The sequence below is a fragment of the Pigmentiphaga soli genome, assembly GCF_039541095.1.
GTDB lineage: Bacteria > Pseudomonadota > Gammaproteobacteria > Burkholderiales > Burkholderiaceae_B > Pigmentiphaga > Pigmentiphaga soli.
Map to the genome: position 1 here is coordinate 230687 of NZ_BAABFO010000003.1, position 50772 is coordinate 281458.

The window sequence follows — 50772 nt, forward strand, 5'->3', positions numbered from 1 at the left end:
AGAACTCCAGGCCGCCGGTCATCTGCGGCGGCACGATGCCGTACAGGCCGTTGACCGCCATGTCCTGCGTCTGCGTGGGAAAGCCGCGGATGGTGAACTGGCTGATGTAGCTGCCGTCGGGCCAGATGGTGCGCACCGAGGGGTCGTTCTTCACCACGTCGCCCACGCTGCGCGCCTGCTGGTCCTGGATGACCTCGGCCGTATAGCTCGTCATGCTGAACGGCGAATCCATGAAATCGCGGTTGCCGAGCAGGCCGGCGCGGCCGCCGCGCGCCACCTGGCCGCCGGCATAGGGGGCCGGCAAGGCGTCGGCCGGCGGCTCGGCGCTGGCCGTTACCCGCACCGGCGCCAGCGTGCGCGGCGCCGACAGCTCGGGCACGCGGCGCAGCGTGTAGCCGCCGTTGGCCTGGCGCTCGGCCGCGAGCCCCGTGCCCGACAGCAGCCGCTCCAGCGCCTGCGGCACGGTGAAGCGGCCGCCCAGCCCGGGGCTGGCCAGTCCGCCGGTCAGGTCGGTGGAGAACGACAACATGATGCCGGCCTCGCGCCCGAAACGGTTGAGGGCTTCGGTCAGCGGGCCGGGCGGGATGGTGTAGGCGCGGGCCGCCTCGGCCTGTTGCGCGTGGGCGGCCGGAACCGCCGCAGTCCATGCGGCGAACACGGCGGCGGCGCGGCGCGCGGGGCGCAGGCGGGACGGTGACGATGGCTGGTCCGTTCGACCCATGATGCGTTTCCTCGATGCGGATGAAGGTGGCTTCCTACCTTCATTGCCCCGCGAGAAGGAAAAACGGATCAGTGCGGCACAGGAAAAGAGCGCTCTGCCCGCTGCTGCGCCGGGGCGCTCTCGCGGCCGGGCACCGGCGGCCGCGCCACGCAGCGGCTACAACCGCTGCGACAGCGTGACCCAGTAGCGGGTACGCATGCGAAGCTCCACCGGCAACGTGGCCCGCAGCATGTCCAGCACCCTGTCGGTGTCGGCCAGCGGATAGGTGCCCGTCACCGGCAGCGCGCCGACGGCGGGATCGCAGTCCAGGATGCCCGGCCGGTAGCGGCCCAGTTCGGCCAGAAAATCGGCCAGCGGCATGTCTTGCGCGACGATCATGCCCTGCACCCATGCGCTGGCGGCCTCGTCGGCCGCCGTGGCCGGGCCGATGGCCGCGCGCGTGAAGCGGGCCTGCTCGCCCGCGTGCAGGACGCGCTCGCCGCCGCCGTGCGGGCGCAGTTCCACCGCTCCTTCGTAGACGGCGACCCGGCTTTCGCCGGCCGCCAGCCCATCGAGTTGCCGCACGTTGAAGCGGGTGCCCAGCGCGCGGATGCGGCCCTGCGCCGTCTGCACCACGAAAGGCCGCCCCGCCTCGTGCGCGGTGGCGACGAGGATTTCGCCGGCCACCAGCCGCAGCACGCGTTCGGCGCCGGTGAACAGGACGTCGACGGCGGTATCGGGGGCCAGCTCGACACGCGTGCCGTCGGCCAGCGCGAGGCTGGCGCGCTCGCCGGTGCCGGTGCGCCGGTCGGCCGTCCAGCGGCGCCACGGCGTGCGTTCCTCGGCCAGCCACGCGGTGCCGCCGGCGCACAGCAGCACGGCCAGCGTCTTGACCGCACGGCGGCGGCGGGCCGATGCGGCCGGCGCCAGCGCGGCATGGGCCAGCGGCGACGGCAGCCCTTGCAGCCGGCTGCCCAGCGCCTCGATGCGCTGCCAGGCGCGGCGATGGTCGGGGTGGGCGTCGAGCCATTCGCGCCAGCGGCGGCGCGTGGCGTCGCCGGCCGAGTCGGCCTGCAATTCGACCAGCCACTGCGCGGCCGCCCGTCTCACCTCGGGCGGAATCGGAGCGTCGCTGGCGAACGCTGTCGGCATGGCCTGCGCGCCGCCGTCAGCCCGCTCCGCCGTCGGCGAAGCAGCATTGTTCCAGCGCGCGGGCGATGTAGCGCTTGACGGTGGGCACCGACACGCCCAGCCGGGCCGCGATCTCGCCCTGGCGCAGTCCATCGAGCTGCGACAGCAGGAAGGCCTGGCGTACGAGCCGCGGCAGGCCGTCGAGCAGGCGGTCGATCTCGACCAGCGTTTCGATCATCAGCGCGCGCGCCTCGGGCGACGGCGCCGAAGGCTCGGGCAGCAGCGCCAGCGCCTCCAGGTAGGCCAGTTCGATGCGCCGGCGGCGGTGGTAATTGATGACCAGTCCGCCGGCGATGGTGACCAGCAGCGCGCGCGGCTCGCGGATGGCCGGCGGCGCCTCCTTGCTGAGCACGCGCAGGAAGGTGTCGTGCGCCAGGTCGGCGGCCGTGAAGGCGTCGCCCAGGCGGCGGCGCAGCCAGGCCTGCAGCCAGCTGTGGTGATCGGCGTACAGCTCGCCCAACCGCTGTGGAGCAGCGGAGTCGACGGCCGGCGCGGCGCTTCCCGGTGGCATGGATTCGGCGGATGGCAAATGGTGTTGAGAACCATTTTCATTCTATAGGCGGTCATGGCATTCGGCAAACGATGCCGCCGCGGCCGCCGTTCCCGGTTCGCTACAATCGTCCGGCACCCCTCCTCTTTTACGAAGCTTCCAATGCGACGCGCAGGCAGCGCCGACCTCCCCCTCCACCACGGCCGCGTCCCCGCCTGGCTGAGCCAGCGCATGTCGCGGCTGGGTGCCGTCATCGCGCAGGCCATCATCCACCACTACGGCCGCGACGAGTTCCTGCGCCGGCTGGCCCACCCGTTCTGGTTCCAGTCCTTCGGCGCCGTCATGGGCATGGACTGGCATTCGTCCGGCATCACCACCAGCGTGATCGGCGCGCTCAAGCGCGGGCTGGCGCCGCTGTCGGGCGAACTGGGCGTGCACGTGTGCGGCGGGCGCGGCAAGCAGTCGCGCAAGACGCCGCAGGAACTGCTCGACATCGGCGCGCGCACCGGCGTCGACGGCGATGCGCTGGCCGATGCCAGCCGGCTGGTGGCCAAGGTGGACAGCGCCGCCGTGCAGGATGGCTTCGATCTCTACCTGCACGGCTTCATCGTGGCCGACGACGGCAAGTGGACGGTCGTGCAGCAGGGCATGAACGGCGATACCCGCTATGCGCGCCGCTACCACTGGCTGTCGGAAGACCTGAAGAGTTTCGTCGAGGCGCCGCACGCGGCGATCGATGGCGTCAACCAGGGCCGCATCGTCAACCTGACCGACCGCCGGGCCGCCGCGTCGCGCCGCCGGCAGGTGGAACTGCTGCTGGACCGCGGACCGGATTTCATCGCCTGCGAAGCGGCCGCGCTGGGCCTGCTCGGCTCCGCGGGCGACACGCCACGGCCGGCCGATGCCGGCCTGCCGGACGACGGCGCGGCGCACGCGAACCGCCCGACGCGCGCGGCGCCGGCCGCATGCGAACCGGCTGCCGGACCGCAACAGCTATCGCTGCTGCCCCATCTCGTCATGCCCGCCCACCACGACGTGCGGCCCAAGGACGTGGTGGCGCGCCGCCTGCACGGCGCGCTGGCGGCGGCCGCAGAACGCGGCCCTGCCGACTTCTCCGAGCTGCTGATGGTGCCCGGCGTGGGCGCGCGCACGGTACGCTCGCTGGCGCTGGTGGCCGAGGTGGTGCACGGCGCGCCGTGCCGCTTCACCGATCCGGCGCGCTTCTCGCTCGCGCACGGCGGCAAGGACAGGCACCCCTACCCTGTCCCGTGCGAGGTCTACGACCGCACCATCGCCGTGCTGAAGACGGCCGTGTCGCAGGCCAGGCTCGGCAACGACGAAAGGCTCGATGCCATCCGGCGGCTGGACCGGCAGGCGCGGCAGCTGGAGCGCGACGCGCGGGGCCCTTCGCTCGACGCCTTCATCGCGCAGGAGCGGCAGGACTCGCACCGCTACGGCGGCCGCAGCGTGTTCGGGCCGGAAACGGCGCCGGCGCCCACGGCCCTGTTGCCGTAGTGCGCGCCGTCCACCTCAGCCTAGGTCGGATCCCACGGTGGGCCGCATGTAGTTCTTGTTGTAGTTGGCCACCTCGCCGGTCTCCAGGTCGAACCCCAGCCGGCCGGTCAGGCTTTCCAGCGGCTGGCCGTACAGGTGCAGGTGCCGCACGGCCGGCCCCTGGTCCACGTGGATACTGTGAATGTCGTCCGGCATGAATTCGATCGGCGCGCCGGGCTTCACGGTGTACTCCCGTTCGAGTTCCAGCACGGCATGGCCCGGATCGCTGCCGTCGTCGGTGCGACGGTAGATCCGGTTCAGTTCTTCGCCCTCGATCGCGACGATCACCGCCCAGGTACCGTGATTGTGCGGCTTGGTCGTCTTGCCGGCCACGATGGTGTTCAGGTAGAGCGTCACGCCCGTGCGCGGATCCTGGTACAACAAGTAGCGGCATGAAGTCTTGCCCGAGCCGGGCGCCGGCGGCGGAAACTCCGAGACGGGAAACAGTGCCTGCAGGCCGGTCAGCCGCTGGAGGCGCTGGCTGATGCGCGCCAGCCGCTCGCGGTCGATCGGGCCTTCGGCCGCGATCGCCGCGATATCGGCCATGAGGGGTTCCACGGCCGCACGCCGTTGGTTTCTTACCTTGGTCATGATTGTGTCTCCGCGGGGCGGCGTGCCAGGGCGCGCCGGAACAGTTGCAAAGTATGGGCATGGGCCAGCCGTGCCGAGTCCGCTTCGAAGGTGGGCTGCCCGAAACGGCCGAAGCCGTGGCCGGCCCGGTCGTACACGCAGACCTGTACATCCTGCCCCGGCAGCGTGCGGGCGCGGATCGCGTCCGCGTCGGCGACCGGCACCCGCCGGTCGAGCGCGCCGAAATGGAAGGCAGCCGGGCACCGTATGGCGGCCACCTCGTCGAAGTGGGCGCCGAGATCGATGCTGTAGTAGCCCACGGCGGCGTCGGGATCGGCGCGCGCCGCCGTCAGGAACGCGATCTTGCCGCCCAGGCAGAAACCCAGCAGCCCGACCCGGCCGTTGCAGGCCGGGTGCTGCCGCAGGCTTCGCATGCACGACTGCGCGTCGCGCACCGCCAGGTCGAAATCCATCCTGGCATACATGGCCCGGCAGACCTGCTGCGCGGCGGCGCTGTAATCCAGATAGGTAGCGGGCGCCTGCCGCCAGTACAGATCCGGCGCCAATACGACATAGCCCTCGTCGGCATAGCGCTGGGCGACCGCCCGGGCCCAATGGTTGACGTTGTACGCTTCCGCCAGCAGCACGACGGCGCCATGCCCGCCTTCCCGCCAGCCCTCGGGCTCGGCCAGCCAGCCCTGGAAAGCGCCTCCATCGTGCGCCTGCACATCGATGAATCCCGCCATATCCCCTTTCTCCTAGTTGCTGCCGGCGTCCTGCGGCGCGGCGAAGGCGAAGCCATCGCGCGCCATCTGCGCCAGCAGGCCTCTTTCCCAGTCCAGATAGCCGCGCATGGCATCCTTGTTGCCGGCGCGGCGATCGTGCATCCAGTACAGGACGTCGATCCGCTCCGACGCCGGCAGGCAATCAGGCCGCGCGGCCTGCACTTCGTAGCCTGCCTGCCGCCAGGCCTTCAGGCCGCCCCGCACCACCTTGACCTGTTCGTCGGGCCGCGGCGCGGCTTCCCGCAGGTCGATGGCAGCCAGGTCCGCCGCCCTGCCGTCTTCGGAAAACAGCACCAGTTCGCGTCCGGCGCGCAGCAGCCGGACCGGTTCGTCGAGCCGGGCACGGTTGGCCCACAGTGCGCCGGGCGGATGGCCTGCCAGATAGTCGGCGCTGCGGTCGAAGGACACGGCCGCCGCCCCGGCGGCGATGGCGCGCGCCGCCTCGTCGGGTTCGATCTGGGCAACCGGCGGCTCCCATGCCGCCAGTTCGGCAACGACTCGCGCAGCCTCGTCGGCGTTCGCGCCGCGCGTACGGTCCAGCGCCTGCCTCGCCGTGTCGGCCGCATCGCCGGCAATGTCGCCATGCACCAGCACGTGGACTTCCCACCCCATGCAGCGCAGCCACCGGCCGGTCACCGCCGCCCGCACGCCGTTGGAATCCGCCAGGACCACGCGGGCGCCCAGGGTGCCCAGCCATTTGTCGGTGGCTTGCAGCAATTGGCCGCCGGGCGCATGGCGGGCGCCGGGCACATGGCCCGCGCAGAACTCTTCCGCCGTCCGCACGTCGAGCACGAAGGTGGTTCGCGTTTCGTCGGCCAGCCAGCGGCGCACCGTGTTCAGATCGGCCATCGGCAGGCCGCAGGCGCCGATCATGCGCTGCGCGCGGTCGGCGGCGGCCTGCCTGGCCTGCGGCGTGGCCTGCGCGTAGCCTCGCTGCAAGCCCTCCTCCAGGCTGAAGCCGGCCAGTTGCCAGCCGTGATTGCCGTCGGCCAGCGCCACGACCCGATTGGGAACGCCGGCACTGATCAGCGACTGCGCGCCGACGATGCCGCGGGTGCGGCCGCCGCAGGCCACCACCACCAGCGTGGCCGGCGACGGCACGAGATCCTCGAAGCGATAGGCCAGCTCGGCGCTGGGGCAACTGATCGCGCCCGGCACGTGGCGCGCCGCATGCTCGGCCACGGTGCGCGGATCCAGCACGCAGACGTCGGCTTTGTCCTGCAGCAGCCGCTGCAGTTCCGGCGCCGTGATGCTGGGCGTGCCGAACGCATGCTCGACCCACTCGCCGAACGCCTTGCTGGGCACGTATACGCCCTGGAACAGCTCGTAGCCGGCGTGCGCCCACGCCTCGGTCCCCCCTTCCAGCACGGCGACGTCGGCATAGCCGCGCGCCCGTAGCCGGCGCGCCGCCAGTGCGGCGATGCCGCCTCCGTGGTCGACCAGCACCACCGGGCAGCCGCGCCGGGGAACCAGCACGGGCGTCTGCAGTTCGAGCAGGCTGTAGGGAACATTGACCGCCCGCAGCAGGTGGCCCAGCCCGAACTGGCCCTCTTCGCCCACGTCGAGCAAGGCCAGTTCGCCCGGCTCCCGCAGCCGCGCCGCCAGGGCGCGAGGGGTCAATGTCGGTACCGGCGGGCTGCCGGCGAGTAGATCGACAGGCATGCCGCTCGTCCTAGTTATCGATTTTGACATGGGCGGTGCGGATGACATCGCCCCACATTTTCTGTTGCGCCCGCAGGAAGGCGGCGAAGGCGGGGACGCCGCCGCCCACCGGCTCGACGCCGATCCGGGTCAACGCCGCCCGCACGGCCGGTTCGCGCAGAATGTCTTCCACGGTAGCGTTCAGGCGCTCCACCACCTCGGGCGCAGTGCCGGCCGGCGCCATCAAGCCGTACCACGATGGCGCGTCGAAATCGGGCATGCCCGCCTCGGCGAACGTCGGCACGTCGGGCAGCTCGTCCAGGCGCCTGGCGCCCGAAACGGCGATGGCGCGCAGTTTGCCCGCCTTCACGAACTGCACCACCGAAGGCGCCGTATTGAAGATCATGTGGATCTGGCCGCCGATCAGGTCGGTCACCATCTGCGTGCTGCCGCGGTACGGGATGTGCAGCATATCGACGCCGGCCCGCGCCTTGAACAGTTCGCCGGCCAGGTGCACCGAGGTACCTACGCCGCCCGACGCGAAGTTCGTCTTGCCGGGATGCTCCCGCACGTAGCGCACCAGCGACGGCAGGTCCCTGGCCGGGAAGTCGGTCGAAGTCACCAGCACGACCGGCGCGTCGCCGATGTGGGCGACTCCCACGTAGTCGCGCATGACGTCGTACTTCAATCCGGGCATAAGGGTGGGATTGATGGACAGCGTGACCTGCCCGAGCAGCAGCGTGCGCCCGTCCGGCCGGGCGCGGGCCACCAGTTCGTTGCCCAGGTTGGTGGAGGCGCCGGGCTTGTTGTCGACCACGAACGGCTGGCCCAGGCGGGCGCTCAGCCGGTCGCTGATCAGGCGTGCCACGTTGTCGCTGCCGCCGCCCGCCGTGAACGGCACCACCACGGTTACCGGCCCTTGCGGATAGGGTTCGGCATGGGCGCCGGCGTGGGCGCCGCCCAGCAATAGCAGCAAGATCGCCGCGGACCGCTGGATGAATCGCATGAGGAGTCTCCCTTCGTTATGCCCGGCCGGGAAGGGCCGGGGCAATTGCACCGAAGGCCGACACGCTATCAGGAAGCCCGGTCAAGAGATAATATTCATTTATGAATTCTTATCCATAAAAATTATATGGACGGGCAATGAACATCCAGCAGCTGCGCTACATCTGCGAACTGTCGCGACATGCGCTGAAGATTTCCAAGGTGGCGGAGGTGCTCCATACCTCGCAACCCAACATCAGCACCCAGCTGCGGCTGCTGGAAGAAGAGCTGAACCTGACGATCTTCCAGCGCCAGCGGCGCAGGCTGACGGCCATCACCCCCGACGGGCAGCGGGTGATCGAACGCGCCCAGCGCATCCTGGTCGAACTCAACGAGATCAAGGCCATCGGCAGCGAACATCTGCAGGAAAAGAGCGGAACGCTGGTCATCGCCGCCAGCCATACCCAGGCCCGCTTCCGGCTGCCGGCGGTGCTGCGCCGGTTCCGGGAACACTATCCCGACGTACACATCAGCATCCGCCCGGAAAGCGGGCGGGCCATCCGCGATGCGCTGATCGCCAGCGCCGCCGACATCGGCATCCTCAGCCAGGCCCACGACTCCGACATGGACCTGGCCTACATTCCGTTCCAGAGCTACCGGCGCCTGTTGCTCGTATGCGCGGACCATCCGCTGCTGGCCAAGCGCAAGATCGCGTTCCGCGACATCATCAGGTACCCCGTGGTGCTATACGAGCCTTCGCAGACGGCCGAGGCCATCACGCGGCTGCTGGCCCAGCTGCCGCCGCCGGGGCCATCGATCCTGCGCGCCGCGAACGCCGATATCGTCAAGGCCTACGTCGAGCACGGCCTGGGCGTATCGGTGCTGCCGAACATCGTGTTCGATCCGGAGCGCGACACCGGCCTGCGGGCGATCGCGGTCGACCATATCTTCCCGGCCAGCACCACCTTCCTGGCGCTGAACCGCAAGCACCATCTGCGGCGCTATGCGTATTCGTTCATCGAAACGCTGGCGCCGAACGTGACGCGCGAAGTGGTGGAAAAGGCGATGGCGGCGCCACGCCGCCAGCGGCGCGCATGACCAGGCCCCTCCATCGATGGCTGCCCGCCGGCGGCCGCCGGTCCGGCGCCATCCGGCTCCCCCGGCGCTTCGCGGCTAGGCCGCCCTCAAGACCGGCGCGACGGGCGCCCAGCGGGCAACCTGGTCGCGCAGGTAGGCGGCGAACTCGGCGGCGCCGGCGGACGACGACGCATCCAGGCCCAGCCGGCCGAAGGTCCGGGCCATCGATGGCGTGCCCAGCGCCGCGCGGATCGCTTCACTCAGCGCTTGCGCCCGAGCGGGCGGAAGGCCCTTGGGCCCCACGATCCCGACCCAGTTCTCCACCGCGAAATCGGCGAAGCCGCACTCCGCCATGGTCGGCAGCGAAGGCGCCGCGGGAAGGCGCGCAGGGCCGGTGGTGGCGATCCCGCGCGCCCGCCCCTCGCGGAACAACGGCAGCATCGTCATCGGATTGTTGAAGCTGGCATCGATGCGGCCGGCCGCCAGGTCGGCATAGAGATCTTCGGTGCGCGCATAGACGGCGGCATGCAGATCCAGGCCCGCATCGCGCCCGAACAATTCCGCCGCCAGGCGCGGCGCGCCTATGGCGGCCGAACATCCGAAGGCCAGGCGCCGCGAGCGGCCCAGCGCCACGAGCTCGGCCACCGACGACACGGGCAAGGTCGGCGCGACGCCCAGCACGAGCGGGGTTCGCATCAACAGGGCCACGGGCGTGAAATCGGCGACCGGATCGTAAGGCGGGACGGCCGCCACGGCCGGATTCAAGGCGTGCGTGCCCAGCGTGACGATCAGCAGATGGCGGCCATCCGGCGGGGCGTCCATCAAGGCGCGCGCGGCCACCACGCCGTCCTCGCCCATATGCCGGTCGAGCACGACCGGGCGATCCAGCGCCTTCTCCAGTTCTGGCGCCAGGGCGCTGGCCATGGTGTCCGATGCGCTGCGCGGCGAAAAGCCGATGATCAGGCGAACCGCGTCCTCGTTGCGATCGGCCGGGTTGGAAGACGTCATTGCAAGCTCACTCCGAATCGGCGGTAATGCCGGCCGCCTTCACGATCTTGGTCCACTTTTCCGTCTCGGACTTGATGTAGGCGCCGAACTCGGCCCGGCTGCTGCCGCGGACGTCGAAGCCCTGCTCCAGCAACTTCGCTTCGACGGTAGGATCCTTCAGCGCCTGCGCGAATGCCGCATGCAGCTTGTCCAGCACCGGCTCCGGCGTGCCGGCGGGAGCCAGCGCGCCGTACCAGGTTTCGGCGGCGTAGCCCGGCACGCCGCTCTCGGCAATGGTCGGCAGATCGGGCGCCAGATTGCTGCGCTGCGCGCTCGACAAGCCGAGGCCGACGATCTGCTTGTTCCGCATCAGCGGCAGCGCCGTCGGCAGGGTCACGAAGCAAGCCTGCACGCGCCCGGCGAGCAGGTCCACCATCGCGGGATTGACCCCGCGGTAGGGAATGTGCTGCAGCTGGACCCCGGTCATGCTCATGAACAGTTCGGTCGCGAGATGGCTGGGCCCGCCCTTGCCCGACGAGCCGTAGTTCAGGTCGGGATGCGCCTTCGCGTAGGCGATGAATTCCCCGATCGTATGCACGCCCAGCGAGGGATGCACCGCCAGCACGAAGCCGGCCGAGCCCAAGGGCGCGATCGGCGCGAAATCCTTGAGGTAGTTGTAGTTCAGGTTCTTGTACAGGCTGCGCGAGATGGCGTGCGCCGTGGTGGTGTGCAGCAGCGTATAGCCATCCGGCTGGGCCTTTGCGACGGTTTCGGCGGCGATGTTCGCGCCCGCGCCGGGACGGTTCTCGACCACGACCGACACCCCCAGAATCTCGGAGGCCTTTGCGGCGATGATGCGCGCGCTGACATCGGCCCCCCCGCCCGGGCTGAAGCCCACCACCAGACGGATGGGCCTGTTGGGAAAGTCGTCGCCGGCGGGTGCGGCGTGGGCGGCCGCCGTGAACGAGGCGGCCGCCAGGATGCGGCCGAGGGTCGCGATATTCATGATTGTCATCTCCTATTCTGTTGCCGCGCGTGGCTCGGACGTCAGGCCGGGCACTGGGATAGCAGGTCGCCGAGGGCCCGGGCGTCTTCCAGGGCGTCGATGTCCAGCAGCGCGCGTTGTATGCGGTCGGCGGTCGGCACGTTCGCCACGGCGGCGTTGGCCAGGAACTTCGATACGATGTCCTCGTCGGAGATCGGGTTGTCCGCCGCCCCGCGGTTGATTGATTCGCGATGGGCGATCCGCCTGCCGTCGCGCAGCGTCACGATGATCTCGCCGGAAAAGTGCTTCGGGTAGTTGGTGTCGGGGTCCACCCGATAGGTCACCTTGTCGGCCAGCGCCAGGATTTGCGGATCGGCATGACGTTCCAGTTCGGCCAGGCCGAACCGCCCGTGGATCAGGCCGCAGGCCACGTCGAACGGAAGGCTGAACTGGGCGGCGTACCGGCTGTTCGGCCTACGCCGCCGCGCGATGGGTTCGCACACGATCTTGACGGCATGCTCGGGCACCAGCGCCTCGACGCTTTCGATGTCGGCAATGTCGAACCGGCGTTGCCGATGCAGCGCGATCGCGGCGTCGATGCATGCGATGCTCAGCTGGCAGGCCGGCAGCGGCTTGATGGCCACCTGGGCGGTTTCCCACTGTGAACCCAAGTCGCGCGAGGCGGCGCCCAGATCCCAGCGCGACAAGTCTTTGCCCAGATGCGTGGCATAAAGGCCGAACTGGCCTTCGTAGGCGGTGCGCGGCCCGGTAAAACCCTGCTTGGCCAACCGTGCCGCCGTGATTCCGCACACGCCAGCCCAACCCGGATGGAGGCGCTTGCTAGACGATCCATCCGAACTGTATTCGCGCGTGCCGGCCGCCATGCTCAGCACGATGCCCTGTGCCATCACGAGTCGCTCGTAGTCGAGCCCTTCGAGCTTGCCCGCGATCAGCGCGCAGGCAAAGGCCGCGATGACCCCGGTCGGATGGAATCCGATCTGGTTCAATTCTCCACGTGCCACGTTGCCCAGGCGCGCGGCGGCTTCGATGCCGAGAATGTAGGCGGTGAGCATTTCCCGACCGGAACGGCCGGCAGCCACGGCCGCGCCCAGCGCTGTCGGAAGACAACTGGACGTGACGTGCACGACGCTGGTCAGGTGCGTGTCATCGAAGTCCAGGCCGTGGACCAGCACGCCATTTAGCAGTACCGCGTCGCGCAATGCCAGGCGGCGCGGCATGCCGATGACCGGGCTGTCTCCCCCTTCGAAGGAGGACAGCGCCGCCAGCGTCTGCCTCGCAAAATCGAAGGTGGTGGACGCATAGGCGATGCCGGCGCCATCCAGCAGCAGATGCGCGGCCTGACGGCGTACCGCTGGCGGCACGTCGTCGTCGGCCAGATCGAAGGCAAAGCGGGCGAGCGATTCCGATATGGATGTCATGTTTCTGCGCAGATTGATGCCGTTCTGAGAAAGCGGGTCAGTTGGGATTCGTCTCGATGCCGGCGCTGCGCACCAGGTCTGTCCATTTCTTCATCTCGTCGTCGATCAGCCTGGAAAATTGCTCTGGCGAGGTGGCCCGTACTTCGTGGCCTTCCCTGGCGAGCTGGTCCTTGACCTGGGGGTCGGCCAGCACGCGGCGAATCTCAGAGCTGAGGAAATCCAGCCTGGCCTTGGGCACGCCGGCGGGCGCCACGACGCCGTACCACGACTCCATGTCGTAGCCGGGAACGCCGGATTCGGCGATGGTCGGGATGTCGGGCAGGAACGGAGAACGCTTTGCCGAAGTGACGGCCAGGGCACGCAATTGCCCGGACTTGACCGCCTGGATGGTTTGCGGAATGCCGGCGAACGACATCTGCACCGTGCCGGCAAGCAGGTCCGACACGCCCACTGCCCCCTTGTACGGAACGTGAACGATGTCGACATGGGCCATGCTCTTGAACAGCTCGCCGGCGATATGCAGTCCGCTGCCGATGCCGGCCGAGGCGTAGTTCAGTTTGCCGGGATGCGCCTTCGCCAGATCCAGCAGTTGCTGGACCGAATTGGCCTGGACTTTCGGGTTTACCACCAGCAGCAGCGGGGCCGAGCTGACCAGCGTGACGGGTGAAAAATCCTTGACCGGATCAAAGGATAGTTTCTGAAAATTGGGCGCGATGGTGAAACTGCTCGATACGAACAGGACCGTGTAGCCATCGGGCTCGGATTTCGCGGCGATGTCGCTGGCCATGGCTCCGCCCGCGCCGGGACGGTTGTCGACCACGATGGGCCGGCCGAGGCTGGCACCCAGCTTCTGGGCAATGATGCGGGCCACCGTGTCGGTGCCTCCGCCCGGGCTGAACCCCACGACGAAGCGGATAGGTTTGCTGGGATAGTCGTCCCCGGGAATGGGGCCGGCGTGGGCAGCGGCCGTGAACAACGCGGCCGCCAGGATGCGGCCGAAGGTTGCGAGCTTCATTAGGATCGTCTCCTGTTTTTCTGATGTCGCGCATCAGCCAGACCAATGACGCGCCGATCGAGAGCAAAAACGGCCCCGTGCCCGAATGAATGTCGAGCACCGTCCGTGCATGTCTGGATCGGAAAAAGTATAGGTAGGCCGCGCTGCCCGGGCTATCGAGATATTTTCAACGGACCATGAATAAACATAATGACCGCCGCCCGCCTCCGCATTCGCATTATTTTTGGTAATGGGCAATTAAGAATATCTCGTTTGACGCCCGATTTACCGGCTCCCTAGACTTTCCGGCCATCGAAAGCCGCGCGCATTGTGGCGCGGCGTTCTCTTGTCCTGAAGGAAGCTTCTTACCAATGAGCCAACTCTCCGCCGCCGGCGTCGTCGCGCCGACCATTCCCGGACCCGATCCCGACACGCGCAAGCCGCGCCTGGCGCTCCCTCCGGGCAGCTGCGACACGCACGCCCACATCGTGGGCCCGCAAGACAAATACCCCTACGACCCGAACCGCCGCTACACCCCGCCCGACGCGCTGGTGCCCGACTACCTGAAGATGCTGCGCACGCTGGGCGTGGAGCGCGGCGTGCTGGTCCAGCCCAGCGTCTACATGACCGACAACACGCGGCTGCTGGACGCGCTGCGCGAAACGACGGACTTCCCGCTGCGCGGCGTCGCCGTGGTGAACGACGCCATCGGCGACGACGAGCTGCGCTCGATGCACGAGGCGGGCGTGCGCGGCCTGCGGGTCAACCTGCGCGTCAGCAACGGGGCCTCGGCCGACATGGCGCCGCAATTGGCGCGCCGCATCGCCCCCCTGGGCTGGCACCTGCAGGTGCGCATCGATCCCAAGGACTTCGCCAGCGCGCGCAGCCTGATCGAGACCCTGCCGGTCGACGTCGTGATCGACCACATCGGCGGCGTGCCGGTACGCGACGGACTCGATGGGCCCGACTTCCGCGTGCTGCTGGAGCTGGTGGCCTCGGGCCGCTGCTGGGTCAAGCTGTCGGCGCCCATGCGCATGTCGGAAGAGGAATTCCCCTACCGCGACGTCACGCCCTTCGTGCAGGCGCTGGTGGCCGCGGCGCCGGACCGGATGCTGTGGGCGACCGACTGGCCGCACACCACCATCACCAAGCGCATGCCCAACGACGGCGACCTGTGCGACCTGCTGGCCGACTGGATCCCCGATCCCGCCGTGCGCCGGCGCGTGCTGGTGGACAACCCCGCCAGACTGTACGGATTCTGATCTGCGCAGCGATCCGAACAAAACAACATCCAAATGGAGATATTCATCATGTTCTCGCCATCGTTCTCACCGCAGCTGCGCCGCGTCGGCTGCGTCGTGGCCATGGCCGCGGCCCTGTCGGCGGGCACGGCTGCCGCGGCCGAATCGGCCAGCGACTATCCCTCCCGCCCCATCCACCTGGTTTCGGGATTCGCCCCCGGCGGCGCGACCGACGTGGTTGCGCGCCTGCTCGGCCGCCAGCTGACCGAGGTGCTGAAGGTCCCGGTGGTGGTCGACAACAAGCCCGGCGCGGCGGGCAATATCGGCGCCGGCTACGTCGCCCGGTCCGATCCGGACGGCTACACCATGTACCTGACCAACGCCGTGGTATCGATGCCTTCGCTGTTCCGCGACCTGCAATACGACATCCACAAGGACTTCGCGCCGCTCTCGCTGATCGGCTACGCCCCGCTGGTGCTGATCGCCAATCCGAAGTCGCCCGTCAAATCGGTGAAGGGCCTCCTCGATTACGCCAGGCAGCACGAGGGCAAGCTGGACTACGGTTCGGGCGGCGTGGGCAGCATCAACCACATGGCCATGGAACTGCTCATCACCATGACCGGCATCAAGCTGTCCCACATCCCGTACAAGGGCGGCGCCCCGGCCACCGCCGCCGTGATGTCCGGCGAAGTGCCGATCGCGATCAGCTCGATTCCCGAGGTCGTCGGCCAGGCCAAGCAAGGCACGCTGGTGCCGGTGGCGGTCAGCACGAAGACGCGCAATCCAGCCTTGCCGAACGTTCCCACCATCGCCGAATCGGGCGTGCCGGGCTACGAGTCTTCTTCGTGGTACGGGATCCTGGTGCCGGCCGCCACGCCCAAGCCCATCCAGGACAAGATCGCCGGCGCCCTGGTCGCCTGCCTGCACAGCAAAGAGCTGCGCGACGCCTTGAGCGCCCAGGGCATCGTGCCGGCCGACAAGGGCGGCGAGGAGGAGTTCAGGAAGTACATCGACAGCGAAATCGCCAAATGGGCCAAGGTGATCGAAGAAGAGCACATCGTCGCGCAGTAGCGCCGCGCTCAGGACCTCCCCAGCTGGGCCAGCAGCCATTCGCGGAAGCGCGCCACCTTCGGTTCGTCGGCGTATTCCGTGGGGCAGACCAGGTGATAGCCGCGTTCGCGCCTGAGCACGAACGGATGCGGCGCCACCAGCGTGCCGTTCTCGAGCTCCTTCGAGACGTACGACAGCTGGCCCAGCGCCACGCCCAGGCCGTCGATGGCGCATTGGTACACGATGCTGAGGTCTTCGCAGTAGATGTCGCCGGGGCTGCGCGCGCGCGTCGCGCCCACGCCCTCGATCCATTCGGACCAGTGCTGCGGCCGGCGGTTGGAGTACAGCAGCGGCAAGGCCAGCAGGCTTTCCACGGTGCACGGCGACGGCAGCTGCGCCGCCAGCGCCGGCGCCACCACCGGGGTCAGCGCATCGGTCAGCAGCATGTCGCTGCGCAGTCCGGGCCATGGCCCTTCGCCGTAGATGATGCCGACGTCGGCCTGTTCGCGGCGGAAGTCCGTGCCGTCGGTGCTCGTGGAAAACAGGCGCACCCGTATGTCGGGATGCTCGGCCTGGAAGCGCGGCAGGAAGGGAATGAGCCAGCGCACGAACAGCGTGGTGTGGCCGCGGATGGTGAGGATCTGGTGCGCGCCCGAGACCAGCAGTTCCTGGGTGGCCTGCACGATGTGCGCGAACGCGCTGGTGAGCTGCGTGGCATAGACCTCGCCGCTTCGCGTCAGCTTGAGCCGCCGGTTCGAGCGGTCGAACAGCTCGAATCCCAGCCAGTTCTCCAGCGTCTTGATCTGGTGGCTGATGGCGCCCTGCGTGATGTGCAGTTCCTCGGCCGCCGCCGTGAAGCTCAGGTGGCGGGCCACGCTCTCGAACACGCGCAAAGGATTAAGCGGAGGAAATTCAGGATTCATAGCCAGCGATACAGGCAATCGACATTGAAATTAGTAATGGTTCGGTGAAATTTTCTCGCTCGCCCGGTTCCCCGAACCTCTCTTACCATGCCCATCCATCGTTCAGAGACCCAAAGAACCACGCACAACAGTCGATACGATACCAATTCCGCCCGGCGGAAGGCGAAACGCGATCGACACGATCCACAACGAGACCCGAGAAACAACCCGTGAACAGCACCTCCGAAAAGCCGACGATTCCGGCGGCGCGCGCCGTCGTGAATATATTACTGAAGGAAAAAATCGACCACGTCTTCGGGATTCCCGGCACGCAGAATCTGGCGATCCTGGACATCCTGCGCGAAACCCCGCAGATCCGGTTCATCCTGACCCGCCACGAGCAGGCGGCCGCCTTCATGGCGCACGGCTATGCCCGCGCCAAGCGCGCGCCGGCGGTCGTGACGGCCACCGAAGGCCCCGGGCTGACCAACCTCGCCACCGGCATCGCCGCGGCGTACAAGGGCTATGCCCCGGTGATCAGCATCTGCGGCGTGCAGGAAAACTACATGCGCGACCGGGATTCGATGCAGGACATCGACCAGGCGGATTTCATGCGCCCCATCACCAAGTGGGCCAAGACCGTGGAATCGCCGGAGAAGGTGCAGGAGCTGCTGCGCAAGGCGTTCCGGATCGCGCTGGCCCAGCCCCAGGGCCCCGCCCACATCGACGTATCCAGCGAAGTGCTGCACGAGTCGGTGCAAGCCGAGGACATCGCGCCCGAAAGCTATCGCAGTTCGGTGCTGCCCGCCTGCGACGCCGCCCAGCTCGACGAAGTGGCGGCGCTCCTGCAACAGGCCCGGCGCCCCGTGTTCCTGGTGGGACGCGGCGTGATCAACGAAGAAGCGACCGACGCGGTGGGCGAACTGGCGCGCCTGGCGGGCATTCCCGTGGCCGCGCTGCAATACACGCCCGACGCCTTCCCGACCACGCATGAGCTCGCGCTGGGCGCGCTGGGGCGCAACGGCGCGGGCAGCGCCAATCGCATCGTGCCGCAGGCGGACCTGATCATCGCGATCGGCGCGCACATCGATGTCTTCTCGACCACGTTCAAGTACGGCATCCTGGGCAAGGACGCCAAGCTGGTCCACCATAGCTCGGCGCCCGGCCAGATCGGCATCGTGTTCCCGGTGACGATCGGCGTGACCGGCTCGACCCGCAGCTTCGTGGCCGGGCTCACCGAGCGCGCCAAGCGGGCCGGCCTGAGCAAATCGTGGGTCGACGTGCCCAAGGCGCGCGCCGAATGGGAGCGCGAGCTCAACGCCAAGGTGCGCCCCGACGCCGTGCCGATCCAGTCGCAGTTCGTCGCGCAGACGATCCGCAAGGCGCTGCCCGAGAACGGCATCTGCGTGGTCGACGCGGGCAACGGCGGCAAGCACGTCCGCAGCTATTTCAAGAGCTACGCGCCGGGCACCTTCATCTGCATGGATGACTGGGCGGCCGTCGGCGGTTCATTCCCCATGGCGCTGGGCGCCAAGCTGGCGCGGCCCGACCTGCCGGTGCTGTGCGCGTCGGGCGACGGCGGGGCCATGTGCAACATCGGCGAACTCGAAACCGCCGTGCGCGAGAACATCCCGATCGTCTACGTCATCTTCAACGACAGCGGGCTGGGCAACGAGCGCGCGTTCCAGAACGAGCGCTACGGCGGCCGCTTCTTCGCGGTCGATTACGACAATCCCAACTTCGCCGAACTGGCCAAGGTGTTCGGCGCCCACGGCGAACAGGTGACGCGGCCGGGCGACCTCGAAGGCGCGATCGAGCGCGCCTTCGCCAGCGGCAAGCCCGCCGTGGTCGACGTGATCATCGACAAGAACACCCTGGCGCCGGTCGTGTTCCGGCCCGAGTAGCCGGCCGCCGGACCGGACCGTCAATCCAACGAACGAACCTGTGAACATCATGCAGATCCTCCCATTCCTGATAGACAACCAATGGACCACGGGAAGCGGCGAGCCCTTCGTTTCGACCAATCCCGCGGATGGAAGCCCCCTGGCCAAGGTCGCGGGCGCCAGCGCCGCCGACGTCGATGCCGCCGTCAAGGCGGCGCGCAAGGCGTTCGCGGCGCCGGCGTGGCGGGACCTCAAGCCGCACGAGCGCGCCGGCCTGCTCTACCGCATGAGCGAGCTCATGACGAGCCAGCAGGAATCGCTGGCCGAACTCCAGATGCGCGATAACGGCAAGACCCTGTCGGAATGCCGCGCGCAGGTGGCCAGCGCCGCCTCCACTTTCCGCTACTACGCGGCCGCCTGCGAAACCTTCGAGTCGGAAGTGACGCCGCCGCGGGGCGCGTATTGGACGATGACGCTGTACGAGCCGCTGGGCGTCATCGCCGCGATCACGCCCTGGAACTCGCCGGTCACCCTCGAAGCGCAAAAGCTCGCGCCTATCCTGGCCGCCGGCAATACCGTCGTGCTCAAGCCTTCCGACGTCACGCCGATGATGGGCCTGGCCTACGGACGGCTGGCGCTGGAGGCGGGCTTCCCGCCGGGCGTGGTCAACATCGTCACCGGCGGCGCGGAAACGGGACGGCTGCTGGTCGAGCATCCCGGCACCGACATGGTGACCTTTACCGGCGGCACCGCCACCGGACGGCTGATCGCGCAGACCTGCGGCAAGGCGCTCAAGCCCGTCGCACTGGAACTGGGCGGCAAGTCGCCCAACATCGTGTTTGCCGATGCGCAGCTGGAAAAAGCGATCGTGGGCACCGCCGAGGGAATCTTCTCGGGCGCCGGGCAGTCCTGCATCGCCGGCTCGCGCATCTTCGTCGAACAGTCGGTCTACGAGCCCTTCCTGGACGGCCTGCGCAAGTACGCGCAAGGCTACCGGATGGGCGACCCCGCCAAGTCCGACAGCAAGATGGGCCCGCTGGCCAGCTTCGCGCATCGCGACAAAGTGCATCAATACGTCGAACTGGGCCGCAGCGAAGGCGCGCAGGTGCTCGCCGGCGGCGAAATTCCGACCGACGAGGCGCTGGCCAAGGGCGCGTACTACCCGGCCACGATCCTGGCCGGCATCGCCAATTCCGCCCGCGTCTGCCAGGAAGAGATCTTCGGGCCCGTGGCCGTGGTGCTGCCCTTCGCCGACGAGGCCGACCTGATCAGGCAGGCCAACGACAGCGATTTCGGCCTCGCCTCGGGCATCTGGACTTCGGATTATTCGCGGGCCTGGCGCATGGCGCGCGCGCTGCAGGCGGGAACGGTGTGGATCAACACCTACAAGCAGTTGTCGATCACCACGCCCTTCGGCGGCTTCAAGGACAGCGGCATCGGCGCCGAGAAAGGCCTCCAGGGGATGCGCGTCTACATGCATTCCAAAGGCCTGTATTGGGGCTTGGGCTAGGCCCGCACCTACGCGCCTCGCGCGCTGATCCGACACATCATCAACCGAGCACTATCTCAGACATACCATCGAGGAGAATCCACATGTCTGCAACTGGCAAACTCAATTTCGCCGTCATGGCCGGTGACGGCATCGGCCCGGAAATCACCGACGTCACCGTCGACGTCCTGCAGGCCGCCGCCTCCCGCGTCGGCCTGCCCATCGGGCTGGAGCGTTGCCTGGTCGGCCTGCGCGCCTACGAAAAGCACAAGACCACGCTGCCGCAGGAAACACTCGACGTGCTCAAGGAGCACCCGGGCTGGATCCTCGGCCCCACGTCGGCCGGCGAATATCCCAAGGACGACCCCATGCGCGGCCACCCCTCGGGCTACCTGCGCCGCAACTTCAGCCTGTTCGCCAACGTGCGACCGGTCAAGGCCTGGCCGCAGCTCAATCCGCTGATCCCGGACCTGGACATCACCGTCATCCGCGAGAACACCGAGGGCTTCTATCCCGACCGCAACCTGGCATGGGGCTACGGCGAATTCATGCCCACCAAGGACGTCGCGCTGTCGCTGCGCGTCATCACTCAGGTCGCCTGCGACCGCTTCGCCCGCTTCTCGTTCGAATACGCGAAGGCCACCGGCCAGAGCAAGATCTCGATCGCCCACAAGCGCACCGCGCTGCCGCAGACCGAAGGCCTGTTCATCGGCGCCTTCGAGCGCCTGAGCGGCGAATACAGCGACATCAAGCTGGAACTGCTGCGCGTGGACACCTTCAGCTCGGCCATGCCCCGCGACCATCGCAAGTACCCGCTGGTGGCCACCACCAACCTGTTCGGCGACATCCTGTCCGACCAGTGCTCGGGCCTGGCCGGCGGCGTGGGCATCGCGCCGTCGCTGAACGCCAGCACCACCCAGGCCATGTCGCAGGCGGTGCACGGCACCGCGCCCGACATCGCCGGCAAGGGCCTGGCCAACCCCTCGGCGCTGATCCTGTCGACCGCCATGCTGCTGCGCTGGTTCTACCAGAACAACGGCGACGCCCGCTGTAAGCAGGCCGCCGACCTGATGGAACAGAGCGTGCGCAGCACCATCGACTCCGGCAACACCACGCCCGACCTGGGCGGCAAGGCCACCACGGGCAGCTTCGGCAAGGCGGTGATGCAGGCCATCGAATCGCAGCCCGTCTGACGACGGCTGCGCGAGGCCGGCCGCCATGCGGCCGGCCTCGCTGCGCACGACGACAAAAAGCAAAGCAGGCCTGCGCGCGGCAAGCCTGCGCAAGGAGGAGACCATGAAACGCAAATTCCCAGGCGCGCTCTGCCTCGGCCTGAGCCTGGCGCTCAGCGCGACCGCCGTTTATTCCCAGGACTATCCCAACAAACTCATCCGGTTGGTGGTGCCGTTCCCGCCGGGGGGCGGCACTGACATCGTGGCGCGCACCGTTGCCGCCAAACTGGGCGAAACCTTGCACACCTCGGTCGTGGTGGACAACCGCCCCGGCGCCGGGGGCACCATCGGCACCGAAATCGTGTCACGTGCCGAGCCCGACGGCTACACCTTGGCCCTGGTCAGCGGCAGCCACGTCATCAACCCCAGCATCTATCCCAAGCTGCCCTACGATACGCTCCGAGACTTCGCGCCCGTGACGCTGCTGGTCTCGGCGCCGGCGGTGCTGGTGGTCAACAAATCGCTGCCGGTCGACACGGTGCAGGACCTGATCAAGCTGGCCAAGTCCAAGCCGGGCACGCTGTTCTTCGCTTCGGCTGGGGTCGGCACGCCGCCGCACCTGGCCGGCGAGCTGTTCAAGACCATGGCCGGCATCGATATCGTGCACGTGCCGTACAAGGGCAACGCGCAGGTGCTGACCGACACCGTCAGCGGGCAAGTGTCGTTCACCTTTCCCACCCTGCCCTCTGCCATGCCCTACGTGAAGAACGGCACGCTGCGCGCCCTGGGCGTGACCAGCACGCACCGTTCGCCCTCGGCGCCGGAGGTGCCCACCATCGCCGAATCCGGCGTGCCCGGCTACGACGCCACGTCGTGGTACGGCGTGGTCGCGCCGGCCGGCACGCCACCGGAAATCGTCGACAAGCTGCACGATGCCATGGCCGGTTCGCTAAAGCAGCCCGACGTACGCAAGGTGCTGACCGATCTGGGCCTGGAAGCGGTCGGGAATTCGCCGGCCGAATTCTCGGCCCAGATAAAGACCGAGATCGAAAAATGGGCCACGGTCGTCAAGCGAAACCACCTGACCTTCTAGCACTCCAGGAGAAACCCCTCATGACCATGGATACGGCGGCCGGCTATGCGGCGCCCACCATTCCCGGTCCCGACCCGGCCACGCGTGCGCCCCGCTACGCGCTGCCGCCCGGAAGCTGCGATTGCCACGCCCATGTCTTCGGGCCGCAGCACAAATACCCCTACGAGCCCAACCGGCGCTACACGCCGCCCGACGCGCCGATGGACGAATACCTGAAGATGCTGGGCGTGCTTGGCGTGCAGCGCGCCGTATTGGTGCAGCCCAGCGTCTATGGCACGGACAACGCCATGCTGCTGGACACGCTGCGCGAGACCGACTTCCCGCTGCGCGGCATCGCGGTGGTCGACGCCGATATCGGCGATGCCGAGCTCGAGGCCATGCATGCGGCCGGCGTGCGTGGCTTGCGCCTGAACCTGCGCGCCAAGGGTTCGGCCGCCCCCGAAGATGTGGCGCCGCGCGTCGCGCGACGCATCGCGCCGCTGGGCTGGCACCTGCAGTTCCGCATCGACCCGCGAGATCTCGCCAACGCCCGGTCCCTGATCGACAAGCTGCCGGTGCCGGTGGTGGTGGACCACATCGGCGCCGTGCCGGTCGAAGATGGCGTTCAAGGCAAAACGTTCCAGACCATCCTCGGGCTGGCGCGCCGCGGCCGCTGCTGGATCAAGCTGTCCGCGCCGATGCGCATGTCCAGGCAGGAACTGCCGTACAGCGACGTGACGCCCTTCGTGCACGCCCTGGTGGATGCGGCGCCCGGCCAGTTGCTGTGGGGCACCGACTGGCCGCACACCACCCTCTCGCAACGCATGCCCAACGATGGCGACCTGTGCGATCTGCTGGCCGAGTGGATTCCGGATCCGCAGACGCGCAAGCAGGTGCTGGTAGACAACCCGGCGCAGGTGTATGGGTTCTGAAAAGCGTGCCGGCCGCCACGTAATGGACGCGAACCGCTTCAACCGGCAGCGTCGGCCACGCTGGCTGGCGCCAGGCTAGCGCCGCCCTCGGCCACGACCTCCACCAGCAGGTCGGCCAGCTGCCGCGTGGCCGGGCCGACGTCGTTGGGCGTGGCGAAGATCAGGTACAGCGGCACCCGCCGCGTGCGGCCCTTGTCCAGCGGCAGCGGCAGCAGGTTGCCGGCATCGAGCTCCCTGCGCAGCAGGTGGGTGGGCAGCCAGGCGAACCCCAGGCCGGCGCCCAGCATGGCCATCGAGGTCTCCATGCTGCTTACCGTCCATCGGCGCGGGGCGCCCAGCCAGCCGTCGTCGCGCGGCTTGAGCGTGCCGGAATCGCGCAGCACCACCTGCATATGGCCTTTCAGGTCGTCGGTGGTGAGCGCCCGGCCCAGCCCGTGCAAGGGATGCTCGGGCGCCGCGACCGCGGTGAATTCGACGTCGATCAGCAGATCGCCCAGGAAGCCGCTCGGGATGCGGGTACCGATGACGATGTCGGCCTTCTGCTGCAGCAAGGCCTCGTCGGCCCCGGACAGCACGACTTCGGACATCTGCACCCGGGTCTGCTCGGCGGCGGCCGTGAACCGCTTCAGCGCGCGCAGCAGCAGCGGCGTCGGGAACGCCATGTCGACCACCAGCCGCACTTCCGGCTCGCGGCCGCGACTCAGGCTCTGGGCCAGGCGTTCGAGCCGCCAGGCCTCGTCCAGCAGTTGGGCGGCCTCTGCCAGCAGCACCTTGCCGTTTTCGGTAAGCCGCGCCTTGCGGCCTTCCAGCGCCAGCACTTCGACCCCTACCTGCTGTTGCAGCCGGCCCATCATGTAGCTGAGCGACGACTGGCTGCGGTGCAGCGCTTCGGCCGCCTGCGCATAGCCGCCGTGCTCCACGATGGCCTGCAATACCCGCCACTGCTCCAGCGTCGTCTTCAGGTTGCGCATGACAGTTCCAAAAAATCGATGTTTTGCTTTTGAATTATATGATTTTTTATCGAATTGTTTAAAAATAAACTTTGGCTTACCGACACTTGGCAAAACAAGGGGGCCAATCATGGGCGGTGTCCGTACCACGATAGTGATTCCGAGCACCGCTCGGATCCCGTATCTGATGAAAATATTCGAGGCGTTGAACGACGCCGGCGTAGGCTGCAAGATCTGCACCGATCCACGCGAGCTCAAGAGCGACCCGCGGCTGGTCAGCCGCGAGATCTTCATCGTCGACGGCGCCGGCGACGGCGACTTCGACGTGCAGGCGCTGGCCCGCATGCTGCGGTCGATACGCTCGTCGTTCATCGTGATGCTGGTGGACAGCCGCAGCGCGGCCCACGCCCGCGAGATCGAAGACGCCGCCGACCTGTATTTCCCGGCCTACACGGCGCCGTCCAGCATCGCGTCGGATCTCGTGTCGGAAATCTCGCATTGGCGGGAACGCGCGCGCGCGGCGTCGCCCGGGGTATTCGCGCCGCGCTATTGCTGAACGCCGTATGCGGCCATGGCGCCGGGCGGCAGGCGGGCTACACCTGCCCCGCCTGCGGCCGGTTGATGGCAAGGAAATGGCGCACCACCGGGCGCTGTCCGCCCCGGTGGAAACGCAGCGCCTCTTCCTGCACGTCGGCATCGGCCTTCGACACGCGCCGGTGCTGGCGCAGGTGCTCGGCCCACGACTCGACCATGAACCATTCGAGCATCAGCGTGGGGTCGGCCGCGTCTTCGGTCACGCCCCAGCCGTAGGCGCCGTCGCGCCGCCGTTCGGCCGACAGCCTGGCCAGCGCCTGCAGAAAGGCCTGGCGGTCGGCCGGATCGATGCGGTATTCGATCAGGATCAGCACCGGGCCGCGGTCGTTGTCGACCGGCGCCGCCGTAAGGGGCTCGGGCCAATGGTTGGACGGTACGAGGTCGGCCTCGCCCTTGGGCAGCTTGAGCCGGTGCGATACGGCGGCGACCGCCGCCAGCCCAATGGCGCCGGCCACCAGCGTGGAGGCCACGCCGGCCACTTCGGCCACCGCGCCCCACGCCAGGCTGCCCGCCGTCATCGCGCCGTTGAAGACGGTCAGGTAGACGGCCAGCGAACGGCCCCGCACCCAGTTCGGCAGGATGGCCTGGGCCGCGCCGTTGAGCGTGGTCAGCGCCGTGATCCAGGCCGCGCCCAGCAACAGCAGCGAAACCGCGGCGGCCCACTGCGAGCGCGAGAAGGCCAGGAACAGCATGACCGCCGCCGTCACCAGCGCGGCCAGGAATACCAGGCCGTCGGCATCGAGACGCCGCCGCAGCGCCGGCATGACGACCGCGCCGCCGATCGCCCCGAGCCCGACCGCACCGAGCAGGATGCCGTAGAAGCCGGCGCCGCCGCCCAGCAGGCCGCGCGCGACCAGCGGCAGCAGCGCCCAGACCGAGCTGGCCAGCGCGAAGAAAAAGAAGGCGCGCACCAGCACCACGTGCAATTCATGGCTGGCCCGCGCATAGCGCAGCCCGGCCCGGAACGCGCCGAGAAAGCGCTCCGACAGCGCGTCTTCGGCCGGCGCCCGGCGCCGCCACCACCATAGCGCGGCGATGACGAACACATAGCTGACCACGTCCACGCCGTAGGTCAGCGCCGCGCCGGCGGCGGCCAGGATCAGCCCGCCCAGCGCCGGGCCGATCGCGCGCGCGATGTTGATGCCGAGCGAATTGAGCGCGACCGCGCTCTTCACGTCTTTGCGGTCGACCAGTTCCGGCACGATCGCCTGCCAGGTCGGCCCCATCAACGCGGCGCCGATGCCGCCCATGAAGGTCAGCGCGATCAGCGAAGCGACCGACTGCAGGCCCATGGCCGACAGCAGCATCAGGCAAATGCTGACGCCGGCCAGCAAGATCTGGATGCCGATCAGGAATTTGCGGCGGTCGAGGATGTCGGACAGCACGCCGGCCGGGATCGCCAGCAGGAAGATCGGCAGCGTGCCGGCCGCCTGCACCATCGCCACCACGGCCGGCGACGGCGACAGGTCGGTCATCAGCCACGAGCTGGCCACGTCGCGCACGAAGCTGCCCGTGTTGCCGATGACCGTGGCGCCCCACAGGATGGCGAACAGCTTCTGGCGCAGCGGCGCGAAGCCGCCGGCGGGCGTTTGCGCAGGCGCCGTCATGGTTTCAGACGGCCCAGCACGAGCATCCCAGCGCGCCGAAGAAGCCCTTCAGGTCGGCCGCCGGCAGCTTGGATCCCCAGGCCCTGGCATGCGCGTGGCCGTGCACGCCGCAGGCGCGCGCGCAGCCGCACAGCGATTGCATGCGCAGCGAGTTGCGTCCTGCTCCGTCCGGCTCGCCCCAGGCCGCATAGCCCTTGAACGCGCGCACCGGCGACCATTCCGGCATGGCGGGCGGCAACGGGTTGTCGTCCCATGAGGCGAAGTCGCCAGCGCCGTACACCACCTTGCCGCCCACCACGGTCAGCTCCGAGGTCAGGAAGGAGATCTCGTCTTCCGCGCAGGCGAAGAAATCCTTGTCGGGCACGATCAGGTCGGCGAACTGGCCTTTCTCGATGCGGCCGCGCTTGCCTTCCTCGTCGGAGAACCAGGCCACGTTCTCGGTCCACATGCGCAGCGCCTCTTCGCGGTCCAGGCAGTTGCGCCGCGGATGGATCTGCAGGCCGGCCAGCGTCTTGCCGGTGATCATCCATGCCAGCGCCACCCACGGGTTGTACGAGGCCACCCGGGTGGCGTCGGTGCCGGCCGAGACTTTCACGCCCTTGTCCAGCATGCGCCTGATCGGCGGCGTCGCCTCGGCCGCGCCGCGGCCGTAGCGTTCGACGAAATACTCGCCCTGGTAGGCCATGCGGTGCTGCACGGCGATGCCGCCGCCCAGCGCCGCGATGCGGTCGATCGATGCGTCGGAAATCGTCTCGGCATGGTCGAAGAACCAGTGCAGGCCGTCCAGCGGGATGTCCTGGTCGACTTTCTCGAACACGTCCAGCGCGCGCGAAATGGTCTCGTCGTAGGTAGCGTGCAGCCGCCACGGCCAGCGGTTCTGGGCCAGGATGCGCACCACCTCGTCGAGCTCGCTTTCCATTTCCGGCGGCATGTCGGGCCGCGGCTGGCGGAAGTCTTCGAAGTCGGCCGCCGAGAACACCAGCATCTCGCCGGCGCCGTTGTGGCGGAAGTAGTCGTTGCCCTGCTTGTACTTCACCGACGAGGTCCAGTTCAGGAAGTCTTCCTTTTCTTTCTTCGGCTTCTGCGTGAACAGGTTGTAGGCCAGCCGCACCGTCATCTGGCCCTCGTCGGCCAGCTTCCGGATCACGGCGTAGTCTTCGGGATAGTTCTGGAAACCGCCGCCGGCATCGATGACGCCGGTCACGCCCAGGCGGTTCAGCTCGCGCATGAAATGGCGGGTGGAATTGACCTGGTAATCGAACGGCAGCTTGGGGCCCTTGGCCAGCGTGGCATACAGGATGCCGGCGTTCGGCTTGGCCAGCAGCAGGCCGGTCGGGTTGCCGCCGGCATCGCGCACGATCTCGCCGCCCGGGGGTTCGGGCGTGTCCTTGGTGTAGCCCACCGCGCGCAGCGCCGCCGCGTTCAGCATGGCGCGATCGTACAGGTGCAGCAGGAATACCGGCGTGTCGGGCGCGATGGCGTTGATCTCGTCCAGCGTGGGCAGCCGTTTCTCGGCGAACTGGTGTTCGGTGAAGCCGCCCACCACGCGCACCCACTGTGGCGGCGGCGTGATCGCCACCTGGCGCTCGAGCATGTCCATCGCGTCGGCCAGCGAGCGTACGCCGTCCCAGCGCAATTCCATGTTGAAGTTCAGGCCGCCGCGCACCACGTGGGTGTGGTTGTCGATCAGGCCCGGCAGCACGCGCCGGCCTTTCAGGTCGATGACCTTGGTGCCCGGCCCGGCCAGCGCCATGACCGTGCGGTCGCCGCCGACGGCGATGAATTTGCCGTCCTTGACGGCGACGGCGCTGGCGGCCGGGTTGCTCCGGTCCAGCGTGGAAATCAGGCCGTGATGCAGGATGAGATCGGCCGTCGCGGTCATGATTGTTCCTCCTTGGCGGCCTGTGCCTGCTTCGCCAGCTGGCGGCCGGGCAATTGGCCGAAAACATGGCTGACGGCCTGCGTCCTGGTGCAGGCGGTGGAAAAGGCCGAGCCGGCCAGCAGTTGCCGGCCGACGGGGATCACCTGTTCGCCGACCAGGATGCCGAGCAACCCCACCAGGGCCACCAGCGGCGGCGCCGGCGAACGCACGTTCAACAGGCTGTAGATGACACCGACCAGGATGCCGGCCCCCAGGGAAAGCAGATAGAGTTTCATCGGTCACCTCGATTCATGGCGGCGGCGTCGTTCTTGCCGGACCAGGGCGCAGCCGGCGCAAACCTACTACTTGGCAGGGTTGGGACCGATGCGCTCGCCGTGCTTGACGCGCTCGGCGCCCTTGTGCACGTGCGTGATGGCGTAGTCTATGCCCATGCCGTAGGCGCCCGAGTGTTCCTTCACGATGCCGGTCACGGCGTCGTAGGTTTCCTTGCGGGCCCAGTCGCGCTGCCATTCCAGCATCACCTGCTGCCAGGTGACCGGTACCGCCCCCGCCTGCACCATGCGGTCCATCGCGTACTTGTGGGCATCCGCCGAAGTGCCGCCCGAGGCGTCGGCCACCATGTAGATCTCGTAGCCGCCCTCCAGCATCGCGCACAAGGCAAAAGTGGTGTTGCACACCTCGGTCCACAGCCCCGACACGACGACCTTGTTGCGCTTGTTGGCGGCCAGCGCATCGCGCACGTTCTGGTCGTCCCATGAGTTCATCGAGGTGCGTTCGAGGATCTTGTTGTCGGGAAAGACGCCGAGCAGCTCGGGATAGGTGTTGCCGGAAAAGCCGTCCGTTTCCACGGTGGTGATGGTGGTCGGGATCTTGAAGACCTTGGCGGCCTTGGCCAGCGCCACGACGTTGTTCTTCAGCGCCTGGCGGTCGATCGATTGCACGCCGAAGGCCATCTGCGGCTGCTGGTCGATGAAGATGAGCTGGCAGTTCTGCGGTGTAAGGACTTCGAGGTACTTGGACATGGGTCTGCTCCTTGGCGGGTGATATGCTCGATTCGACAACAAGGACGTGACCGTTCCATTTCATGGACAACACGTCTTTATTAAATACCAGTGTCCACGCATTGCGAACACCGCAGCGCGAGTCTACAAGCACGGGCGAGCAATGGTTGCTACAGCCCGTTTCACAGTGGTCCAATGAATAAACTTACGAGCATGTGGGCTTTCACGAAGGTCGTGTCGCACGGCAGCTTCTCCGAGGCTGCGCGCGACATGCGCCTGTCCCGGTCGGCCGTCAGCAAATACATCATCGACCTCGAAGCCGAGCTGGGCGTGCAGCTGCTGAACCGCAGCACCCACCACGCCAGCCCGACCGACGCCGGCCAGCACTACTACGAGCGCTGCGTGGCGATCCTGAGCGAGATCGAAGAGGCCGACCTCGCGGTCTCCCACCTGCAGGCCGAGCCGCGCGGCACGCTGCGCGTCAACGCGCCGATGTCGTTCGGCACCATGCACCTGGGCACCGCCGTCAGCGATTTCATGCTGCAGTACCCCGGCATCCGCATCCAGCTGGTGCTCAGCGACCAGCACCTCGATACCGTGCAGGAAGGGTTCGACGTCACGCTGCGCATCGCCGACGCCCCGCCGCCTAGCCTTACCGCGCGCCAGATCGCGCCGGCCCCCCGCGTGCTGTGCGCGTCGCCCGACTACCTGAAGCGGGCCGGCACGCCGCGCCATCCGCACGACCTGCGCGGCCACGACTGCCTGAACTACGGCTACCTGGCCACCGGCACGCAATGGAAGCTGACCGGACGCGACGGCGAAGACCATTGGATCCACCCCACCTGGAAGCTGAGCACCAACAACGGCGAGATACTGCGCGACGCCGCGCTTGGCGGCCACGGCATCGCCCTGCTGCCCACCTTCATCGTGGGCGAGCACCTGCGCAGCGGCAGCCTGCGCGCCATCCTGCCCCGCTACAAGGCGCCCGAAACCTCGATCTACGCGCTCTACCCGCCCGCTCGCTACCTGCCGGTCAAGCTGCGCGCCTTCGTCGACTTCCTTTCCGACCGCTTCTTCCGCAAGACGGAATGGAACGTCGCCCACCGGTAAGGCGGCGCGCCGCCCCCAGGGCGCGCCGATGGACGGGTACCGCGGCCCGCATGGCGGACAGCTTCATTCAATTCGCCGGCGCCGCGCCCGCCCGCTGCCCTGCGCCGGCGTCCGGCGCGCTGGCATCCGGCGCGCTGGCATTCACGAACAGGCGCTCTTCCCACACCACCAGCTTGGCCAGCGCCGACAGCGTGCCCTGCTCCGGCGGCGGCCCGAAGACGGAAGCCGGATGCCCGGCCATCCACAGCAGCAGACCCTCGGCCGGCATCGGCCCGGCCACGATGTAGCCTTGCGCCACGTCCACGCCCAGGATCCGCAGCGCATCGAGGAAATCGATGGACTCGATCCCTTCGGCCACCACCGACTTGCCCAGCGCATGCCCAAGCCGGGTCAACTGGTAGATGAAACGCAGCGCGCCGATCGCGTCGGTCTCGCTTACCGCGACCAGTTCGCGGTCCAGCTTGATCCAGTCGACCGGCAGCTTGCGCAGGCTGCCCAGGCCACTGTGGCCGGAGCCCAGGTCGTCCTGCGCCAGCGTCACGCCCAGCGCGCGGAACTTCGACAAAATGCCGTCCTGTCCGTGGGCGAGCGACACTTCCTCGTACTCGAGCACCTCCAGCACCAGCCTGCCGGGCGGACAGGCATGCGCGTCCAGCGCCTGCCGCGTGGCCTCGTAGTAGCGGATGTCGTTGAGCGCGGCCGGCGGCAAGTTGACGGAAATCGACAGGTCCACGCCCCGTCTGAGCCAGTCGTTGCGGTCGGCCAGCGCCTGGTCGAGCCCGCGGATGAACAGTTCGAGCTGGTCATCGGAAGCCAGCGCCGATATGAAGGCGCCGGGCATGTGCAGTTGGTCGCCTTCCCGCATGCGGGCCAGCGCCTCGACCTTGGTGACCTTGCCTGTCTGCAGATCGAGCAGCGGCTGATAGTGCATGACCAGCGCGTTCGAGCGCAGCAGCGTGGACCAGTGCTGGCGCCCGGCGTGCGATATCGCGGAACCGTCGGCGCCATGCTCCGGAAACCGCATGAACGCGCAATCGAGCAGCGTCTTCACCAGGTCGATGAAGCCGACCTGGTGGGGGCCGGCGAAACCGCCCGGATAGGCGCAGTCGAGCGTCAGTATCGCCGCCGGCCGCGCGCCCGGCGCGCCGAGCGGGATCGAGGCGCAGGAACGGACGCCCTCGCGCAGCGCCGACGCCAGCCACGGCGCCGCCTGCGGGCTGGTCGAGAAATTGATGATGCGTTCCACCTTGCCGCTGCGCCAGGCCAGGCCGACCGGGCCCTGGCCGCGCGGGTCGTCGGCAGCGATCAGGATCTGCGTTTCCGGCCGTTCCATCAGCCGTTGCAGGTGGCCGCCGGTCTTTCCCTGCGAGGCGGCCTCGAAATGGAACACGCCCTGGGCGTCGGGTCGGCCGATGCTGCAGCCGGCGATCTCGTCGTGGCCGGACAGGATTTCCATGGTGCGATGGATGAAGTCGGCATAGTTCCGGACTTCCCACACCATCTTCGTCAGCCGCAGCAGCACTTCCTGCTGTGAATCCTGGAGCTCCTGGTAGGCCTTGAGTTGCCAGGCGAGATCGACGTTCAGGCGGCGGTTATAGGTGGCCAGCGCCCGCGTGCCCGCCGGCCTGGCGATCAGGCGGTAGAGGGAATCGGCCAGGATGCCGCGGGCGCGGACGAGCTCTTCCTTGTCGAGCCCGACGATGGCGTGAACACGCCCCACGCGCAGCGCCATCTGCGCATGCGCCTTGGCGCCGAGCCGGGGGGCGGCCAGCGCCTGCAGGTTCTCGGACTGCCGCCGCTTGAGATGCAGCAATTCGGCTTCCGACAGCATCATCAGGATCTGGCGGGATCTGGGCAGCCGGGCCAGCGTATCGTAGAACGCCTCCACTACCGTATCGGCGTTGCTGCGTAACGCATCCATCAAACTCTGCATTGCCGCCCCCCGTGGCAAGACTGGACGAGGCCCCCTGGATACGGAAGATACGCTTGGAGCAACACCCTTATCGTGATGCAGTGTGTTTCGTTTTGTGTCATATACGTCAAAACGAAAACCGCATCCCCGGGCGCGGCGGCATGGGCACCGCTCACCAGCCCCCGAAACGGGGCCAGGTCGCCTCGATATCGGTGCCGCCCGCCACGACCGCATACGCGCCGTGCTGGGCGGCCGTTGCGCAGGCGTGATTGGGCAGGATGCGCAGCAGCGTGCCCACCGGCAGCATCGGTGTGGCGGCCGGGTCGCTGCGGTGACGGATGGTACCGTGCTCCTGGTTGGCGTCGGCCATGACGAGGTCGGGCAAGGGCCGGCCCTCGACGTCGCACACCATGCCGTAGCCCTGGTCCACCGGCTGCTTCGCCGTGCCGCGGTCGCGCGACATGGCCATCCAGCCGGCGTCGGTGATGAGCCAGCCTTTCTCCCGCTGGTGGCCGATGACCGTGCACAGGACCGACAACGCGATGTCTTCGACGGCGCATACGCCAAGGCCATGCATCACGAGGTCGAAGAAAACGAAGACGCCGGCCCGCACTTCGGTCACGCCGTCCAGCGCGCGTACGAAATGCGCGGTGGGCGTGCTGCCCACGCTGACCACCGGCGCCGCATGGCCGGCGGCGCGCAGGCGCTGCGCCGCGCGCACCGCGCCGGCGCGCTCCTGCTCGGCCATCGCCTCGATGGCGGCGGCCGAGCGGCAATCGTAGGAAGCGCCGGCGTGGGTCAGCACCCCGGCCACCCAGGCGCCCTCGCCGTCATCGTTGCGGGCGAGCACCGCCGCGACCTCCAGCAGTTCGGCGTCGTCCGGCTTGATGCCGGCCCGATGGCCGTCGGTATCGACTTCGATCAGAACCGGCAGGCGCAGGCGGTGGGCCGCGCAATACGCGGCCACGGCCGCCGCGGACTCGACATTGTCCAGCAGGACCGTGATCCGCGCGCCGCGGCGCGCCAGCCGCTCCACGTGCGGCAGCTTGGAAGGCGCGATGCCGACCGCGTAGAGGATGTCCGTCCAGCCGTGCTCCAGGAAGTACTCGGCCTCCTTCAGCGTCGACACGGTGATCGGCGTGCCCGGCGCGCCGATGCGGCGGCTGACGTCGGCCGACTTGTTGGTCTTGACGTGCGGACGCAGCGTGACGCCGAACGGCGCCAGGCGCCCGCGCAGCCGCGCGATGTTGCGGTCCATCGCGAGGCGGTCCAGGATCAGGGCGGGGGTTTCGAGTTCGTGCAGTTGCATGGCGCGTCCGTGGCCGGCGGCCGGGACGCCGCGAGGGCGGGCCGCCGGCAGGCAGGCAATCTCTATGCGATGAACAAGGCGCGATAGTACTCCGCGCCGCATGCATTGCACGGCGCCAACAGCCTAGCCCGGCCTCGCCGCCTTGATGAAATCGATGAAGGCCTTGAGCGGGGCCGGCACGAAACGCCGGCCGGGGTAATACAGAAAGGGCCCGGAAAAGCGCGGCCACCAGGGCTCGAGCACGGGCTCCAGCTCGCCGCGCTCGAAATACGGCCGCAGCCAGTCTTCGAACAGGTAGACGACGCCCGTGCCGGCGACCGCGGCGTCGACCGCCAGGTCCACCGCGCCGCCCACCAGCACCACCAGCGGCCCGGCCGGATCGATCCGCAGCGCTTCGCCGCCGCGCTCGAATTCCCACGGCGGCATCGAGCCGCTGGGAAAGCGGCCCCGCAGGCAGGCGTGTTCCATCAGGTCGCGCGGATGCGCCGGCCGCCCGCGGCGCGCCAGGTAGGCAGGCGCTGCGGCCGCGGCAAAGCGCTGCACGCGCGGCCCGATCGGCACCGCGATCATGTCCTGCTCCAGCCGTTCGTCGTAGCGGATGCCGGCGTCGCAGCCGGCTTCCAGGATGTCGACGAAGCTTTCTTCGACGATCACTTCGAGCCGGATGTCGGGATAGGCGGCCAGAAACGGCGGCACCAGCGCCGGCAGCACCAGCCGCGACGCGCTGAGCGGGACGTTCAGCCTGAGCGTGCCGGCCGGCCGTTCGCGGAAACCGTTCACGGCATCGAGCGCAGCTTCCATTTCGCCCAGCGCCGGCGCCAGCCGGGCCAGCAGGCCTGTCCCGGCCTCGGTGGGCACCACGCGGCGCGTGGTCCGGTTCAGCACCCGCACGCCAAGCCGGGATTCCAGGCGGCGCACCGCCTCGCTCAGCCTGGAGGCGCTGGTGCCGCCGGCCCGCGCCGCGTCGCGGAAGCCGCCCGCGCGCGCCACCGCCACGAAGGCATTCAGATCGTTGAGATCGACCTTCATTGTTCCATATCCCGCACAGCCCGTGCCGATTGTAGCGGCTTATCATCCCAATGCCGAGCCGTTATCTTCCTTCCGAACCCACCTTCGAAAGGAAACCGACCATGAACGATCTCGACTCCGCCGGCCGCTACGCCCTGGGCGACCGCAAGGTGAAGCGGCTGGGCTACGGCGCCATGCAGCTCGCAGGGCCGGGCGTATTCGGCCCGCCCAAGGACAGAAAAGCGGCATTGGCGGTGCTGCGCGCGGCCATCGAGGCCGGCGTCGACCATGTCGACACCAGCGACTTCTACGGCCCGCACGAAACCAATCTGCTGATCCGCGAAGCGCTGGCCCCCTACCCCGACGACCTGGTCATCGTCACCAAGATCGGCGCCCGCCGCGGTCCGGACGCCTCGTGGCTGCCGGCGTTCTCGCCGGCCGAACTGACGCAGGCCGTGCACGACAACCTGCGCCATCTGGGGCTGGACGTGCTGGACGTGGTCAATCTGCGGATCATGTTCGGCATCCATGGACCCGCCGAAGGATCGATCGAAGCGCCGCTCGCCACCCTGGCCGAACTGCAGCGGCAGGGCCTGGTGCGCCACATCGGGCTGAGCAACGTCACGCCGGCACAGATCGAGCAGGGGCGCGCCATCTGCGACATCGTCTGCGTACAGAACCACTACAACCTGGTCCAACGAGCCGACGACGTCCTGATCGACGACCTGGCCCGGCAAGGCATTGCCTACGTGCCGTTCTTCCCGCTGGGCGGCTTCACCCCACTGCAATCTTCCGTGCTGTCCGACGTCGCCCGCCGGCTCGGCGCCACGCCGATGCAGACGGCGCTGGCATGGCTGCTGCAGCGTTCGCCCAACATCCTGTCGATACCGGGAACGTCTTCGGTCGTCCACCTGCAGGAGAACCTGGCCGCCGCGGCGCTGCGGCTGCCGGCCGACGCGCTGGCGGCGCTGGACGGCATCGCGGCGCAAGCCGGCGGACAGGCGCCGGCCGCCTGAACGCTAGCCGCCCGCGGCCAGCTTGTCCTGGGTCCGGGTATCGAAGTCGGCGGCATCGTGCCGCTCGTGCAGCTGGCTGGAAGGATCGCCGAACACGCGGTTGACCATCCGCCCGCGTCGCACCGCCGGACGCTGGCCGATGGCCTCGGCCCAGCGCTGGACGTTGCGGTATTCCTGCACCGCCAGGAATTCGGCCGCGTCGTACAGCCAGCCCTTGGCCAAGCCGCCGTACCACGGCCAGATGGCCATGTCGGCGATCGTGTATTCGGCGCCGGCCACGTATTCGTTGTCGGCCAGCCGCTTGTCGAGCACGTCTAGCTGGCGCTTGACCTCCATCGCGAAGCGGTCGATCGCGTATTCGATCTTGGTGGGCGCGTAAGCGTAGAAATGGCCGAAGCCGCCACCCAGATAAGGCGCGCTGCCCATTTGCCAGAACAGCCACGACAGGCACTCGGCGCGCGCGCCGCCCGCGGCCGGCAGGAAGGCGCCGAATTTCTCGGCCAGGTACAGCAGGATGGCGCCGGACTCGAACACGCGCACCGGCTGCGGCCCGCTGCGGTCCATCAGCGCGGGTATCTTGGAATTCGGATTCACCTCGACGAAGCCGCTGCCGAACTGCTCGCCCTGGTTGATCCGGATCAGCCAGGCGTCGTACTCGGCGCCGCTATGGCCGAGCGCCAGCAATTCCTCCAGCATCACGGTCACCTTCACGCCATTGGGCGTGGCCAGCGAATAAAGCTGCAGCGGATGGCGGCCGACCGGCAGCTCCTTGTCGTGCGTGGGCCCCGATACCGGGCGGTTGATGTTCGCGAATCGGCCGCCGCTGGCCTTGTTCCAGGTCCAGACCTTGGGCGGCACGTAATCGGAGGATTGGCTCATGCTCGAAGCTCCTTGCAAGCGAGGAATATGCGTTTCGCTGCGAGATTAACAAACCGGTGGCGGAAACGCCGGGGGGCCATCACTGCGAGCGCGGGAATTCTCCGCTTGCGGTCTGCTACCCTATTGCTTACTGCCCGCCGCCCCGGGCATGCCTCCGCCGCCGTGGCCCACCGCAAAAAGGTGCACACGATGCTTGCACTTCCGCCCAAGACGCCCGCCGCGCCTGAATGAGCACCGCCAGGAACCAACCGGCGTTTCCCGGCCTCGGCCTGAGCCGCTTCAGCCTGCACCAGCAGTTCGTGGCGGCGCTCTGCATCGTGATGGCCTGTTCCCTCCTGCTCGGGATTGGCCTGATCACCCGCTACCACGAACAGCTCGACACCAGCCGGGACAACCTCGAACGGCTGGCCGCCTTCCGGCTGGTGCTGGACGCCGCCAGCCGGATCTCGGCCGAACGCGGTCCGAGCAATCGCGTCCTCAGCGAAGAAAGGACGGCCGCCGGTGCCTCGCGGCAGTTGCTGCGCGACGCCCGCGCCGCGACCGACGCCGCGCTCGCCCGGGCCGCCGCCAATCCCGCCCTGGCAGACGGCGTCCCGCCGCTGCGCCAGACGCTTGCCCGGGCCAGGCAGAGAGTCGATATGGTCGCCGCCGAACCGATGGCGGCCCGCACCACTGCCGACATCGCCGGCGCGGTGGAAGCCATGTTCGGGGCCTACGACAGCGCCGGGCCGCTCATCCAGCACAGCACCGCCACGCTGCTGAGGACCAGGACGGACCTCGTCGGCCGCGCCATGGCCATGCGCATGCTGGCGGAATTGCGCGACTATGCGGGCCGGCTGGGCTCTCATCTCATCATCCCCATGATCCACGGCGAACCGATGGACGCCGCGCGCCGGACCGCCTACGAAGAGACGCGCGGCCAGGTCATGGAACTGTGGCACCTGGTCTCGCAACTGACCGCAACCACCGCCGACCCGGCCGTCGCCGCCGCGCACCGGGCCGTGATCGCGCGCTTCCTGGGCGAAGGCATGGCGCTCCTGGAGCAGACGCTCGCCGCCGGCGCCGCCGGCCGATACACCACCACCCCGACAATGTTCACGGCGGCATTGGTGCCGACCTTCGCGCCGCTGGAACAGCTGCGCGACGCCTTCGTCGACTCCTCCATGGCATCGCTGCGGGCCGACGCCTCGGCCGCACGCCGGGCGCTGTTCAACGTGGCGACGGCAACGGTGCTGGCGCTGCTGCTCGAACTCTGGCTGCTGCTGGCTACCGAGAAGCTGCTGTTCCGGCCGCTGCTCACGGCCCGTACCCGCATCGTCGATTTTGCCGATGGGCAATTCGGTGCCGCCATCGAACAGCCCCGCGCCGGCGGCGAGATAGCCGAGCTCTACCAGGCGCTGGCCTCGCTGCGCGACAAGCTGATCGAACGCGCCGCGCTGACCGAAGGGTTCCGGCAGCAAGCCCAGACCGACGCCCTGACCGGCGTGCTCAACCGCCGCGCGCTGGATGCGCTGGGCGAAAGACTCGCCGAGGCAGGCGACGGCTCGCGGCGGCTGGGCGCGATCATCCTCGACATCGACCACTTCAAGCGCATCAACGACACCTGGGGCCATGGCGCGGGCGACGAGGTCCTGAAAGAACTGGCGCACAGGCTGCGCGCCTGCCTGCGTCCCGAGGACATCCTGGCCCGCTTCGGCGGCGAGGAATTCGTCGTCATTCCAATCGACGATGGCAGCAATACCTTCGATATCGCCGAGCGCCTGCGCTCGACCCTGGAGGAGACGCCCTTCACGCTGGAGTCGGGGCAGAGCCTGCAGGTCACGGCAAGCTTCGGCGTGGCCACGGCCGATATCCGCCCCGGCATCTGGCCGCATCTGATCGCCGCTGCCGATCACGCCTTGTACCGGGCCAAGGAGGCCGGGCGCAACCGGGTGGAGATGCAAAGCCTGGATTGAGTTGCGGTCCCTGCGCCCTGCGGGCGCTATCGGTTTTGCCGATAGGGATACCGGGATTTGCGGCTTGCCGGGCCATGGGCGCCTCCATACGATCGGATGCCCCGCAACCAGCAATCGAAGGAGCATCCGTGGCCTCCCCCAAGACTGAAGTCATTCTCGGCACCGCAACGCCGGGCGGCGGTTTTCCCTTTTTCGGCGCGGCCGCCGCCGAAACCATCAACGAAACCGATCCCTCGCTGTCGATCGTTCCCCGCAACACCGCCGGCAGCGCCGAAAACATCGTCTCGCTCGAGGCCGGCCGCCTGGACATCGCGCTGGTGGCCGGCGAGCCGGCCTACGAAGCCTACGCGGGCATCGGGCGCCCCAAGAGCACGCTGAAGGTCGTGGCCGCCATCTATTCGAGCCCCGGCATGTTCGCCGTCCGCGGCGACAGCGCCGCGCGTTCGGTGCGCGACCTGATCGGCCACCCCATATCGTGGGGCACGCGGGCATCGGGCATCACGCTGCTCGGCAAATACGTGATGGACGGCCTCGGCCTGGACCGCGACAAGGATTTCGAACCCCGCTATCTGGACCGCGCCGGCGACGGCCCGGCCATGGTGGCGGACGGCCGCGTGGCCGCGCAATGGGGCGCAGGCATCGGCTGGCCCCGGCTTCACCGCCATCATGCAGGCCGGCGGGCGGCTCATCGGCCTGACCGAAGCCGAGGCGCGGCAGGTCTGCGCCAGGCACAACTTCCTCAAGCCCATCGTGGTGCCGGCAGGCGCCTACGCAGGCCAGCCGGAACCGGTGCAGGCCGTGGGGTCCTGGAGCTACATACTGGCCGGGCCGACACTCGGCGAGGATACGGCGCCGATGCCCGGCGCGCCCGCCTGCCCGGCCCCGCAAACGGTGCTCAAGCCGCCGGGCCTGCGGCTCCCGGCCCATGCCTGCGACAGCCACCTGCACATTCTCGGGCCGGCCGGCCGCTTTCCCTACAGCGCGGACCGGGTCTATACCCCACCGGATTGCCTGCTGCCCCATTACCGGGCGCTGCAGCAAAGCCTGGGCCTGTCGCGCTGCGTGCTGGTGCAGCCCAGCGTCTATGGAACGGACAATCGCGTCCTGCTGGAGGCGCTCGCGGAACTGGGCGGCGCCGCGCGCGGCGTGGTCGTGCTGGAAGGCGGCGAACCCGCGAGCCGGCTTGCCGACATGCACGCCCTGGGCGTGCGCGGCGTGCGGGTAAACCTGGTCGACGTGAAACGCCCCACCGCGGCACTGCCCATCGCAGGCCTGCAGCGCCTGGCGGACCGGGTAGCGCCGCTCGGCTGGCACCTGGAGCTGCTGGTCCACGTCGACCAGTACCCGGACCTGGACGAGTCGCTGGGGCGGCTTGACGTACCGCTCGTCTTCGGCCATCTCGGCTACCTGTCGCGCCAGGCGGACCTCCGTCATCCCGGCTTGCGGGCCATGGCGGCCCTGATGAAGGCCGGACGCGCGTGGGCGAAGATGACCGGGCCCTACCGCATCGACGACGGCCCGCTCTATCCCAAGGCGCGCACGATCGCCCGCTGGCTGGCCCGCGAATGCATGGAGCGCATCGTCTGGGGCACCGACTGGCCCCACGTGATGGTCAGGAACGACATGCCGCACGACGCCGACCTGCTCGACGCCGCGGGCCAATGGCTGCCCTCTCAGGAACAGCGGCAGGCATTGTTCGCGGACAACGCTGCCAGGCTGTATGGGTGGCCTTGAAGGCGCCGCCTTGCCGGTAACGCGGAACCGGCGCGCGCTGCCAGCTCAGCGGCCTTTGCCGACGGTCAGCGCCCGGATGCGCTCAGCGTCGCCCGCCTCGGCCGGGTTGTAGACCAGCATGGCCAGATGGGCCGCCCGCGCCTCGGGATTCCGCAAACTGGGCATCGTCCCGCTCCCCAGCGCGGGATGAGTCCCACGATCTAGTGCCGGACCGGCCCAAGCGCCATCGAGACATCACGCGCCCACTATGAGATTTATAAGGCGCGCTTTATCGATACCGCCCCACCCCCTCCCTATACTGTTTTCGACGGCGCCCCAACGTGGCGCGCCGTTCCCCGATTTCAAGCGGATCGAGCGGGGTTGTTTTCGCCTCATCCGCATCTCCCCATCCCCGCACACCAGAGTTACCGGACGCTCGACACGCTGGCACGCTATTCGCATGAACCGTACCGGTCGACGTTGAAGCTGTCGAAGATCTATCTGAAAACCGCCGCGGCGGCCCGTAGGCCGGCGCCGCTTCCCCCAACGGAGGGCAGTAGTGGGCAACATGCTGGTCGGGAAAGGGTTCGGCACGGCGCCAGCCGGCATGGCGCCGGACGCGGCCGGAATCGACGGCGCGGCGGCCGGCGGCACGGGCAAGGTAGAGATATCCAACGTCTCGATCGCCTTCAAAGGACCCGGCAACAAGCTGGTTCCCGCGCTGGCGCCGACCGACCTGATCCTGCGCCCCGGCGAGTTCGCCGCCTTCATCGGCCCTTCGGGCTGCGGCAAGTCGACGCTGATGAACGCCGTGGCCGGCTTCGTCGTCCCCACCACCGGCGGCATCGTGGTCGACGGCGTGGAAATCAGGAAACCCACGCCCGACATCGGCGTCGTGTTCCAGAATTTCGCGCTGTTCCCGTGGTTCACGGCCATCGCCAACGTCGAATTCCCGCTCAAGCGCTTCGGGCTGACGCGCGCGCAGCGGCGCGAACGGGCCTTCGCCGCGCTGGAGGAAGTCGGCCTGGCCAGGCATGCGGAAAAGTATCCTGGCCAGTTGTCCGGCGGCATGAAGCAGCGCGTGGCCATCGCCCGCACGCTGGTGTCGAACCCCGCCCTGATGCTGATGGACGAGCCCTTCGGCGCGCTCGACGCGCAGACCAAGGTGACGATGCACGAACTGCTGCTGCGGCTGTGGGAACGCCGGCGCCAGACCGTGATGTTCGTCACCCACGACGTCAACGAGGCGCTGGTGCTGGCCGACGTGGTCTACGTGATGTCGGCCGCTCCCGGCCGGATCATCGAACGCATCGAGGTCGACAGCCCGCGGCCGCGCTCGGCCGAGCACATCGACGAAGGCTTCGTGCGCAGGCGCGCGGCCATCATGAAGCTGCTGCGCAACGAACCGCACGCAGAAGAAGACTGACGCCGGGCACGCGCGTCCGGCCACCGCTTTCCAGCAACCATCGTCAATCTGCAAAGGGTCGAGCAATGAAACCGTTCAAGATGTACCTGGCCGCGTTGGCCTTCGCGGCAGCCGGCAATTGCGCCGCGGCGCAGCCGGGCAAGATCGTCCTCGGCGCGGCGCCGACCATCCAGTCCCTGGAGGTGATCGTCGCCCTGGAGGAAGGCCTGTTCAAGAAAGCCGGCCTCGATGTCGAGACGGTCCGGTTCGTGGCGGGCCAGCGCGCGCTCGAAGCGCTGTTGGGCGGCCAGCTCGACATCGCGTTCATGGCCGAGTACCCGCCGGTGGTGGCGGCGCTGCGCAAGCAGCAGTTCGGCATCGTCGCCACGGTCTCGAAATACGTGGCCAACCGCTTCGTCAGCCGTTCCGACGTCGGCTTTTCCAGCATCAAGGACCTGGCCGGCAAGCGGATCGGCACCACGCGCGCCACCAATGTCGAGTATTCCGCCGAGCTGGCGCTGGCCAAGGCCGGCGTCAAGGCCGAGATCGTCAACGTGGGCCCCACCGACATCGTGCCGGCGCTGGCCCGCGGCGACATCGACGCCGGCGTGATGTTCCCCGACTATTACCCGCGCGCCAAGCAGGTGCTGGGCGACAAGTACCGCGAACAGGTCATCGCCGACTACACCTCGTACTTCGTGCTGTCGGCCACCAAGTCCATGATCGACAACCGCCCGGAAGACCTGAAGAAATTCCTGAGCGCAATGGTCGAAGCCGACGAGATCATCAAGAAAGACCCGGCCCGCGCCAAGGCGGCGCTGGCCAAGGCCAGCGAAGGCGCGCTCAAGCCGGAGGCGATCGACAAGGCCTGGCCGGAATACGTCTTCGGCCTGGGACTGGACAACGGCCTGCTCGACACCATGGCCTCGGAAGCCAAGTGGATCGAGGCCAAGGGCATCATCCCGGGCGCCAAGGCCGACCGCGCCACCATGCGCAGCTTCATCGCCGAGGCGCCGCTGCGTTCGCTTTCCGCCGAACGGGTCGAGCTCGCCCCCTAGCCGTCCGCACACGCACCGTCAATCGCGACCTTCCGAAGGAATCATCTCCATGCGCACTGCAATCAAGGCCCCGTGGATCGTGGGCTACGCCAACAACGGCCACACCCTCATCCGCGACGGCGTGGTCGTCTACGAAGACGAACGCATCCTCTACGTCGGCCCGCGTTTCGACGGCACGGTCGACCGCACCATCGACGCCGCCGGCAGGCTGGTGGCGCCCGGCTTCATCGACACCCACATCCACTACGGCCACCGCGCCTCGCACCGGCTGATCACCGACACCGGCCGGCCGATGTATTACGGCCAGCCCTTCCTGGAAGTGACCGTGCCCAAGCGCGGCAAGCAGGTCACCGGCGATGCGCGCTGGCTGGCCCACGGCGCCAAGGCGCCCGAGGGCGCCGTGGAGCTCAACGCCGCCTATACGGTGGCGGAACTGATCCGCGGCGGCGTCACCACCTTCGTCGAACTCGGGGCTCAGGTGGCGGTGCAGGATGCGCTGATGGAACAGGTCGAGCGCTTCGGCTCGCGCGCCTACCTGTCGCCGGGCTACGACTGCGGCCATTGGGTCGGCGACGAACAGGGCCGGCTGGAACGCATCAACGACGAGGAGCGCGGCGTGAGCGGCATGAAGGTCGCGCTGGAATGGATCGAGCGCAACGACGGCGCGCTGGACGGCCGCATCCGCGGCATCCTGGTGCCGCGGCGGCTGCAGACCACCAGCCTGGACCTGATGAAGCAGACGGTGGAAATCGCCGACCACACCGGCCTGCCCATCGCCACCCACGCCGCCTTCAGCGTCATCGAATTCCACGAAATCGTGGCGCAGCACATGATGACGCCGATCGAGCTGCTGGACTCCATCGGCATGCTGCGGCCCACGCTGAACATCGGCCACTGCAACTACATCTCCGACAACCCCAACATGAATTATTCGTCGCACCGGGACCTGGAACTGCTCGGCCGCGCCGGCACCTCGATCTCGCACTGCCCGATCAACATCGCGCGGCGCGCCCGCACGCTCGACAACTGGAAAAAGTACAGCGACGCCGGGGTCAACATCACGATCGGCTCCGACACCTACCCGCGCGACATGTTCATGAACATGCGCACCGCCTCGTACATGGGCAAGATCATGAGCCATTCCTACTTCTCGGCCACCGCCGGCGAAGTGTTCGCCGCCGCCACGCTGGGCGGCGCGAAGTCGCTGGGCCGCGACGACATCGGCCGCCTGGAGCCGGGCGCGCTGGCCGACATCATCACCATCGACCTTACCGGCCGCGACACGCTGCGCTACGGCCCGGTGCGCGACCCGGTCAAGAGCGTGATCGAGTGCGGCGTCGGCGACGACGTCGACATGGTCATCGTCAACGGCAAGACGATCATGGAAAACCGCCAGATCCCCGGCATCGACCTCGACGCCCTGCGCGCCCGGGCGCAGGCCTCCGGCGAAAAAGTGTGGTCGTCGCTGCCCCAGTGGGACCCGCTCGGCCGCACCGACGAGCAAGCCTGCCCGTTCTGCTACCCGCTGGCCGGCAAATAGAAGCCGGGGGCCGCCATGCGAAGCAACGCGCTACGGATCAAGGACGTCGCCATCTCGCTGTTCGCCGTGCTGGCGGTCTGGCAGCTGATATGCCTGGCGAACCTGGTCAACCCGGCCCTTATCCCGTCGCCGGCCGGCGTCTGGCGCGCCGCCGTCGACATGTACCAGAAAGGCATCCTGCTGAAAGACCTGGCGGTGTCGCTCAAACGCGCCGCCATCGGCTTCACGGTGGGCGCCAGCCTGGGCATCGGCTTCGGCCTGCTGACCTCCCGCACGCGCTTCTTCGCGGTGGCGCTGAGCCCGCTGTTCACGCTGCTGCGGCCGATTCCGGCCATCGCCCTGGTGCCGATCGCCATCGTCTGGTTCGGCATCGGCGAGGAATCTAAGTATTTCGTGATCTCGTACACCGTGTTCCTGGCGGTGTGGCTCAACACCCATCACGGCATGAGCCACACGCCCAGCATCTACATCCGCGCCGCCCAGTCGCTGGGCGCGTCGCGTGCGGTGGAATTCCTGCAGGTGGTGGTCCCGGCCTCGGCGCCCTACATCTTCGCGGGGCTGCGGCTGGGCGCTGCGCTCGCCTTCCTCAGCCTGGTGGCCGCGGAACTGACCGGAGCGTCTTCCGGCATCGGCTACCGGCTGGACGAAGCCCGGCAATACATCCTGGTCGACCGCATGTTCGTCGGGCTGATCGAGCTCGGCATTCTCGGCGCCATGCTCGATACCATATTCGTCGCCATCGGCCGGCGGCTGGTGCACTGGGAGCAGGCCTGAGTGAGTCGATAATTACTTCGTACCGATATGCGCGAAACGAAAGCGTAACATTGCGCAGCAAGTCTTACCCCGGGTGGCACGAAGAAAAGGCGTTCGGGGTTAAGCTAGTTTCCAGGTAAAGCCAGCCGCCCTGGAAAGCCATGACTGAAACTGCTCGCATTTATATCGGCTTCGACCGCAAGGAAATTGCGGCCTACCATGTCTTGTGCCAAAGCATTCTGGAAAAAAGCTCCATCCCGGTTTCCTTCACCCCCATCGCGCTGAATAACATCCAGAACATCTTCACCCGCCCGAGAAACGCGCTGCAATCGACCGAATTCTCGTTCTCCCGCTTTCTGGTGCCCTACCTGAGCGGTTTCGAAGGCTGGTCCCTGTACCTCGATTGCGACATGCTGGTGCGCACCGACATCGCCAGGCTCTGGGCCTTGAGGGACGACCGCTTCGCCGCGATGTGCGTAAAACACAATTATCGTCCCAAAACCGAAACCAAGTTCCTCAAGCAGGTACAAACCAGGTACGAGAAAAAGAACTGGTCGAGCGTCATCCTGTTCAATAACCCGAAATGCCGCAAGCTCGATCCAGACTATGTGAATACCGCGACCGGGCTGGAACTGCACCAGTTCAAGTGGCTGGAATCCGACAAGCTGATCGGCGAACTGCCCGCCACCTGGAATTGGCTCGTCAATGAATATGACTACCAGCCGGACGCCGATCTGGTCCATTTCACCGACGGCGGCCCCTATTTCGACGAATACAAGAACGACGATTACGCGGAGGAATGGTTCGCCACCCGCGATCGCGTCTGCACCCCCTACTGCGAGCCGGCCCCCGCGCCGGCCATGCTCGGCGCGCCGCCCCCGGGGCGGACGCGCCTTGGCCGTCAGGGCCGGTCCGCTGCCTGAACGCCGGCCCCCGGCCCCGCCACGGCAGCGGCCCGGCGGGCGTTCGCCAGTTCTTCGGTCCAGGCCGGAATGCCGGTTGCGGCGGCCACGGCGGGGTCGGCGGTAAAGATCGGCCGGCCGGCCGCAAGCAGGCGCTGCAAAATGATCGTGTCCATTTGCACGTGCAGCCGCCCCTCCCCGGCATTGTTATATACGTGCCCCGACGAATTGGGGTCGATGCCGGTGATGATGACGGCCGGGGCGCCGTGATAAAGGGCGAACAGCACCGCGTTCACGCCATTGGAGCACTTCGACTCCGCATCGAGCTCCAGCGAACGCATGCCGGTCATCCTGTCGAGCAGCGCCATTCGTTCGTAGCGGTCCACGATGTAGAGATAGTCGTACCCGTAATTGAACCCGGCCAGCAGCCGCTCCAGCCGCGCACGGTCTTTTTTGCGCCACAGCAGCAGGAAAAGCGCTTTGGTCCGCCGGCCGGACAGGACCCGCCTGACTTCCCGCGCGTTATACGTGGTCCCCTCGACCTGATGGAACATCAGCATCGTGATGTCGGGCACCTCCACCCCCCATTGCGAGGCCACCCATTGAGAGCCGTTTATGGTGATGACGGAAAAACCGTCGTCGAAACCCGCGGGACGGTTGGACACCGGCGCCGAGCCGACCACGACGACCGGGCCGGTAAAACTGCAAGGCGACGGCGGCGGAGACGGGCGTGTCAATCGATACTTGATCGACCGATAGATGCGCTTCTTGATATCCCAAAATGATTTTTCCATCCCTGGCATCGACCTATGTTGAGAACTGCTGGCACCATCGCCATCCGAAGCATAGCGCGGTGGCGCGACGGACGACCCGGCTTGCTGCATCATCCGTCCCGGCGAGCCGCTTTTTCCAGCTTTTCCATCAACGCCAGAGCGTTGGGAACCGCCTCGCCGCGCGCCGTATTGTCGAAAATGCACCAGACCCTGGTGTTCGCGTTCCGTGCGTCGATGATCCGCGCGGCCACCGCTTCGATGAACGGCTCGTCGTACGCCGAATAATAGATTTCCGGCGAACCATGCAGGCGGATGTACATCGTGCCCGGATCCCCCACCGGCTCGACGCCGGCGACCGGTGGAGGGTCCGCGCGCACGCAGGCGACGCCCGCATCTTTCATCGTTTCCGCACCCTCTTCGGTAAACCATGTCGCGTGGCGCGGTTCGCAGACGACGGGCACGGCCGTGAAACCGCTTAGCAGGGAAAAAAACTGTCGCGCCGTGGGCCGATCCAGCGCCAGGCTGGGCGGCAGCTGCAGCAACAGACAGCCCAGTTTTTCGCCCAACGGCGCGACCTCCCGCATGAAATCGCCGACGGCCGTGTCCGCATCGCGCAACCTGAGTTCGTGCGAGATCCTTTTCGGAATCTTGACGGAGAACCGGAATGCGTCGGGCACGCTCGCCGCCCACCGGGCGTAGGTTTTCGGCTGGTGCGGACGATAGAACGACGAGTTGATTTCCACCGCCGGGAAAACCTGCGCATATCGCTCAAGATGGCTGCCCTGCGTGGGAAACCGCGCCGCCACTTTGGCCGACAGGCTCCATCCGGCACATCCGATATGTATCGGGAATGCAGCGGAGGAATGCTCGCGATGCGTCGCCTGAATCATAGATGTCTATGCAACAAAATGGTGAGCCGATGCTGCCTCGTAAGGCCCCAGCCCGGTTAAGATTGACGCAGCAATTCCCGGGCCCCCTCTCGCCCGCGGCCCCTCCCCCCCGCGCCGTTCCGGCGAGACATCGATTGACAAATGACCCAGCAGCCCGTAGCAAATGCACAGGATCCCGCGAATGAACAGCCGGCGCGCCGGTGGCGCGCCATTCCCCTCGTCGTCGCCTGTCCGCTGTTTCTGCAGAATCTCGACACCTCCATCATGGCAACGGCGCTGCCGGCCATCGGCCGCTCGCTGCACGTCGATGTCCTGCGCCTGAATCTTGCCATCACCGCATATCTGCTGTCCCTGGCGATCGCGCTGCCGGCCTGCGGATGGCTGGCCGACCGCCTGGGCCCGCGCAGGCTGTTCTGCGGCGCCGTGCTGCTGTTCTCGCTGACCTCGGCGCTGTGCAGCCTGGCCAGCCAGCTCAATCAACTGGTGCTGTTCAGGCTGCTGCAAGGCATCGGCGGCGCGATGATGGTGCCGGTCGGCCGCCTGATCCTGCTGCGCAGCATCCCCCAGGCCGCCATGCTGAGCGCCATGGTCTGGTTCACCCTTCCCGGCGGGGTCGGCCGCATGGCCGGCCCCCTGTTCGGCGGCATGATCGTGACGGTGGCATCCTGGCGCTGGATCTTCTTTATCAACGTCCCGATCGGCCTGGCGGCGGTGGCGCTTGCGATGATGCTGATCCCGCCCGACCGCCCCAAAAGCGAGGCCGAACCGCCGCCGCGATTCGATATCATCGGTTTCGTGCTGCTGGCCAGCGGGCTCGTCGGCATCATGGGATCGGTGGAACTGGCCGGCAAGAACGTGCTGCCGGTTGCGTTCAATGTCGCGCTGGGCCTGCTGGGCGTGCTGGCGCTCGTCCTGTACCTCCGGCACAGCCGCCTGGCCGCCGAGCCCTTGATCGATCTCTCGATCCTGCGGTTTCCGAGCTATCGCGCCATCGTGATGGGGGCCATGCCCATCCAGATCGCGTTGGGCGCGGCGCCCTTCCTGCTGCCGCTCATGTTCCAGATCGGCTTCGGCCGCACGCCGATGCAATCGGGCCTGCTCACGGTCGCCATCTCGGTCGGCGCGCTGAGTTCGCGCACCGTGGTCAGGCGCGCCATCCAGTGGTTCGGCTTCCGGCGCGTGCTGGTCACGTCGGCGTCCCTGACGGCCCTTTGCTACGCGGCCTACGGACTGTTCACCCCCGAAACGCCGGAAGCCGTCATGTTTGCCGTGATGGCGGTCGGCGGCCTGACGACCGCGATGGCGATGATCTCGGTCAATACGCTGGGGTATACCGACATTCCCCAGAATCGCCTCAGCCACGCCACCACCGGGACGATGCTGACGCAGCAGGTCGCCTTGAGCATAGGCGTCGTGCTGGGCGCCTCCGTGCTGACGGTGACGGCCTGGCTGCGCGGCCGGCCGGAGGGCGCCTACCACGCCAACGACTTCTGGCCGGCATTCGTGATCGTGGGGATCGTGACGCTGCTGGCCGTTCTGGCATTCCGGCGCCTGCGGGGGGACGAGGGCAGTTCGCTCAGAGGAAGGAAGGCGTAAAGCCTGATACCGCGAATGCCCGGATCCGAGCGCAAGCGGCACGCAGCCAGCGGCAGGCGCGGCCGCCGATCCGCCCGACGACTACGCCGCCCGCGGCCTTTACCCGGCTACCGGCAACGTGTCCTCTTTCGGGATGAAACTGCTGTGCTGCGGAAAGCCCCATGTCGTGTTGACAGGACGCCGACCAACTAGTAGATTGGTAACACTGCGAACGCAATGAACACACTCCGGGCAACCGTGCACCCATGTTCCGCAGGCGCACTCAACGAATAAGTGAATTCCAATGAGCGTGGAACTTTCCCCCAGGGCAACCGAAATCGCCGAACACACCAGGCTATTGCTGGCCGCCGGCGGATACAACGGCTTCAGCTATGCAGACCTGTCCGATCGGGTGCATATCGGCAAGGCCAGCATCCATCATCATTTTCCGAGCAAGGCGGATCTGGTCCAGACCGTGGTCGCGCGACACCGCGAGCAGGCCCGGCAAGGCATGGCCGCTCTCGATCGGCAACTGAGCGCTCCCCTGGCGCGGCTCACCGCCTACGTCGATTACTGGTCGGAGTGCATCCTCGACGGCACGTCTTCCATGTGCATTTGCGCCATGCTCGCTGCCGAATTGCCCATGGTCCCGCAAGAAATCGCCAACGAAGTGCGCGGCTATTTCGAGGAACTGACCGCCTGGCTGGCGACGATCCTGGAGGAAGGCGCGGCGCAGCGGCAATTCCATCTGCGCGACAGCGCCTTCGTCGAAGCACAGGCTTTCATGTCAACGGTGCACGGCGCGATGCTGACTGCGCGGGCCTTCAACAACCCGGAAGCGTTCCAGTCGATCTCGAGAGCGGCGATCAACCGGCTGACCGCGTCGACCTGATCCGTTTGCGATAAGGGCGGAAAGCCGTTCTATTTTTTTGATCCATCTACCAACCAACTAGTTGGTTGTTATTTAGAGGAGTCATCGTAACATGCCACATCCCATCTCCGCCCTGGGGGCCGGGCATACCGTCATCAGCGTGATCCCGGTCATCGCGGGTATGGATTTCACGTATTGCATGGGCGAGGTGCGCGTAATGGCCTTGAAGTGACTGTGGAAGGTTGGCACGCTCATGCCCGCTTCACGGGCCAGTTGCGACAGATTGAGCGGCTGCGCATAAGTGCCGTGGATGCGGCGTAGCGCCCTCCCGATCTTCCCGAATTGCCCCTGCATCGCCAAGGCCGCGCGCATCGCATTGCCCTGCGCGCCCGTAAGCACTCGAAAATACAGCTCCCGTACCAGCCCCGGGCCGAGGATCGCAGCGTCGAGCGGCCGGTTCATTGCTTCGAGAAAGCGAAGCACGGACATCCGCAGCGCGGCGTCCATCGGACTGGACATCATGCTCTGCGGCACGTCTGCCCGCGCCGGCGCGTGATGCTGGTCGATCTGGATCATCAATTCGGCGGCGACCTGGAAGTCCAGGTGCATATAGATGGCCAGCAGCGGATGCTCTGGCGTCGCGTCGGTTTCCATCGTGAACGGGACTGGCACCGCGACCGCCAGATAGTGCTGCTCGTCGTACAGGTAAACCTGGCTGCCGAAATAACCCCGTTTTCGCCCCTGGCAAACAATCACGATGCCGGGGTCGTACAGGACGGGCGTGCGAGACAAGGGGCGGTCCGAACGCAGTATGCGCACGTCGGGCAATGCCGTCAGGTTGTATCCCTCGTGAGGCGCCAGCGCCTGCAGCAAGGCCAGGCGATACCTGCGCGGTGAGGCGACGCCTCCCAGCTACGGCCCGAGGGCTGCG

At 67.7% G+C, this 50772-nt stretch carries 45 protein-coding genes and 1 pseudogene (1 of these 46 running past the window's edge); 22 read left to right on the forward strand and 24 right to left on the reverse strand.

The features are described 5' to 3' along the window. The 3 genes from ABD927_RS04730 to ABD927_RS04740 all read right to left on the reverse strand — a co-directional run. Positions 1-721, reverse strand: the 5' portion of a protein-coding gene (locus tag ABD927_RS04730) for a TonB-dependent siderophore receptor (protein ID WP_345246842.1). It extends 1706 nt beyond the left edge of the window; 721 of the gene's 2427 nt are visible here — the first part of the coding sequence; its start codon is at positions 719-721; the stop codon falls past the left edge of the window. A 156-nt stretch (positions 722-877) separates the two neighbouring features. Continuing rightward, on the reverse strand, positions 878-1852 hold the full coding sequence (locus tag ABD927_RS04735; protein WP_345246844.1) for a FecR domain-containing protein: 975 nt from the start codon (positions 1850-1852) through the stop codon (positions 878-880). A gap of 16 nt (positions 1853-1868) precedes the next feature. Continuing rightward, a complete protein-coding gene (locus tag ABD927_RS04740) occupies positions 1869-2402 on the reverse strand; it encodes a sigma-70 family RNA polymerase sigma factor (protein WP_345246846.1) in 534 nt (177 codons plus the stop codon). A gap of 141 nt (positions 2403-2543) precedes the next feature. Here ABD927_RS04740 and ABD927_RS04745 point away from each other — a divergent pair, with 141 nt between their 5' ends. Beyond that, a complete protein-coding gene (locus tag ABD927_RS04745; RefSeq protein ID WP_345246848.1) occupies positions 2544-3896 on the forward strand; it encodes a DUF763 domain-containing protein in 1353 nt (450 codons plus the stop codon). A 15-nt stretch (positions 3897-3911) separates the two neighbouring features. Here the strand turns inward: ABD927_RS04745 and ABD927_RS04750 are convergent, their stop codons facing one another. Genes ABD927_RS04750 through ABD927_RS04765 form a run of 4 tightly spaced genes read right to left on the reverse strand, consistent with a single transcriptional unit; the run spans position 3912 to position 7937 of the window. After that, positions 3912-4481 carry a cysteine dioxygenase family protein gene (locus ABD927_RS04750; protein WP_345246850.1) on the reverse strand — a complete coding sequence of 190 codons (570 nt, stop codon included), beginning with the start codon at positions 4479-4481 and terminating at the stop codon, positions 3912-3914. Between the two features lie 41 nt (positions 4482-4522). Continuing rightward, positions 4523-5251, reverse strand: a complete 729-nt coding sequence (locus ABD927_RS04755; protein ID WP_345246851.1) for a dienelactone hydrolase family protein — start codon at positions 5249-5251, stop codon at positions 4523-4525. Positions 5252-5263: 12 nt separating this feature from the next. Beyond that, on the reverse strand, positions 5264-6952 hold the full coding sequence (locus ABD927_RS04760; protein WP_345246853.1) for a rhodanese-like domain-containing protein: 1689 nt from the start codon (positions 6950-6952) through the stop codon (positions 5264-5266). 10 nt (positions 6953-6962) lie between these two features. Further along, a complete protein-coding gene (locus ABD927_RS04765; protein WP_345246855.1) occupies positions 6963-7937 on the reverse strand; it encodes a tripartite tricarboxylate transporter substrate binding protein in 975 nt (324 codons plus the stop codon). A 137-nt stretch (positions 7938-8074) separates the two neighbouring features. On the opposite strand from ABD927_RS04765, the gene ABD927_RS04770 reads away from it, so the two are divergent. Continuing rightward, on the forward strand, positions 8075-9013 hold the full coding sequence (locus ABD927_RS04770; RefSeq protein WP_345246857.1) for a LysR substrate-binding domain-containing protein: 939 nt from the start codon (positions 8075-8077) through the stop codon (positions 9011-9013). A gap of 75 nt (positions 9014-9088) precedes the next feature. On the opposite strand, the gene ABD927_RS04775 is transcribed toward ABD927_RS04770, so the two are convergent. Genes ABD927_RS04775 through ABD927_RS04790 form a run of 4 tightly spaced genes read right to left on the reverse strand, consistent with a single transcriptional unit; the run spans position 9089 to position 13418 of the window. Then, positions 9089-10000, reverse strand: a complete 912-nt coding sequence (locus ABD927_RS04775; protein WP_345246859.1) for a Bug family tripartite tricarboxylate transporter substrate binding protein — start codon at positions 9998-10000, stop codon at positions 9089-9091. 7 nt (positions 10001-10007) lie between these two features. Beyond that, a complete protein-coding gene (locus tag ABD927_RS04780) occupies positions 10008-10985 on the reverse strand; it encodes a tripartite tricarboxylate transporter substrate binding protein (protein WP_345246861.1) in 978 nt (325 codons plus the stop codon). Between the two features lie 41 nt (positions 10986-11026). Beyond that, entirely contained in the window at positions 11027-12403 is a 1377-nt protein-coding gene (locus tag ABD927_RS04785; protein WP_345246863.1) for an MmgE/PrpD family protein, read from the reverse strand. A 37-nt stretch (positions 12404-12440) separates the two neighbouring features. Next, the gene (locus tag ABD927_RS04790) at positions 12441-13418 is read right to left on the reverse strand and encodes a tripartite tricarboxylate transporter substrate binding protein (RefSeq protein ID WP_345246865.1); all 978 of its coding nucleotides are present in this window, start codon (positions 13416-13418) and stop codon (positions 12441-12443) included. Between the two features lie 350 nt (positions 13419-13768). Here ABD927_RS04790 and ABD927_RS04795 point away from each other — a divergent pair, with 350 nt between their 5' ends. Both ABD927_RS04795 and ABD927_RS04800 read left to right on the forward strand, forming a co-directional pair. Next, entirely contained in the window at positions 13769-14659 is an 891-nt protein-coding gene (locus ABD927_RS04795) for an amidohydrolase family protein (RefSeq protein ID WP_345246867.1), read from the forward strand. Between the two features lie 48 nt (positions 14660-14707). Continuing rightward, positions 14708-15709, forward strand: a complete 1002-nt coding sequence (locus tag ABD927_RS04800) for a tripartite tricarboxylate transporter substrate binding protein (protein ID WP_345246869.1) — start codon at positions 14708-14710, stop codon at positions 15707-15709. Positions 15710-15717: 8 nt separating this feature from the next. Here ABD927_RS04800 and gcvA read toward each other — a convergent pair whose 3' ends face one another. Further along, complete coding sequence (gcvA, locus tag ABD927_RS04805; RefSeq protein WP_345246871.1) at positions 15718-16611, reverse strand: transcriptional regulator GcvA; 894 nt, start codon at positions 16609-16611, stop codon at positions 15718-15720. A gap of 209 nt (positions 16612-16820) precedes the next feature. Between gcvA and ABD927_RS04810 the strand changes: the two genes are divergently transcribed. From ABD927_RS04810 to ABD927_RS04830, 5 genes are all read left to right on the forward strand, one after another. Next, entirely contained in the window at positions 16821-18494 is a 1674-nt protein-coding gene (locus tag ABD927_RS04810; RefSeq protein ID WP_345246873.1) for a thiamine pyrophosphate-binding protein, read from the forward strand. 49 nt (positions 18495-18543) lie between these two features. Then, positions 18544-19983 (forward strand): aldehyde dehydrogenase, encoded by a 1440-nt coding sequence (locus ABD927_RS04815; RefSeq protein WP_345246875.1) that lies wholly within the window; start codon positions 18544-18546, stop codon positions 19981-19983. Between the two features lie 83 nt (positions 19984-20066). Beyond that, positions 20067-21155 carry an isocitrate/isopropylmalate dehydrogenase family protein gene (locus ABD927_RS04820; RefSeq protein WP_345246877.1) on the forward strand — a complete coding sequence of 363 codons (1089 nt, stop codon included), beginning with the start codon at positions 20067-20069 and terminating at the stop codon, positions 21153-21155. Positions 21156-21258: 103 nt separating this feature from the next. Further along, on the forward strand, positions 21259-22227 hold the full coding sequence (locus tag ABD927_RS04825) for a tripartite tricarboxylate transporter substrate binding protein (RefSeq protein ID WP_345246878.1): 969 nt from the start codon (positions 21259-21261) through the stop codon (positions 22225-22227). 20 nt (positions 22228-22247) lie between these two features. Beyond that, positions 22248-23138 (forward strand): amidohydrolase family protein, encoded by an 891-nt coding sequence (locus ABD927_RS04830; protein WP_345246880.1) that lies wholly within the window; start codon positions 22248-22250, stop codon positions 23136-23138. Between the two features lie 38 nt (positions 23139-23176). Here the strand turns inward: ABD927_RS04830 and ABD927_RS04835 are convergent, their stop codons facing one another. Beyond that, positions 23177-24109 (reverse strand): LysR family transcriptional regulator, encoded by a 933-nt coding sequence (locus ABD927_RS04835; protein ID WP_345246881.1) that lies wholly within the window; start codon positions 24107-24109, stop codon positions 23177-23179. A gap of 166 nt (positions 24110-24275) precedes the next feature. Between ABD927_RS04835 and ABD927_RS04840 the strand changes: the two genes are divergently transcribed. Further along, entirely contained in the window at positions 24276-24644 is a 369-nt protein-coding gene (locus ABD927_RS04840) for a hypothetical protein (RefSeq protein ID WP_345246882.1), read from the forward strand. 37 nt (positions 24645-24681) lie between these two features. On the opposite strand, the gene ABD927_RS04845 is transcribed toward ABD927_RS04840, so the two are convergent. The 4 genes from ABD927_RS04845 to ABD927_RS04860 all read right to left on the reverse strand — a co-directional run bounded on the left by ABD927_RS04845 (position 24682) and on the right by ABD927_RS04860 (position 29193). Further along, positions 24682-26289: an MFS transporter gene (locus tag ABD927_RS04845; protein WP_345246883.1), complete on the reverse strand. Its 1608-nt coding sequence runs from the start codon at positions 26287-26289 to the stop codon at positions 24682-24684. Positions 26290-26293: 4 nt separating this feature from the next. Then, on the reverse strand, positions 26294-28171 hold the full coding sequence (locus ABD927_RS04850; RefSeq protein WP_425570179.1) for an amidohydrolase: 1878 nt from the start codon (positions 28169-28171) through the stop codon (positions 26294-26296). Beyond that, positions 28168-28446: a XapX domain-containing protein gene (locus ABD927_RS04855; protein WP_345246934.1), complete on the reverse strand. Its 279-nt coding sequence runs from the start codon at positions 28444-28446 to the stop codon at positions 28168-28170. The genes ABD927_RS04850 and ABD927_RS04855 overlap by 4 nt, the downstream gene beginning before the upstream one ends. 66 nt (positions 28447-28512) lie before the next feature. Further along, the gene (locus ABD927_RS04860) at positions 28513-29193 is read right to left on the reverse strand and encodes a hydrolase (protein ID WP_345246885.1); all 681 of its coding nucleotides are present in this window, start codon (positions 29191-29193) and stop codon (positions 28513-28515) included. Between the two features lie 192 nt (positions 29194-29385). Between ABD927_RS04860 and ABD927_RS04865 the strand changes: the two genes are divergently transcribed. After that, positions 29386-30282 (forward strand): LysR family transcriptional regulator, encoded by an 897-nt coding sequence (locus ABD927_RS04865; RefSeq protein ID WP_345246887.1) that lies wholly within the window; start codon positions 29386-29388, stop codon positions 30280-30282. Between the two features lie 67 nt (positions 30283-30349). On the opposite strand, the gene ABD927_RS04870 is transcribed toward ABD927_RS04865, so the two are convergent. From ABD927_RS04870 to ABD927_RS04880, 3 genes are all read right to left on the reverse strand, one after another. Then, complete coding sequence (locus ABD927_RS04870; RefSeq protein WP_345246889.1) at positions 30350-32428, reverse strand: EAL domain-containing protein; 2079 nt, start codon at positions 32426-32428, stop codon at positions 30350-30352. Next, positions 32367-33503 carry an alanine racemase gene (locus ABD927_RS04875; RefSeq protein ID WP_345246891.1) on the reverse strand — a complete coding sequence of 379 codons (1137 nt, stop codon included), beginning with the start codon at positions 33501-33503 and terminating at the stop codon, positions 32367-32369. The genes ABD927_RS04870 and ABD927_RS04875 overlap by 62 nt, the downstream gene beginning before the upstream one ends. A 123-nt stretch (positions 33504-33626) precedes the next feature. Beyond that, positions 33627-34532 (reverse strand): LysR family transcriptional regulator, encoded by a 906-nt coding sequence (locus ABD927_RS04880; protein ID WP_345246893.1) that lies wholly within the window; start codon positions 34530-34532, stop codon positions 33627-33629. Positions 34533-34633: 101 nt separating this feature from the next. On the opposite strand from ABD927_RS04880, the gene ABD927_RS04885 reads away from it, so the two are divergent. Next, positions 34634-35527, forward strand: coding sequence for an aldo/keto reductase family oxidoreductase (locus ABD927_RS04885; protein ID WP_345246895.1), 894 nt, complete (start codon positions 34634-34636; stop codon positions 35525-35527). 3 nt (positions 35528-35530) lie between these two features. Here the strand turns inward: ABD927_RS04885 and yghU are convergent, their stop codons facing one another. After that, positions 35531-36406 (reverse strand): glutathione-dependent disulfide-bond oxidoreductase, encoded by an 876-nt coding sequence (yghU, locus tag ABD927_RS04890; protein ID WP_345246897.1) that lies wholly within the window; start codon positions 36404-36406, stop codon positions 35531-35533. A gap of 227 nt (positions 36407-36633) precedes the next feature. Between yghU and ABD927_RS04895 the strand changes: the two genes are divergently transcribed. The 8 genes and pseudogenes from ABD927_RS04895 to ABD927_RS04925 all read left to right on the forward strand — a co-directional run bounded on the left by ABD927_RS04895 (position 36634) and on the right by ABD927_RS04925 (position 45753). Continuing rightward, positions 36634-38361, forward strand: a complete 1728-nt coding sequence (locus tag ABD927_RS04895) for a GGDEF domain-containing protein (protein WP_345246899.1) — start codon at positions 36634-36636, stop codon at positions 38359-38361. A gap of 74 nt (positions 38362-38435) precedes the next feature. Next, positions 38436-39005, forward strand: a pseudogene (locus ABD927_RS24530) (TAXI family TRAP transporter solute-binding subunit); the annotation flags it as partial. A gap of 22 nt (positions 39006-39027) precedes the next feature. Then, entirely contained in the window at positions 39028-40095 is a 1068-nt protein-coding gene (locus ABD927_RS04900; RefSeq protein ID WP_345246901.1) for an amidohydrolase family protein, read from the forward strand. A gap of 547 nt (positions 40096-40642) precedes the next feature. Next, positions 40643-41500 carry an ABC transporter ATP-binding protein gene (locus tag ABD927_RS04905; protein WP_345246903.1) on the forward strand — a complete coding sequence of 286 codons (858 nt, stop codon included), beginning with the start codon at positions 40643-40645 and terminating at the stop codon, positions 41498-41500. 65 nt (positions 41501-41565) lie between these two features. Then, the gene (locus tag ABD927_RS04910) at positions 41566-42537 is read left to right on the forward strand and encodes an ABC transporter substrate-binding protein (protein WP_345246905.1); all 972 of its coding nucleotides are present in this window, start codon (positions 41566-41568) and stop codon (positions 42535-42537) included. 49 nt (positions 42538-42586) lie between these two features. Next, on the forward strand, positions 42587-44077 hold the full coding sequence (locus ABD927_RS04915) for a chlorohydrolase family protein (protein WP_345246907.1): 1491 nt from the start codon (positions 42587-42589) through the stop codon (positions 44075-44077). A 15-nt stretch (positions 44078-44092) separates the two neighbouring features. Further along, on the forward strand, positions 44093-44851 hold the full coding sequence (locus ABD927_RS04920) for an ABC transporter permease (RefSeq protein ID WP_345246909.1): 759 nt from the start codon (positions 44093-44095) through the stop codon (positions 44849-44851). A 140-nt stretch (positions 44852-44991) separates the two neighbouring features. Next, positions 44992-45753, forward strand: a complete 762-nt coding sequence (locus tag ABD927_RS04925; RefSeq protein ID WP_345246911.1) for a glycosyltransferase — start codon at positions 44992-44994, stop codon at positions 45751-45753. Here ABD927_RS04925 and ABD927_RS04930 read toward each other — a convergent pair. Beyond that, a complete protein-coding gene (locus ABD927_RS04930; RefSeq protein ID WP_345246913.1) occupies positions 45732-46526 on the reverse strand; it encodes a hypothetical protein in 795 nt (264 codons plus the stop codon). The two genes, ABD927_RS04925 and ABD927_RS04930, sit on opposite strands and share 22 nt — an antisense overlap. 89 nt (positions 46527-46615) lie before the next feature. Continuing rightward, positions 46616-47395, reverse strand: a complete 780-nt coding sequence (locus ABD927_RS04935; protein WP_345246915.1) for a DUF72 domain-containing protein — start codon at positions 47393-47395, stop codon at positions 46616-46618. A 141-nt stretch (positions 47396-47536) separates the two neighbouring features. Here ABD927_RS04935 and ABD927_RS04940 point away from each other — a divergent pair, with 141 nt between their 5' ends. Beyond that, complete coding sequence (locus tag ABD927_RS04940) at positions 47537-48991, forward strand: MFS transporter (RefSeq protein ID WP_345246917.1); 1455 nt, start codon at positions 47537-47539, stop codon at positions 48989-48991. A 283-nt stretch (positions 48992-49274) separates the two neighbouring features. After that, complete coding sequence (locus ABD927_RS04945; protein WP_345246919.1) at positions 49275-49862, forward strand: TetR/AcrR family transcriptional regulator; 588 nt, start codon at positions 49275-49277, stop codon at positions 49860-49862. Between the two features lie 81 nt (positions 49863-49943). Here ABD927_RS04945 and ABD927_RS04950 read toward each other — a convergent pair whose 3' ends face one another. Further along, positions 49944-50720 carry an AraC family transcriptional regulator gene (locus tag ABD927_RS04950; protein WP_345246936.1) on the reverse strand — a complete coding sequence of 259 codons (777 nt, stop codon included), beginning with the start codon at positions 50718-50720 and terminating at the stop codon, positions 49944-49946. Positions 50721-50772 lie beyond the last annotated feature (52 nt).

What these genes read in the sequence shown, in the direction of transcription:
- ABD927_RS04860 (WP_345246885.1), bottom strand. Translation starts at nt 29,193, where the DNA reads ATGTCCAAGTACCTCGAAGTCCTTACACCGCAGAACTGCCAGCTCATC.
- ABD927_RS04865 (WP_345246887.1), top strand. Translation starts at nt 29,386, where the DNA reads ATGTGGGCTTTCACGAAGGTCGTGTCGCACGGCAGCTTCTCCGAGGCT.
- ABD927_RS04935 (WP_345246915.1), bottom strand. Translation starts at nt 47,395, where the DNA reads ATGATTCAGGCGACGCATCGCGAGCATTCCTCCGCTGCATTCCCGATA.
- ABD927_RS04910 (WP_345246905.1), top strand. Translation starts at nt 41,566, where the DNA reads ATGAAACCGTTCAAGATGTACCTGGCCGCGTTGGCCTTCGCGGCAGCC.
- ABD927_RS04755 (WP_345246851.1), bottom strand. Translation starts at nt 5,251, where the DNA reads ATGGCGGGATTCATCGATGTGCAGGCGCACGATGGAGGCGCTTTCCAG.
- ABD927_RS04880 (WP_345246893.1), bottom strand. Translation starts at nt 34,532, where the DNA reads ATGAAGGTCGATCTCAACGATCTGAATGCCTTCGTGGCGGTGGCGCGC.
- ABD927_RS04765 (WP_345246855.1), bottom strand. Translation starts at nt 7,937, where the DNA reads ATGCGATTCATCCAGCGGTCCGCGGCGATCTTGCTGCTATTGCTGGGC.
- gcvA (WP_345246871.1), bottom strand. Translation starts at nt 16,611, where the DNA reads ATGAATCCTGAATTTCCTCCGCTTAATCCTTTGCGCGTGTTCGAGAGC.
- ABD927_RS04875 (WP_345246891.1), bottom strand. Translation starts at nt 33,503, where the DNA reads ATGCAACTGCACGAACTCGAAACCCCCGCCCTGATCCTGGACCGCCTC.
- ABD927_RS04815 (WP_345246875.1), top strand. Translation starts at nt 18,544, where the DNA reads ATGCAGATCCTCCCATTCCTGATAGACAACCAATGGACCACGGGAAGC.
- ABD927_RS04930 (WP_345246913.1), bottom strand. Translation starts at nt 46,526, where the DNA reads ATGGAAAAATCATTTTGGGATATCAAGAAGCGCATCTATCGGTCGATC.
- ABD927_RS04915 (WP_345246907.1), top strand. Translation starts at nt 42,587, where the DNA reads ATGCGCACTGCAATCAAGGCCCCGTGGATCGTGGGCTACGCCAACAAC.
- ABD927_RS04745 (WP_345246848.1), top strand. Translation starts at nt 2,544, where the DNA reads ATGCGACGCGCAGGCAGCGCCGACCTCCCCCTCCACCACGGCCGCGTC.
- ABD927_RS04795 (WP_345246867.1), top strand. Translation starts at nt 13,769, where the DNA reads ATGAGCCAACTCTCCGCCGCCGGCGTCGTCGCGCCGACCATTCCCGGA.
- ABD927_RS04835 (WP_345246881.1), bottom strand. Translation starts at nt 24,109, where the DNA reads ATGCGCAACCTGAAGACGACGCTGGAGCAGTGGCGGGTATTGCAGGCC.
- ABD927_RS04735 (WP_345246844.1), bottom strand. Translation starts at nt 1,852, where the DNA reads ATGCCGACAGCGTTCGCCAGCGACGCTCCGATTCCGCCCGAGGTGAGA.
- ABD927_RS04785 (WP_345246863.1), bottom strand. Translation starts at nt 12,403, where the DNA reads ATGACATCCATATCGGAATCGCTCGCCCGCTTTGCCTTCGATCTGGCC.
- ABD927_RS04840 (WP_345246882.1), top strand. Translation starts at nt 24,276, where the DNA reads ATGAAAATATTCGAGGCGTTGAACGACGCCGGCGTAGGCTGCAAGATC.
- ABD927_RS04790 (WP_345246865.1), bottom strand. Translation starts at nt 13,418, where the DNA reads ATGAAGCTCGCAACCTTCGGCCGCATCCTGGCGGCCGCGTTGTTCACG.
- ABD927_RS04825 (WP_345246878.1), top strand. Translation starts at nt 21,259, where the DNA reads ATGAAACGCAAATTCCCAGGCGCGCTCTGCCTCGGCCTGAGCCTGGCG.
- ABD927_RS04770 (WP_345246857.1), top strand. Translation starts at nt 8,075, where the DNA reads ATGAACATCCAGCAGCTGCGCTACATCTGCGAACTGTCGCGACATGCG.
- ABD927_RS04740 (WP_345246846.1), bottom strand. Translation starts at nt 2,402, where the DNA reads ATGCCACCGGGAAGCGCCGCGCCGGCCGTCGACTCCGCTGCTCCACAG.
- ABD927_RS04760 (WP_345246853.1), bottom strand. Translation starts at nt 6,952, where the DNA reads ATGCCTGTCGATCTACTCGCCGGCAGCCCGCCGGTACCGACATTGACC.
- ABD927_RS04925 (WP_345246911.1), top strand. Translation starts at nt 44,992, where the DNA reads ATGACTGAAACTGCTCGCATTTATATCGGCTTCGACCGCAAGGAAATT.
- ABD927_RS04920 (WP_345246909.1), top strand. Translation starts at nt 44,093, where the DNA reads ATGCGAAGCAACGCGCTACGGATCAAGGACGTCGCCATCTCGCTGTTC.
- yghU (WP_345246897.1), bottom strand. Translation starts at nt 36,406, where the DNA reads ATGAGCCAATCCTCCGATTACGTGCCGCCCAAGGTCTGGACCTGGAAC.
- ABD927_RS04900 (WP_345246901.1), top strand. Translation starts at nt 39,028, where the DNA reads ATGCAGGCCGGCGGGCGGCTCATCGGCCTGACCGAAGCCGAGGCGCGG.
- ABD927_RS04750 (WP_345246850.1), bottom strand. Translation starts at nt 4,481, where the DNA reads ATGGCCGATATCGCGGCGATCGCGGCCGAAGGCCCGATCGACCGCGAG.
- ABD927_RS04855 (WP_345246934.1), bottom strand. Translation starts at nt 28,446, where the DNA reads ATGAAACTCTATCTGCTTTCCCTGGGGGCCGGCATCCTGGTCGGTGTC.
- ABD927_RS04780 (WP_345246861.1), bottom strand. Translation starts at nt 10,985, where the DNA reads ATGAATATCGCGACCCTCGGCCGCATCCTGGCGGCCGCCTCGTTCACG.
- ABD927_RS04940 (WP_345246917.1), top strand. Translation starts at nt 47,537, where the DNA reads ATGACCCAGCAGCCCGTAGCAAATGCACAGGATCCCGCGAATGAACAG.
- ABD927_RS04905 (WP_345246903.1), top strand. Translation starts at nt 40,643, where the DNA reads ATGCTGGTCGGGAAAGGGTTCGGCACGGCGCCAGCCGGCATGGCGCCG.
- ABD927_RS04850 (WP_425570179.1), bottom strand. Translation starts at nt 28,171, where the DNA reads ATGACCGCGACGGCCGATCTCATCCTGCATCACGGCCTGATTTCCACG.
- ABD927_RS04820 (WP_345246877.1), top strand. Translation starts at nt 20,067, where the DNA reads ATGTCTGCAACTGGCAAACTCAATTTCGCCGTCATGGCCGGTGACGGC.
- ABD927_RS04775 (WP_345246859.1), bottom strand. Translation starts at nt 10,000, where the DNA reads ATGACGTCTTCCAACCCGGCCGATCGCAACGAGGACGCGGTTCGCCTG.
- ABD927_RS04945 (WP_345246919.1), top strand. Translation starts at nt 49,275, where the DNA reads ATGAGCGTGGAACTTTCCCCCAGGGCAACCGAAATCGCCGAACACACC.
- ABD927_RS04895 (WP_345246899.1), top strand. Translation starts at nt 36,634, where the DNA reads ATGAGCACCGCCAGGAACCAACCGGCGTTTCCCGGCCTCGGCCTGAGC.
- ABD927_RS04845 (WP_345246883.1), bottom strand. Translation starts at nt 26,289, where the DNA reads ATGACGGCGCCTGCGCAAACGCCCGCCGGCGGCTTCGCGCCGCTGCGC.
- ABD927_RS04830 (WP_345246880.1), top strand. Translation starts at nt 22,248, where the DNA reads ATGACCATGGATACGGCGGCCGGCTATGCGGCGCCCACCATTCCCGGT.
- ABD927_RS04885 (WP_345246895.1), top strand. Translation starts at nt 34,634, where the DNA reads ATGAACGATCTCGACTCCGCCGGCCGCTACGCCCTGGGCGACCGCAAG.
- ABD927_RS04800 (WP_345246869.1), top strand. Translation starts at nt 14,708, where the DNA reads ATGTTCTCGCCATCGTTCTCACCGCAGCTGCGCCGCGTCGGCTGCGTC.
- ABD927_RS04870 (WP_345246889.1), bottom strand. Translation starts at nt 32,428, where the DNA reads ATGCGGTCGTGGCGGGCGGCACCGATATCGAGGCGACCTGGCCCCGTT.